Source organism: Micromonospora sp. DT233 (assembly GCF_049841815.1).
Taxonomy (GTDB): domain Bacteria; phylum Actinomycetota; class Actinomycetes; order Mycobacteriales; family Micromonosporaceae; genus Micromonospora.
Genome location: NZ_JBNCLB010000012.1, coordinates 115,344 through 173,014, shown reverse-complemented (window position 1 = coordinate 173,014; position 57,671 = coordinate 115,344). Strand labels below are relative to the sequence as shown.

42 protein-coding genes and 2 pseudogenes (2 of these 44 cut by a window edge) are annotated in these 57,671 nt (G+C 72.0%); 31 read left to right on the top strand and 13 right to left on the bottom strand.

What is annotated here, in order from left to right; all coding sequences use genetic code 11:
- From ACLQ2V_RS22290 to ACLQ2V_RS22270, 5 genes and pseudogenes are all read left to right on the top strand, one after another.
- A pseudogene (locus ACLQ2V_RS22290) lies at positions 1 to 4,607 on the top strand (SDR family NAD(P)-dependent oxidoreductase); its annotated part reaches 3,145 nt to the left of the window's first position; the annotation flags it as partial.
- Between the two features lie 39 nt (positions 4,608 to 4,646).
- Entirely contained in the window at positions 4,647 to 8,990 is a 4,344-nt protein-coding gene (locus ACLQ2V_RS22285) for a type I polyketide synthase (RefSeq protein ID WP_425720495.1), read from the top strand.
- Between the two features lie 60 nt (positions 8,991 to 9,050).
- Positions 9,051 to 10,496 carry an FAD-dependent monooxygenase gene (locus tag ACLQ2V_RS22280; protein WP_425720494.1) on the top strand — a complete coding sequence of 482 codons (1,446 nt, stop codon included), beginning with the start codon at positions 9,051 to 9,053 and terminating at the stop codon, positions 10,494 to 10,496.
- Complete coding sequence (locus ACLQ2V_RS22275) at positions 10,496 to 11,335, top strand: aldo/keto reductase (protein ID WP_425720493.1); 840 nt, start codon at positions 10,496 to 10,498, stop codon at positions 11,333 to 11,335. Before ACLQ2V_RS22280 ends, ACLQ2V_RS22275 begins: the two co-directional genes overlap by 1 nt.
- Positions 11,336 to 11,376: 41 nt before the next feature.
- Positions 11,377 to 12,348, top strand: coding sequence for an aldo/keto reductase (locus ACLQ2V_RS22270; protein WP_425720492.1), 972 nt, complete (start codon positions 11,377 to 11,379; stop codon positions 12,346 to 12,348).
- Between the two features lie 144 nt (positions 12,349 to 12,492).
- Here ACLQ2V_RS22270 and ACLQ2V_RS22265 read toward each other — a convergent pair whose 3' ends face one another.
- Positions 12,493 to 13,506 carry an aldo/keto reductase gene (locus ACLQ2V_RS22265; protein WP_425720491.1) on the bottom strand — a complete coding sequence of 338 codons (1,014 nt, stop codon included), beginning with the start codon at positions 13,504 to 13,506 and terminating at the stop codon, positions 12,493 to 12,495.
- Between the two features lie 105 nt (positions 13,507 to 13,611).
- The gene (locus ACLQ2V_RS22260; RefSeq protein ID WP_425720490.1) at positions 13,612 to 15,042 is read right to left on the bottom strand and encodes an MFS transporter; all 1,431 of its coding nucleotides are present in this window, start codon (positions 15,040 to 15,042) and stop codon (positions 13,612 to 13,614) included.
- A 266-nt stretch (positions 15,043 to 15,308) separates the two neighbouring features.
- Between ACLQ2V_RS22260 and ACLQ2V_RS22255 the strand changes: the two genes are divergently transcribed.
- Complete coding sequence (locus ACLQ2V_RS22255) at positions 15,309 to 15,926, top strand: TetR/AcrR family transcriptional regulator (protein ID WP_425720489.1); 618 nt, start codon at positions 15,309 to 15,311, stop codon at positions 15,924 to 15,926.
- Here ACLQ2V_RS22255 and ACLQ2V_RS22250 read toward each other — a convergent pair.
- Both ACLQ2V_RS22250 and ACLQ2V_RS22245 read right to left on the bottom strand, forming a co-directional pair.
- Positions 15,904 to 17,400, bottom strand: coding sequence for an FAD-dependent monooxygenase (locus ACLQ2V_RS22250; protein ID WP_425720488.1), 1,497 nt, complete (start codon positions 17,398 to 17,400; stop codon positions 15,904 to 15,906). The two genes, ACLQ2V_RS22255 and ACLQ2V_RS22250, sit on opposite strands and share 23 nt — an antisense overlap.
- A gap of 16 nt (positions 17,401 to 17,416) precedes the next feature.
- Complete coding sequence (locus ACLQ2V_RS22245) at positions 17,417 to 18,643, bottom strand: cytochrome P450 (RefSeq protein WP_425720487.1); 1,227 nt, start codon at positions 18,641 to 18,643, stop codon at positions 17,417 to 17,419.
- Positions 18,644 to 18,838: 195 nt separating this feature from the next.
- Here ACLQ2V_RS22245 and ACLQ2V_RS22240 point away from each other — a divergent pair, with 195 nt between their 5' ends.
- From ACLQ2V_RS22240 to ACLQ2V_RS22210, 7 genes and pseudogenes are all read left to right on the top strand, one after another.
- Positions 18,839 to 20,086 (top strand): cytochrome P450, encoded by a 1,248-nt coding sequence (locus ACLQ2V_RS22240; RefSeq protein WP_425720486.1) that lies wholly within the window; start codon positions 18,839 to 18,841, stop codon positions 20,084 to 20,086.
- On the top strand, positions 20,083 to 20,298 hold the full coding sequence (locus ACLQ2V_RS22235; RefSeq protein ID WP_425720485.1) for a ferredoxin: 216 nt from the start codon (positions 20,083 to 20,085) through the stop codon (positions 20,296 to 20,298). Before ACLQ2V_RS22240 ends, ACLQ2V_RS22235 begins: the two co-directional genes overlap by 4 nt.
- Positions 20,295 to 21,185 (top strand): alpha/beta fold hydrolase, encoded by an 891-nt coding sequence (locus ACLQ2V_RS22230; RefSeq protein ID WP_425720484.1) that lies wholly within the window; start codon positions 20,295 to 20,297, stop codon positions 21,183 to 21,185. The genes ACLQ2V_RS22235 and ACLQ2V_RS22230 overlap by 4 nt, the downstream gene beginning before the upstream one ends.
- A complete protein-coding gene (locus ACLQ2V_RS22225) occupies positions 21,182 to 22,399 on the top strand; it encodes an NAD(P)/FAD-dependent oxidoreductase (RefSeq protein ID WP_425720483.1) in 1,218 nt (405 codons plus the stop codon). The genes ACLQ2V_RS22230 and ACLQ2V_RS22225 overlap by 4 nt, the downstream gene beginning before the upstream one ends.
- Positions 22,399 to 22,716 carry a hypothetical protein gene (locus ACLQ2V_RS22220; RefSeq protein WP_425720482.1) on the top strand — a complete coding sequence of 106 codons (318 nt, stop codon included), beginning with the start codon at positions 22,399 to 22,401 and terminating at the stop codon, positions 22,714 to 22,716. The genes ACLQ2V_RS22225 and ACLQ2V_RS22220 overlap by 1 nt, the downstream gene beginning before the upstream one ends.
- Positions 22,709 to 24,214, top strand: a complete 1,506-nt coding sequence (locus ACLQ2V_RS22215) for an SDR family NAD(P)-dependent oxidoreductase (RefSeq protein ID WP_425720481.1) — start codon at positions 22,709 to 22,711, stop codon at positions 24,212 to 24,214. The genes ACLQ2V_RS22220 and ACLQ2V_RS22215 overlap by 8 nt, the downstream gene beginning before the upstream one ends.
- Positions 24,165 to 24,539 (top strand): annotated as a pseudogene (locus ACLQ2V_RS22210) (2-oxoacid:acceptor oxidoreductase subunit alpha); the annotation flags it as partial. The gene ACLQ2V_RS22215 and the pseudogene ACLQ2V_RS22210, both read left to right, overlap by 50 nt.
- A gap of 50 nt (positions 24,540 to 24,589) precedes the next feature.
- On the opposite strand, the gene ACLQ2V_RS22205 reads toward ACLQ2V_RS22210, so the two are convergent.
- The gene (locus ACLQ2V_RS22205; protein ID WP_425720499.1) at positions 24,590 to 26,014 is read right to left on the bottom strand and encodes an RICIN domain-containing protein; all 1,425 of its coding nucleotides are present in this window, start codon (positions 26,012 to 26,014) and stop codon (positions 24,590 to 24,592) included.
- Positions 26,015 to 26,204: 190 nt separating this feature from the next.
- A complete protein-coding gene (locus ACLQ2V_RS22200; protein WP_425720480.1) occupies positions 26,205 to 27,653 on the bottom strand; it encodes a family 43 glycosylhydrolase in 1,449 nt (482 codons plus the stop codon).
- A gap of 235 nt (positions 27,654 to 27,888) precedes the next feature.
- Here ACLQ2V_RS22200 and ACLQ2V_RS22195 point away from each other — a divergent pair, with 235 nt between their 5' ends.
- Complete coding sequence (locus tag ACLQ2V_RS22195; protein WP_425720479.1) at positions 27,889 to 29,397, top strand: RICIN domain-containing protein; 1,509 nt, start codon at positions 27,889 to 27,891, stop codon at positions 29,395 to 29,397.
- 140 nt (positions 29,398 to 29,537) lie between these two features.
- Here the strand turns inward: ACLQ2V_RS22195 and ACLQ2V_RS22190 are convergent, their stop codons facing one another.
- The 3 genes from ACLQ2V_RS22190 to ACLQ2V_RS22180 form a co-directional block, all read right to left on the bottom strand.
- On the bottom strand, positions 29,538 to 30,350 hold the full coding sequence (locus ACLQ2V_RS22190) for a SigB/SigF/SigG family RNA polymerase sigma factor (protein ID WP_425720478.1): 813 nt from the start codon (positions 30,348 to 30,350) through the stop codon (positions 29,538 to 29,540).
- Between the two features lie 723 nt (positions 30,351 to 31,073).
- Positions 31,074 to 31,643, bottom strand: coding sequence for a hypothetical protein (locus ACLQ2V_RS22185; protein ID WP_425720477.1), 570 nt, complete (start codon positions 31,641 to 31,643; stop codon positions 31,074 to 31,076).
- An 18-nt stretch (positions 31,644 to 31,661) separates the two neighbouring features.
- Positions 31,662 to 32,810: a zinc-dependent alcohol dehydrogenase gene (locus tag ACLQ2V_RS22180; RefSeq protein WP_425720476.1), complete on the bottom strand. Its 1,149-nt coding sequence runs from the start codon at positions 32,808 to 32,810 to the stop codon at positions 31,662 to 31,664.
- A gap of 361 nt (positions 32,811 to 33,171) precedes the next feature.
- Between ACLQ2V_RS22180 and ACLQ2V_RS22175 the strand changes: the two genes are divergently transcribed.
- From ACLQ2V_RS22175 to ACLQ2V_RS22165, 3 genes are read left to right on the top strand one after another with little or no spacing between them, the layout of a single operon-like run.
- Complete coding sequence (locus ACLQ2V_RS22175) at positions 33,172 to 33,996, top strand: carbohydrate ABC transporter permease (RefSeq protein WP_425720475.1); 825 nt, start codon at positions 33,172 to 33,174, stop codon at positions 33,994 to 33,996.
- Complete coding sequence (locus ACLQ2V_RS22170) at positions 33,993 to 34,823, top strand: carbohydrate ABC transporter permease (RefSeq protein ID WP_425720474.1); 831 nt, start codon at positions 33,993 to 33,995, stop codon at positions 34,821 to 34,823. The genes ACLQ2V_RS22175 and ACLQ2V_RS22170 overlap by 4 nt, the downstream gene beginning before the upstream one ends.
- 19 nt (positions 34,824 to 34,842) lie before the next feature.
- Positions 34,843 to 36,249, top strand: a complete 1,407-nt coding sequence (locus ACLQ2V_RS22165; RefSeq protein ID WP_425720473.1) for an ABC transporter substrate-binding protein — start codon at positions 34,843 to 34,845, stop codon at positions 36,247 to 36,249.
- 88 nt (positions 36,250 to 36,337) lie between these two features.
- Here ACLQ2V_RS22165 and ACLQ2V_RS22160 read toward each other — a convergent pair whose 3' ends face one another.
- From ACLQ2V_RS22160 to ACLQ2V_RS22145, 4 genes are all read right to left on the bottom strand, one after another.
- On the bottom strand, positions 36,338 to 37,504 hold the full coding sequence (locus ACLQ2V_RS22160; protein ID WP_425720472.1) for a glycerophosphodiester phosphodiesterase family protein: 1,167 nt from the start codon (positions 37,502 to 37,504) through the stop codon (positions 36,338 to 36,340).
- Between the two features lie 350 nt (positions 37,505 to 37,854).
- Positions 37,855 to 38,469, bottom strand: coding sequence for a lytic polysaccharide monooxygenase (locus ACLQ2V_RS22155; RefSeq protein ID WP_425720471.1), 615 nt, complete (start codon positions 38,467 to 38,469; stop codon positions 37,855 to 37,857).
- A gap of 287 nt (positions 38,470 to 38,756) precedes the next feature.
- Positions 38,757 to 39,335: a hypothetical protein gene (locus tag ACLQ2V_RS22150; RefSeq protein ID WP_425720470.1), complete on the bottom strand. Its 579-nt coding sequence runs from the start codon at positions 39,333 to 39,335 to the stop codon at positions 38,757 to 38,759.
- A gap of 367 nt (positions 39,336 to 39,702) precedes the next feature.
- Positions 39,703 to 40,893 carry a spore photoproduct lyase family protein gene (locus tag ACLQ2V_RS22145; RefSeq protein ID WP_425720469.1) on the bottom strand — a complete coding sequence of 397 codons (1,191 nt, stop codon included), beginning with the start codon at positions 40,891 to 40,893 and terminating at the stop codon, positions 39,703 to 39,705.
- A 254-nt stretch (positions 40,894 to 41,147) separates the two neighbouring features.
- Between ACLQ2V_RS22145 and ACLQ2V_RS22140 the strand changes: the two genes are divergently transcribed.
- From ACLQ2V_RS22140 to ACLQ2V_RS22075, 14 genes are all read left to right on the top strand, one after another.
- Entirely contained in the window at positions 41,148 to 41,615 is a 468-nt protein-coding gene (locus ACLQ2V_RS22140) for a helix-turn-helix domain-containing protein (protein WP_425720468.1), read from the top strand.
- A gap of 626 nt (positions 41,616 to 42,241) precedes the next feature.
- On the top strand, positions 42,242 to 42,940 hold the full coding sequence (locus tag ACLQ2V_RS22135) for a LuxR C-terminal-related transcriptional regulator (RefSeq protein WP_425720467.1): 699 nt from the start codon (positions 42,242 to 42,244) through the stop codon (positions 42,938 to 42,940).
- Between the two features lie 216 nt (positions 42,941 to 43,156).
- Positions 43,157 to 43,651, top strand: coding sequence for a hypothetical protein (locus ACLQ2V_RS22130; RefSeq protein WP_425720466.1), 495 nt, complete (start codon positions 43,157 to 43,159; stop codon positions 43,649 to 43,651).
- A 31-nt stretch (positions 43,652 to 43,682) separates the two neighbouring features.
- On the top strand, positions 43,683 to 44,894 hold the full coding sequence (locus ACLQ2V_RS22125) for an MAB_1171c family putative transporter (protein WP_425720465.1): 1,212 nt from the start codon (positions 43,683 to 43,685) through the stop codon (positions 44,892 to 44,894).
- Complete coding sequence (locus tag ACLQ2V_RS22120; RefSeq protein WP_425720464.1) at positions 44,891 to 46,738, top strand: fatty acyl-AMP ligase; 1,848 nt, start codon at positions 44,891 to 44,893, stop codon at positions 46,736 to 46,738. Before ACLQ2V_RS22125 ends, ACLQ2V_RS22120 begins: the two co-directional genes overlap by 4 nt.
- A 64-nt stretch (positions 46,739 to 46,802) precedes the next feature.
- A complete protein-coding gene (locus ACLQ2V_RS22115) occupies positions 46,803 to 48,551 on the top strand; it encodes an acyl-CoA dehydrogenase family protein (protein ID WP_425720498.1) in 1,749 nt (582 codons plus the stop codon).
- Positions 48,548 to 50,245, top strand: coding sequence for an acyl-CoA dehydrogenase (locus tag ACLQ2V_RS22110; protein WP_425720463.1), 1,698 nt, complete (start codon positions 48,548 to 48,550; stop codon positions 50,243 to 50,245). Before ACLQ2V_RS22115 ends, ACLQ2V_RS22110 begins: the two co-directional genes overlap by 4 nt.
- A gap of 44 nt (positions 50,246 to 50,289) precedes the next feature.
- Positions 50,290 to 50,562 carry an acyl carrier protein gene (locus tag ACLQ2V_RS22105; protein ID WP_425720462.1) on the top strand — a complete coding sequence of 91 codons (273 nt, stop codon included), beginning with the start codon at positions 50,290 to 50,292 and terminating at the stop codon, positions 50,560 to 50,562.
- The gene (locus ACLQ2V_RS22100) at positions 50,559 to 53,519 is read left to right on the top strand and encodes a type I polyketide synthase (RefSeq protein WP_425720461.1); all 2,961 of its coding nucleotides are present in this window, start codon (positions 50,559 to 50,561) and stop codon (positions 53,517 to 53,519) included. The genes ACLQ2V_RS22105 and ACLQ2V_RS22100 overlap by 4 nt, the downstream gene beginning before the upstream one ends.
- The gene (locus ACLQ2V_RS22095; protein ID WP_425720460.1) at positions 53,512 to 54,534 is read left to right on the top strand and encodes a 3-oxoacyl-ACP synthase III family protein; all 1,023 of its coding nucleotides are present in this window, start codon (positions 53,512 to 53,514) and stop codon (positions 54,532 to 54,534) included. Before ACLQ2V_RS22100 ends, ACLQ2V_RS22095 begins: the two co-directional genes overlap by 8 nt.
- On the top strand, positions 54,531 to 56,429 hold the full coding sequence (locus ACLQ2V_RS22090; protein ID WP_425720459.1) for an HAD-IIIC family phosphatase: 1,899 nt from the start codon (positions 54,531 to 54,533) through the stop codon (positions 56,427 to 56,429). Before ACLQ2V_RS22095 ends, ACLQ2V_RS22090 begins: the two co-directional genes overlap by 4 nt.
- On the top strand, positions 56,426 to 56,656 hold the full coding sequence (locus tag ACLQ2V_RS22085; protein WP_425720458.1) for an acyl carrier protein: 231 nt from the start codon (positions 56,426 to 56,428) through the stop codon (positions 56,654 to 56,656). The genes ACLQ2V_RS22090 and ACLQ2V_RS22085 overlap by 4 nt, the downstream gene beginning before the upstream one ends.
- Positions 56,649 to 57,446, top strand: coding sequence for a 2-oxo acid dehydrogenase subunit E2 (locus tag ACLQ2V_RS22080; protein WP_425720457.1), 798 nt, complete (start codon positions 56,649 to 56,651; stop codon positions 57,444 to 57,446). The genes ACLQ2V_RS22085 and ACLQ2V_RS22080 overlap by 8 nt, the downstream gene beginning before the upstream one ends.
- Positions 57,400 to 57,671, top strand: the beginning of a protein-coding gene (locus tag ACLQ2V_RS22075) for a 4'-phosphopantetheinyl transferase family protein (protein ID WP_425720456.1). It continues 514 nt past the right edge of the window; only the first 272 of its 786 coding nucleotides appear in the window; it begins with the start codon at positions 57,400 to 57,402; its stop codon lies beyond the right edge, outside the window. Before ACLQ2V_RS22080 ends, ACLQ2V_RS22075 begins: the two co-directional genes overlap by 47 nt.

Sequence of the window (57,671 nt, the reverse complement as noted above, 5' to 3'; positions counted from 1 at the left end):
GCAACGGCCTCACCGCGCCGAACGGTCCATCCCAGCAGCGGGTGATCCACAGCGCGCTGCGTGACGCCGGCCTGACGCCCGCCGACGTGGACGCGGTGGAGGCGCACGGTACCGGCACCACGCTCGGCGACCCGATCGAGGCGCAGGCCCTGATCGCCACCTACGGTGAGGCCCGGACGGCCGATAATCCGCTGTGGCTGGGCTCGCTGAAGTCGAACATCGGTCACTCGGTGGCCGCGGCCGGGGTCGGCGGTGTCATCAAGATGGTGATGGCTCTACGACACGGTGTGTTGCCCAAGACGCTGCACGTGGCGGAGCCCACCCCGCACGTCGACTGGTCGGCGGGGACGGTCTCGCTGCTCAGTGAGGCGGTGCCATGGCCGGCCCACGACCGTCCGCGCCGGGCGGGAGTCTCCTCCTTCGGGATCAGCGGCACCAACGCCCACGTGATCCTGGAACAGGCCCCACCCACGCCGGACGACGTGGACACGCCGGCGGACGACGAGGACGTGCCCCTGGTCTGGCCGATCTCGGCCGGTTCCGCAGCGGCGCTGCGCGAGTACGCCGTACGCCTCTCGGGGGCCGTCGGCGAGACACCTCTCGCCGACGTCGGGGCGACGCTGACCAGACGGGCCGAGCTCGCGCATCGGGCGGCGATCGTCGGCTCCGGCCGAGCCGAGTTGCTCGCGGGCCTGACCGCGCTCGCGGGCGCCGCCGAGACGCCCGATCTGGTCCGGGCCACGGCCGGCCCGACCGGCCGTACCGTCTTCGTCTTTCCGGGCCAGGGCTCCCAGTGGCTCGGCATGGCCCGTGAGCTCGCGGATTCCGACGACATCTTCCGGACGCGACTGGCGGCATGCGCCGCGGCGCTGCGTCCGCACACCGACTGGGAACTGTTCGACGTCCTCGGTGACGAGTCGGCGCTCGCCCGGGTCGATGTGGTGCAGCCCGCCCTGTGGGCGATCATGGTGTCGCTCGCGGACCTGTGGCGCCACCACGGCGTGATCCCGGACGCGGTGATCGGGCACTCCCAGGGTGAGATAGCGGCGGCCTGCGTGGCCGGAGCGCTCTCCCTCGAGGACGCCGCCCGGATCGTGGCGCAACGGAGCCGCGTGATCACGGCCCTCGCCGGGACCGGTGCGATGATGTCGGTGCCGCTCCCCGCTGACCAGGTCCGCGTCCGTCTCGCCGAGGTACCGGGCCGGGTGTCGGTGGCGGCGGTCAACGGACCGTCCGCCACGGTGGTCGCCGGTGAGTCGGCCGCCGTCGACGCGATGCTGGCCGACTACGAGCGCGACGGCGTCCGGGCACGGCGGATCCCCGTCGACTATGCCTCGCACTCCGCGCAGGTGGAACCGATCCGGGAGCGGCTGGCCGAGGCGCTCGGCGTCGTCGAGCCCGCGCCCGCGGACATCCCGCTCTACTCGACGGTGACCGGCGGCCGGCTCGACACCACCGAGCTCACGGCGGAGTACTGGTACACCAACCTCCGGCAGACGGTGCGCTTCGACGAGGCCGTGCGGGCGCTGCTCGCCGACGGCCACTCGACCTTCGTCGAGTGCAGCCCTCACCCGGTGCTCACCACGAGCGTGCAGGACCTCGCGGACGATCCGGACCCGGCCGTGGTCGTCGGCACCCTCCGCCGGCAGGAGGGCGGCCGGCGGCGGTTCCTGCTCTCCGGGGCGCAGCTCTGGGCCGCCGGTGTGCCGGTCGACTTCGGGCCGGTCTTCGCGGGCCGCCGCCGTCGGCTGGCGGACCTGCCCACCTACCCGTTCCAGGGGCAGCGTCACTGGCTCGAGTCGAGTGCTCGCGCGGGCGACGTGACGGTCGCCGGGCTGGTGGACGCCGAGCATCCGCTGCTCGGCGCGGTCACCGACCTGCCAGGAGATCAGGGGCTCCTGCTCACCGGCCGGCTGTCCCTGTCCACGCACGCCTGGCTGGCCGACCACGAGGTCGCCGGTACCGTCGTGCTGCCCGGCACCGCGCTGGTCGAGCTGGCCGTGGAGGCCGGTGGACGATGCGGCGCCGCGTACCTCGAAGAACTGACCATCGCGGTGCCGCTGACACTGCCGGACCCCGGCGCCGTGCAGGTGCAGGTCCACGTCGAAGGGCCGGACGAGGCCGGCAACCGCCCCTTCGCGGTGCACGCCCGCCCGGAGGCGGGGCCCGGCCGGGAACAGCCCTGGACCCGGCACGCGACCGGAATGCTGGCCAGCACCGGCGGCGAGCCGGCCCCGGCGGCACCGGCCTGGCCTCCCGTGAACGCGGAGACCGTCGACCTCTCCGGCTTCTACGACCGGCTGGCCGCCCACGGGCTGCACTACGGCCAGCTCTTCCAGGGCCTGACCGCGGTCTGGCGCTCCGGCGACGAGCTCTACGCCGAGGTGAGCCTGCCCGAGGGCCACGAGACGGCCGCCGAGCGCTTCGGCGCGCATCCCGCCCTGCTCGACGCGGTGCTTCACACGCTCGGCGCCGCAGCCGGCGAGGGCCAGGGTGCCCAGCTGCCGTTCTCCTGGAGCGGTGTCACCCTGCTCGCGTCCGGAGCGCGGGCCGTGCGCGCACGGTTGCGCCCGGCCGAGGACGGCGGCACCGAGATCCACCTCTGGGATTTCAGCGGTGTTCCGGTCGCCGCGATCGGCTCGCTGGTCACCCGGCCGCTCGACGGTGAGCAGCTGAGGGCCGCACAGGCGGGAAGGTACGAGGCGCTCCAGTCGGTCGACTGGCCGGCCGTCCCGCTCGGTGCCGCCGTCCGGCGTGGCGGGTGGGCTGTCGTCGGCGCGGACGATCCGCTCGTGAAGATGGCCGGTGCCGACTGTGCCGACCTGGCCGAACTCTCGGCCGAGGTGGCCGCGGGCGGTGCCGTACCGGAGGTGGTGATCGTGCCCCGGATCGGTTCCGGCGGCGACCCGGTGACCGAGGCGCACGAGTCCACTCATCACCTGCTGCGCCTGATGCAGAGCTGGCTGGCGGACGAGCGGTTCGCCGACACCCTGCTGGTGGTGGTGACCCGCGGAGCGGTCGCCGTCGGTGACGGCAGCGACGTCACGGATCTCGGCCAGGCGCCGATCTGGGGAATGGTTCGCACGGTGCAGTCGGAGAACCCGGGGCGGGTCGTCCTGGTGGACCTCGACGAGCACGACGACTCCCTGCGCGCGCTCCCGGCCGCCGTCCTGTCCGGAGAACCGCAGGTGGCGCTGCGTGCCGGGATCGCCCGGGTGCCGCGCCTGGCCAGGGTGCCACGCCCCTTCGCCGAACCCGAGGTACCGGCCTTCGACCCCGCGGGCACCGTCCTGCTCACCGGCGCGACCGGCACCCTGGGCGGGCTCGTAGCCAGGATGCTGGTGAGCCGGCACGGTGCCCGGCGGCTGCTGCTGGTGAGCCGCCGGGGCCCGGCCGCCGAGGGCGCGCAGGACTTGACCGACGACCTGACCGCGCTGGGGGCCGAGGTCACCTTGGCCGCCGGCGACATCGCCGACCGGGCGGTCCTGGCCGAGCTGCTTGGCCGCATCCCTGCGGAGCACCCACTGGTGGCGGTGGTGCACACGGCCGGCGTCCTGGACGACGGCGTGGTGGCGGGCCTGACCGAGGAACGCATGTCGGCGGTTCTGCGGCCGAAGGTGGACGCCGCCTGGCATCTGCACGAACTCACCCGCGACGCGAACCTCAGCGCGTTCGTGCTGTTCTCCTCACTGGCCGCCGGCCTCGGCAATCCCGGGCAGGCCAACTACACCGCGGCCAACGCGTTCCTCGACGCCCTGGCCCACCACCGCCAGGCGCGCGGACTGCCGGCGACCTCGCTCGCCTTCGGGCTGTGGGGCCGGGCCAGCAGCATGACCGGACACCTGGACCGGGCCGACCTGGCCCGGATCAGCCGCGGTGGCGTGGCACCGCTGGATTCGGACCAGGCTCTGTCACTGATCGGCACGGCCCTCGCGATCGGCCGGCCCCTGCTGGTCCCTGCCCTGGTCGACCTGCCCGCGGTGCGTGCCCTGCTCTCCTCGGGCATGGCCTCGCCGTTGTTCCAGGGGCTGGTCCGCGCCCCGGCGCGCCGGGCCGTCGCGGTCTCCGGTGACGTCCCGGCGATTGCGGAACGGTTGGCCGGGCTCGACCCGGCGGGGCAGGAGGCGTTCCTGGTGGCTCTGGTGTCCAGCACCGTCGCCGTCGTCCTCGGACAGTCCGCCGTGGACCCGGCCGACGCCGACCGGGCGTTCAAGGATCTGGGCTTCGACTCGCTGACCGCGGTCGAACTGCGCAACCGGCTCAACACCGCGACAGGTCTGCGGCTTCCGGCCACCCTGGTGTTTGACCATCCCACCCCCAAGTCCCTGGCCGGCCTGCTGCGTGGCCTGCTCGGGGCCGAGCCCGCCGATCCGGGCCGGCAGGTCCTCGACGATCTCGACCGTCTCTCCGCCGCGATGTCGTCACTCGACGCGGAGGCCCCGGCCCGCGGCGAAATCGCGCAGCGGCTCCAAGCCCTGGCCGCCTCGTGGGGCCGATCGTTCACCGCAGCCGCCGGCGCGGGCGACACCGGCGAGCGGATCCGCTCCGCCGACACTTCCGAAATTCTCGACTTCATCGACAAGGAGCTCGGCCGCAAGGTCGGCTGAACCGGCTCGACGGCCGTGATCCGAGAGAGGGAAATCCCCGTGACGAACGAGGAAAAACTGCTCGACTACCTCAAGTGGGTGACCGCCGACCTGCACGAGACCCGTCAGCGGCTGGCGGAGGTCGAGGCCGCACGGGCCGAACCTATCGCCGTCATCGGCGCGGGCTGCCGCTTTCCCGGTGGGGTGACCGATCCCGATGGACTCTGGGACCTGGTAGCCGCGGGGCGGGACGCCATCACCGGCTTCCCCGCCGACCGCGGATGGGACGTCGACCGGCTGTACGACGCGGATCCGGATCGCGCCGGACACTCGTACACCCGGCAGGGCGGTTTCCTCCACGACGCGAGCGGCTTCGACGCCGAGTTCTTCGGCATCTCGCCGCGCGAGGCGCACGCCATGGACCCGCAACAGCGACTGCTGCTGGAGATCTCCTGGGAGGCGATCGAACGCGCCGGGATCGACCCGGTCACGCTGCGCGGCAGCCCCACCGGTGTCTACGCGGGCATCATGTACGGCGACTACGCCTCGCGCCTGACCACCGTGGCCGCCGAGTACGAGGGCCTGGTCGGCAACGGCAGCGCCGGCAGCATCGCCTCCGGCCGGGTGGCGTACGCCCTGGGCCTGATCGGTCCCGCCGTCACGATCGACACCGCCTGCTCCTCGTCGCTGGTGGCCGTCCACCAGGCCGCCGCGGCCCTGCGCTCCGGTGACTGCACGCTGGCACTGGCCGGCGGCGCCACGGTGATGTCGACACCGAACCTCTTCGTCGAGTTCAGCCGCCAGCGCGGTCTGTCGCCGGACGGCCGGTGCCGCTCCTTCGGCAGTGGCGCGGACGGCGCCGGCTTCGCTGAAGGGGCGGGGATGCTGCTGCTCGAACGCCTCAGCGAGGCACGGCGGCTCGGGCACCCGGTCCTGGCCGTGATCCGCGGCTCGGCCGTCAACCAGGACGGTGCCAGCAACGGCCTCACCGCCCCGAACGGACCGTCCCAGCAGCAGCTCATCCGGCAGGCGCTGGCCGCTTCCGGGCTGCGCTCGGCCGACGTGGACGCGGTGGAGGCGCACGGCACCGGCACCACGCTGGGCGACCCCGTGGAGGCGCAGGCCCTGCTGGCCACCTACGGCCAGGACCGGCCCGCCGGCCGGCCGCTGCGGCTCGGCTCGGTGAAGTCGAACATCGGCCACACGCAGGCCGCGGCCGGAGTGGCCGGCATCCTGAAGATGATCTGGGCGATGAGCCACCGTGTGCTCCCGCGCACCCTGCACGCGGATCCGCCCAGCACCCACGTTGATTGGACGGCCGGGGCGGTGTCACTGCTGACCAGCGCGATGCCATGGCCGGAGACCGACGGGCGGCCCCGGCGCTGCGCCGTGTCGTCCTTCGGGATCAGCGGGACCAACGCGCACGTCGTGCTGGAGCAACCCGTGGAGGAGCCGGCACCCGATCGGGCCGGCACCTCGCTGCCGGTGGCGGCATGGGTCCTGACCGGTCGCTCGGAACAGGCGCTGCGGGAGCGCGGCGGGCAGTTGAGCGGCCTGGCTCTGGAGGGTTCGTCGGAGGACGTCGGCTACTCCCTGGCCGTCACCCGCACCCCCTTCGACAGGCGTGCGGTCGTCGTGGCCGCCGGCAGCGAGCGCCGCCGCGCACTCGACGCGCTCGCCGCCGGCATCACGGCACCGGGCCTGGTACGCGGATCGGTGCGACGGCTCGGGGGTACGGCGTTCCTCTTCACCGGGCAGGGAAGTCAGCGCGCGGGCATGGGTCGGGAGCTCAGCGCCGCGTTCCCGGTCTTCGCCGAGGCCCTGGACGAGGTGTGCGAGCACCTCGATCCGGGCCTCGACCGCGCGCTGCGGGACGTCCTGTTCGCCGATCCGGGGTCGGCGGAGGCCGCCGAGCTGGACCAGACGGTCTACACCCAGGCCGGGTTGTTCGCGGTCGAGGTCGCTCTGCACCGGCTGCTCCGTCGGCACGGCCTGAGCCCGGACTTCGTCCTGGGCCACTCCATCGGTGAACTCGTCGCCGCGTACGTCGCCGGGGTGCTGTCGCTTCCGGACGCGGCCACGCTCGTCACCGCGCGGGGGCGGCTGATGCAGGAGGCGACGTCCGGCGGCGCCATGGTCGCGATCGGCGCGTCGGCGGCGGCGGTCCGCGAGTCGCTGGCCGGGCGGGAGGACCTGATCGCGATCGCCGCGATCAACGGAGCTGCGGCGACGGTCATCTCCGGGGATCGGGACGCGGTGACGGAGGTCGCCGCCGAGTGGACCGCCCGGCGGTGCCGCACCCGCCGGCTGCGGGTCAGCCACGCGTTCCACTCGCCGCACATGGATGGCGTGCTCGAGCGGTTCCGGGCGGCCGCCGCGGAGCTGACGTACGCGGCGCCGGCGATTCCGCTGATCTCCAACGTCACGGGCGAGGTGATCACCGGTCCCGGCACGATCGATGCCGGCTACTGGGTGCGGCATCTGCGCGGCACCGTGCTGTTCGAACCGGGCATGCGAACCCTCGTCGACCGGGGGGTGCGACAGTTCGTCGAGGTCGGGCCGGCGCCGGCGCTCACCCCGATGGTCCGCGACTGCGCCGGGGACGGCGCGCTGCTGGTCGCCGTCCAGCGCCCGGATCAGCGGGAGGTCACGGGGTACCTGATCGGGCTCGGCGAGGCGTACGTCAGCGGGATGCCGGTCGACTTCGGCGCGGTGCACGGCGACGCGGGCGCCCGGCGGACGACCCTGCCGACGTACCCGTTCCAGCGGCAGCGGTACTGGCTCAGCGAGCCGGAGCCGACACGCCCGGCCGACGTCGCCTCGGACCGGTTCTGGACGGCGGTGGACCGGGAGGACCCGGATGTGCTGTTGAGCAGCCTGGGTGTGGACGCCGCGCTCCGTGAGCACGTACAGGCGCTGCTGCCGGCCCTGGCACTGTGGCGGCGCCGCCCGGGCTGGCGGTACCGGACCGCCTGGCGGCACGTTCCGGACGGCCCGGTGCCCGAGCTGCCCGGCACCTGGCTCATTCTCACCCCGCCCGCGGCGGACGACACCGCGCCGGAGATCGCCGCGGCGCTGTCCGAGCGGAACGCCACCCCCGTCGTGGTCGAGCTGGACCCGGAGGCGCCGGCCCGCGCTGTCGCATCAGCCGCGGAGGCCGGCCGCATCACGGGGGTGCTCGTACTGGTGGCGGCGGACGAACTGCGGGGCACCGGGGACGGCAGCCCCGGTCGTCTGCGTATCGTCCGCCGGCTGCTCACCGAGGCCGGGGTGCTCGCGCCGCTGTGGTGCGTGACCCGGGGCGCGGCCGTGGTCGACGACGCCGACCCGGTACCCGATCCGGCCGCCGGCATGCTCTGGGGCGCGGTCCGGGCCGAGGTGCTGGCCGACCCACGGTCCTGGGGCGGGCTGGCCGACCTGCCAGACAAGCCCGGCCGGCGTCACCTGGACGGCCTCTGTCGCGTCCTCGCGGGGGAGAACGGCATGGGGGAGAACGAGGTGGCGATCCGTGACTGGGGCGTCCTCGCCCGTCGTCTGGTCCGGGTGCCCGGGGACGACGCCGCCCTCTGGCGCCCGCGGGGCACCATGCTGATCGTTGGCGCCGGGGAACGGGCCGACACGGTGGCGGCATGGTTGACCGCGCAGGGTGCCGACGAGCTCGTCCGGGTCGCCGCGGACAGCCCGCCGCCGGCCGGTGCCGTGGCCGGGGTGGTGTACCTGTCCGGCGACCACGACAGTCCCGCCACGGTTCTGGACACGGCCACCCGGTGGGGCCATCTGACGACGGAAGCCTTCCTCGTCGTCACCGAGTTCGCTGCCCTGCTCGGCGGCCCCGGAAGCGTCGCCGCCGGCGGCCTGGAGGTCTTCGCCCTGAACCGCAGGCGGCGTGGTCTCGCGACGACGGTGACGGCTGTCGGTGGCACCGCCGCGGCGGTCGAGGCCGCCCTGGCCCTGGCCCCGGACAGCGACCAGCCACTGCTGGCGGTGGCCGACACCGACGTGGCGCAGCTCGCGCCCGGCGCGGGGATCGGCGCGGACGCGCCGGTCCTTCGCGAGCTGGCCGGTGGCGTCCCGGCGGGGCTCCGAGCGTCCGGCGGGGCTCCGGGTGGCGCGGCCGCACTGCGGCAGGCGCTGGCGGCGGCCGACAGCGAGGACCGGGAGGCCCTGATCCTCTCCGTCGTCCGGCAGCACACCGCCGAGGTGCTGGGCCACGAATCGGCCGAGGCGGTGCCTGCCGATCTCGGCTTCCTGGAGGCGGGTTTCAGCTCGTTCACCGCGCTGGACCTGCGCAATCGGCTGTGCGAGGTGACCGGTCTGGCCCTGCCGCCGGCCGTCATCTTCGAGCTGCCCAGCCCGCGTGACCTGGCCGGCTACGTGCACGCCGAGATCACAAGAGCGAGATAAGGGTGGCTTTAGGAGCGCTGCACAGGATGAAAGACCACGCAGGACAGCACGGGAGCGGGTATGAACAGGACTGTTGTCATCGCGGGCGGGGGACCCACCGGCCTGACGCTGGCCGGGGAACTGGCCCTCGCCGGCGTGCCGGTCATCGTGCTCGAGACCGGTGCCGAGCCGGCCCCCCGATCACGGGGAATGGGTTTGCACGGACGAACCCTCGCCTACTTCCAGCAGCGCGGCCTGACCGACCGGATGGACCGTTCGGCGAGCCTGGTCTGGCCGCGGACCCCGTTCGCGCTGCTCTGGCTGGACATGGCCAGTGTCGCCGAGGTCGACCAGACGTTGGCCTACCCGCAGTGGCGCACCGAGCGGCTGCTCGAGCAGTGGGCGACCGGGCTGGGCGCAGATGTGCGCCGCGGCCGGTCGGTCATCGGGTTCGATCAGGACGACGACGGTGTCACCGTCCGGGTGGACGGCCCCGGAGGTGAGCAGGACCTGCGCGCGGCGTACCTGGTCGGCTGCGATGGGGCGTCGAGCCGGGTCCGGGGCCTGGCCGGCATTGGGCTCGACGTGAGCGGGCACGACCACTACGGCATGTACGCCGACGTGCCGGCGACCGAGAGCCTGCGCGACACCTTCGAGTCCGGCCTGTTCCCGACCGGTATGGCGGCCGCCATGCCGGTCGAGCGAGGGAGCCTGCGCCTGATGGCGATCGAGCTGGCCGTCACACCGCCCGGCCCGAGCGGGCCGGCTCCGGCTGACGAGTTGCGGGCCATGCTCGTCCGGGTCTGCGGCAGCTCGCCCGACCTGGACCGGGCCACCGGTGTGGAGCGTTTCGGCGGCCGCACCACTCTCGCGGACCGTTATCGTGCGGGCCGGGTGCTGCTCGCCGGTGACGCCGCGCACCACCTGTTCCTCTCCGGCACGCAGGGGATGAACGCCGGCATCCAGGACGCCGCCAACCTCGGGTGGAAGCTTGCCGCGGAGCTCAACGGCTGGGCGCCGCCGGGGCTGCTGGACACGTACGAGAGCGAGCGCCGCCCGGTGGGCGAGCGGATCTGCATGCACGCCCGCGCCTCGCTGATGCTACTGCACGAGGCGACCGGCAAGATGGGCCCGCTGCGCGAGCTGATCGGCGAGCTGCTGCAGTTCGGCGCGGTCAACCGCTACCTGTCCCGGCTGCCCGCCGCGGACGACTACTCCTCGGACGGCGACGACCCGCTCGTCGGTACGAGGATCGGTGACCTCAAGCTCGCGTCAAGCGGGGGCGAGATCAGCGTGAGCTCGACGTTGCACGCAGGCCGCGGCGTGCTGCTGATCGACGGCGACGGCCTGTCCTCCCGCCGGCCGGACCGGGTGGACACGCTGACCGTGCGGCCCTCCGCCGAGCTGCCGTACGCCGCGGTCCTGCTGCGGCCCGACGGGTACGTGGCGTACGCCGGGCCGGCCGGCGAGGGGCTGGAGGACGCCCTGGAGACGTGGTTCGGACAGTCTGCCGAAGGCGTCGCGTGATGACGCCCGTGCCGTCGGGCCCCGCCGACACTGTCGAGCTGCGCGGGGGCGTACGCATGCCGGTTCTCGGTCTCGGGGTCTTTCGTCTGTCCAGGGCGCAGACCCGCCTGGCCGTCGGCACTGCGCTGAGGGCAGGCTATCGCCTGGTCGACACCGCTGCGGTGTACGGCAATGAGCAGGACGTCGCCCACGGCGTCCGAGACACCGGCATCGGCGACCCGGTGTTCGTGACCACCAAGGTGTGGAACGACGATCAGGGCTACGACGCGACGATCGCCGCCTGCGAGCGCAGCCGGCGGCAGCTGGGCGTCGAGACGCTCGACCTCTACCTGGTGCACTGGCCGGTGCCGGCCCAGCGGCGGGAGACGTGGCGAGCCATGGAGCAGCTGCTGGAAACCGGGCGGGTACGCGCGATCGGCGTCAGCAACTACATGGCGCACCACTTCGAGGAGCTGCTGAAACACGCAGAACATCTACCGTCGGTCAACCAGATCGAGTTGAGCCCGTACAGCTACCGGTCGCGCCGCGACGTGCTCGACGTCTGCGCCGGCGCGGGCGTGACGGTGCAGGCGTACCGGCCGCTGACCGGTGGGCAGTTCCTCACCGACCCGGTGCTCCGACGGTTGGGTGAGGAGCTCGGCCGGAGCCCGGCACAAATTCTGATCCGGTGGGCGGTGCAACGCGGGTTCGTGCCGCTGTGCCGGTCCACCGATCCGTCCCGCATCGCGAGCAACGCGGACGTCTTCGGCTTCTCGCTCACTGAGGAGCAGATGGCGCGGCTGGACGCGCTCGACCGGAACTTGGTCACCAGAGGTTGGGATCCCACGGGTGTGCCGTGAGGGCACCGACCGTAACCATCCTATCTGAAGGGAACACCCGAATGGATCGGATCACACTCGCCGCGTCTGGCCCGGAGGTCTCGGTAGTCGGCCTCGGCTGCATGGGCATGAGCGAGTTCTACGGCCAAGCCGACCGGGACCAGTCGCTGGCCACCATGGCGCGAGCCCGGGAACTCGGCATCACCCTGTTCGACACCGCCGACACCTACGGGGTCGGTGACAACGAGCGTCTTGTCGGTGAGTTCCTGGCCCGGGGTGGCCGCGACGAGATCGTCGTAGCCACCAAGTTCGGCCCGGTCCGGGATCCGAAGACCCGCGGCCTGCTAGGGCTGCGGGCCGATCCCGAGTACGTGCCCCAGGCCTGCGACGCCAGCCTGAAGCGCCTCGGCACCGACCACATCGACCTGTACTACCTGCACGTACCGGACCCGAAGGTGCCGATCGAGGAGACGATTGGTGCGATGGCGCGGCTCGTCGAGGCCGGCAAGGTGCGCCAGATCGGTCTCAGCAACCTCGGCGCCGACCAGATCCGCGCGGCCCACGCTGTGCACCCGATCACGGCGGTGCAGAAGGAGTGGTCGCTCTTCACGCGCGGGGACGAAGCCGACGTCGTTCCGGTCTGTGCCGAGCTGGGCATCGCGTACGTGGCGAACTGCCCGCTCAGCCGGGGCCTGCTCAGTGGGGCGTATACGGCGGACTCCACGTTCGGCGAGGGTGACATCCGCGGCCGGGTCTCGCGGTTCTCCGCAGAGAACGCCGAGCACAATCTGGGCCTGCTGAAGGTGGTGCGTTCGGTGGCGGACGCCCACGGCGCCACGCCCGCACAGGTGGCGCTGGCCTGGCTGATCAGCCGGACCGCCGCTCACGGCCTGTCGGTGGTGCCGATCCCCGGCACGTCACGGCCGGACCTGATCGAGGAGAACGCCGGGGCCACCTCGATCCAGCTCACCGAGGACGACCTGCGGGCGCTCGACCCGCTGGCGGCCGAGGTGGCCGGCACCAACCAGCACTGAGCTCGTGATCGGCCGGTGATGAACGAGGGACCCCGGTGGTGACGTCAGCGAGACGTCACCACCGGGGTCCTGGCGCGCCGCCGAGGAGCACGGGGAACTCACGGCGGCGGCTCCGGGAGAAGAGTCAGGAAAGGCGTTCGGCCGTCAGACGGCGTGCCGAATGCCGGTGACCGGGCGAGGGGCCGGACCCGAGACCTGGTCGAGCCGTGCGACCAGTTCCTCCGGCAGGTTCAGATCGAAGCCGCTCATGTTCTCCTCGTGCTGCTCCACCGTGCGCGGGCCGGTGATGACCCCGGCTACTGCGGGATTGGCCGCGAGCCACGCATGCGCGACCGCGGCCGAAGTGCTGCCGACCGCGTCGGCGACCTCGCGAACCGTGTCCGCGATGTCGAGCGTGTGTTCGTTGAGCAGCTCCTCCGCCCAGCGCCGCGCCGACGGCGCCGGGATGGCGAACAGCCGCCCGAGCCGCGAGTCGCGGTCGGGCTCCGTGTCGCGCCGGTAGCGCCCGGCCAGCACGCCGCCGGCGACCGACGCATAGGTGAGGACGCCGAGGCCCTGCCGCTCACAGGTGCGCAGGATGTCGGCCTCGATGTCACGGTTGATCAACGAGTACTGCGCCTGGAGGCTGATGTAGCCCTCAGCGCCGATCCGTCGGGCCGCCCACTGGCTCTCCACGACCTGCGCCGCGGTGAAGTTCGCGCACCCGTAGTAGCGGATCTTCCCGGCCTGGACGAAGCTGTCGAGGGTCGCGACGGTCTCCTCGATCGGCGTCACCGGGTCCCAAAGATTCGCCTGGTAGAGGTCGATGTAGTCGGTGCCGAGGCGGCGCAGGCTGCCGTCGAGGGCGCGAGTCAGGTGCAGCCGTGACAGGCCGCTGTCGTTGGGCAGGTTGCCCTGCGGCAGAAACGCCTTGGTGGCGATCACGGCAGCCTCGCGCCGGCTCTTGACCGCACGGCCGACGAATTCCTCCGCCTGACCGCCGTTGTACACGTTCGCGGTGTCGATGAGGTTGTGGCCGGCATCCAGGAACCGGTCGATGATCTGCCGGGCTTCAGCCTCGTCGACGCTGCCCATACCTTTGCCGACCCCGAAGTTCATGGTGCCCAGGCATGCCTTCGAGATCTTGATGCCCGAGCGGCCCAGGGGAGAGTAAGTCATCCGGTGGTGCCTCCTTGACTGATTCTGGACGGTGTGTCCAGGGGTGGGACTGGTGGTACGCACACGACGGCGGGCCGCCGAGAGTCGACGGGCCCGCCGGGTGAGTCAGGCAGCCGCAGGTTCCTTGCGCGCTCTGCGGCTCAGGGTGAAGCCGATCGCCAGGAGTAGGCCGCAGCTGGCGGAGATCATCGCCGCCAGGAACCCGGCCGAGACGCCGTCGGCGAGCTGTGCGCCGCTGGCGGAGTCGCCGCTGACCGATCCGAGGACGGTCACGAAGATCGCCAGGCCGAGGGTTCCGCCCAGCCACTGGGTGGTCTGCAGCAGACCGGAGGTCGCGCCGGCCTCGGTGGGTGCCACTCCCGACATGATGGTCATGTTGAGCGCGGGGAACACCAGGCCGCCGCCGAGGCCGATCAACGCCAGCGGCACGAGCTCGCCGGACAGGAAGTCGCTGTCGGCCGACAGCATGCTGAGCCACAGCAGCCCGGCGGTCGACGCGATCGCGCCGGCCACCAGCAGCCGCATCGCGCCGACCTTGGGCATCAGCTGGGGGACAAGCTTGACGAAGCCGAACTGGGCCACGGTCATCGGCAGGATGGCGCACCCGGCCGCCAGCGGGCTGAAGCCGAGCACCTCCTGGTTGAACTGGGTGAGCAGGAAGATGACGCTGAAGCTTGCGGCGGTGATGAAGGCCATGATCGTGAACAGCCAGACCCGGCCGCCGCTGGTGAGCACGTAGAGCGGCGCGATCGGCTGCGCGGCGCGCGTCTCGATGGCGACGAACGCGGCGAGCAGAACCACCGCGAGCGCGAAGGAGGTCAGCGTGACCACGTCGCCCCAACCGCGGGACGGGGCGCTCAGGAAGGCGTAGACGAGGGCGACCATGCCGAGCGTGGCGGTGGCGGCCCCGGGGATGTCGAAGCGACCGGGCTGGCGCGGCGGCTGCTGGATGTAGCGCCCCGCGAGGAAGGCGCTGATCAGGCCGAGCGGCACGTTGACCAGCAGGACCCAGCGCCAGGAGATCCACTCGGTGACCAGACCGCCGACCACCAGACCGAGCGACCCACCGGCCAGCATCATCGCGGAGAACCAGGCGATCGCGCGGGCCCGCGCGACGCCCTCGAAGTTCGTCATGATCAGCGCCATCGAACTGGGCGCGGCCAGTGCCGCGCCGACGCCCTGCCCGCTGCGCGCGGCCACCAGCCACCAGTCGCTCTGCGCCAGCCCGGCCAGCAGCGAGGCTAACGTGAACAGCAGGATGCCGGCCACGTACACCCTGCGGCGGCCGAGGATGTCGCCGAGCCGGCCGCCGAGCAGCAGCAGGCCGCCGAATGCGAGGGTGTAGGCGTTGAGCACCCAAGAGAGCCCGGTCGTGGAGAAGCCGAGGGGCTCCTGCAGCTTGGGCAGCGCGACGTTGACGATGCTGGAGTCGAGCCCGATCAGGAGAGTGAAGAACACGATGGCGGTCAGGACCAGGCTGTGCCGCTTATCGCCCTGCTCGGCCGTGACTGGAGTTCGTCCGGTTACAGATGTCATCGGGAGTCGCCTTCTACGGTACGGCTCGCACCGGCATGCATGGCCGTAAGGAACGGATTCGTCTCCTGGAACGCTAGCGAACGGATTAGTCTCTTGCAAGCAGGTTCGCCGATTCCATTCCGTGGCGCCGCGTGGATGCCCGCTGGCTGCGGTTCTCGGAGATGTGGAGTCGCCGCCGGGTGCGTTTACACTGGGACGCGGCGGCCGGAGCTGGGTACGGAACCGTTCCCTCCGCAGACAGGTTGTCCAGCAGACAGGGCTTGCAGGTGACTCACACCAGAGCGGAATCGCCACACACCCCGGTCCCCGCCCGACGTCACGGGCGTGTCCTGGAGCAGGCCATCTTTGACGCGGTCATCGAGCAGCTGGAGAAGTTCGGCTACGCGAAGCTGACGATGGACAGCGTCGCCGCAGCGGCACACACCGGCAAGGCCACGCTCTACCGCCGCTGGGCGGACAAGGACGAGCTGATCCTGGACGCGTTCTACAATGCGCTGCCGTCGCCGGTGGCCATTCCGCTCCGCGGCGTGCTGCGGACCGATCTGGCGATGGTGCTCCGGAGCCTGCGGGACGCGTTCGACGCGACTCGGGGCGCGGCCTTCCAGATCGTCAAGTCGGAGAACGGTCCCAAGGCCGCAATGGTGCACACGATGGTCAAGGAGCGGGTCACCGACCCGTGCAAGAAGCTGCTCCTGGACATCCTGCGCGACGGCGTCGAGCGGGGTGAGGTCCGTGCGGACGCGGTCACCCCGCTCGTGGCGAACGTCGGCTCGGCGATGATGATCTACCATTCGCTCACCGAGGGCCCCGTCTCCGACGACATGATCAACAACGTCGTCGACGGGGTGCTGCTCCCGCTGATCAGCCCGAGACCGCCGGCGTGAGAACGCCCGCCGGCGCCGGGGCACCGAACCAGGCCCCGATCGCCCGGCGCAGGCCGTTCGCGTCGGTGCCGTCGACGTCGACGTGCGCGACGTGCCCGTCGGGACGCACCAGCACAGTGGCGGCGTCCAGGCCTGCGGCGCCGTGTGCCGTGACCACGTCGACCCGGTCACCCCACCGGGCGAGGTCCGCGGGAGCGGGGCCGCCGGTCAGGTCGAGCACGACGCCGCGTCCGGCGTGCAGCGTCTGGTAAACGGTGCGGGCGTGGTCGCCCGCACCGTCGAGCGCGGCGTCGGGCACCCGAGCGCCGAGCAGCGGGTGGTCCCGGCCGCCGGTCTCCATGGCGTACCGGTTGCTGAGTCCGCTCACCTTGCCAAGCAGGTACGCACTGACCTCGTCCATCTTGAGCAGCTCGTTGAAGACGTGCCGCAGGGGACCCATCTGGTTCAGCGGGAAGTAGAGCGCCACCGAGGCACGTGAGTGCCGGCACGCCCACTGCCCGATGGGATGACGTTCCGCGTGGTACGTGTCGAGCAAACCCGGCGGCGCCCAGCCGGCCCGCGTGGCGGCGAGTTTCCAGCCCAAGTTGACGGCGTCCTGCAGGCCGCAGGTGAGCCCGAGCCCACCCGAGATGAAGTGCACCTTCGTGGCGTCGCCGGCAAGGAACACCCGGCCGTCCCGATACCGCGTCGCCTGATGAGTGCGGTTGGCGAACCTCGTCGCGTACGGGATTTCCTTGATGTTGAGTTCTATCCCGGAGATGCGGGCGAACGCCTCGGCGAACTCCGCCGGCGTGACCGGCGTGTCACGGTCGCCGGGCACGGTGTCGAACTCGATCGCCGTGGCGCGGAAGGTGTCCGGCTCCTCCGGATGCGGAGCGACGGAGACCAGGCCGCCCTGGTGGATGGCGGGCAGGATGCCGCCGCCCTCGCCGTCAGCGAAGACGACGTCGCCGGTCATGCCCGACAGCGTCGCGCCGGTGCCGGGGAACTCGATGCCGGCGAGTTTGCGCACCCGGCTCCGGCCGCCGTCGCAGCCCATCAGGTGGCTTCCGGTGAGCTGATACTCGGAGCCGTCGAGTTGGCGCACCGTGACCGTCACGCCGGCCTCGTCCTGGGCCAGGCCCACGAGCTCGTGGCCGCGGCGCACGTCAACGCCGAGGTCCGTCGCGCGCTCCTCGAGCAGCCGTTCTACGCGACGCTGCGGCACGAGCAGCGGGGTGTAATCGGGATCGAGCTGGACGTGGCCCAGGAAGCCAAAATTGTAGCGCGGGATCTGCGGCGCATCGTCGAACCAGTCCAGCCCACGCTGCCGGAACAGGTGCGGCGAGCTCACGTGCATGGATAGCGACGGCGACCGTCGAGGACGCTCGGGCAGGCGCTCGAGGACGACCGCCGGCACACCGGCCAGTCCCAGCTCGCAGGCGAGCATGAGACCGGTGCCGCCCGCGCCGGCGATGATGACAGGCTGATTCATCTCGTCTCCCCGCCGCTCAGCCGAAGGTGAGGTCGAGCCGGGACAACCCCCGGGCCGGGCTGTAGTGCCGGACCGGGTCGCTGCCCTCGGTCAGGCGGTACCGCGGAATCCGCTTGTGCCATTCTTCCAGCGCGACGGTCATCACCCGCCGGGCGATGTACATGCCGAGGCAGCGGTGCGGGCCGACGGCGAAGGCGAGGTGGCGGATCACCGGACGGTCGAAGTCCACCTCGTCGGGCCGCTCGAACACCTCGGGGTCGAGGCCCGTCATGCCCCAGGCCATCAGCACCCGGTCACCCTTGCGCATGGTTACGCCGTGCCGCTCCACGTCCTGTGCCACCACGCGGGCGGTGGTGACGACCGGCTCGTGCCGCAGCAACTCCTCGACGATGACCTGGGACTGCTCGGGGCGCGCCGCGACGATGTCCTGCACCTCGGGATGACGCGCGAGGTAGTGGAACATCAGCCCGAGCGCGGCGGTGGTGGTGTCGAGGGCGGCCAGCATCGCCACGAACGCCGTGTTGACCATCTCGTCCTGGGTGAGCGCGCGCCCCTCGAACCTGGTGTTGAGCAGGCCGCTCAGGACGTCGCTGCGACCATCTGTGCCTTCCTCACGGCGGCGGTCGATGGCTTCGCTGAAGAAGTTCCACAGCGGTTTGTTCGCCTCGTACAGGTCGCCGTCGGTACGGGCGTTCGGGATGCCCACCCGGCGTAGCCAGTCTTTGTGCGCCAGCAGTTGGTGGACGTACTCGTGGCCGATGCCGAAGGTGATGACGAACGTCGCGGCGGGCAACTCCGTCGCCACCTCGGAGATGAACTCGCAGCGGCCGTTCGGCAGCACCGCCTCGACCGCGTCCGCGGTCGCCTGCCGGATCTGCGGGGTGAGTTTGTTGACCACGCCCGGTTTGAAGAGGTCCGAAAGCGCCTGACGCCACTTGCGGTGTTCGTCGCCGTCGAGCTGAATGGGGATCTGCTTGTCCGGGAAGAGCTGGCCGTGCGGAATGCTTATCTGTGCGCTGGAGAATATATCCGGATTGCGCGCCGCCCACTCCACATCCGTGTAACGCGTCAGGATCCAATAGCCGCCGAGCTCCTCGGACCACACGATCGGCGCGTGATCGCGCATCTCCTTGAAGTGGCTCACCGGATCGTCCTGCAGCCACGGCTGGTAGATCGTCCAGTGCTTGATGCGTTCCTCGAGCGTGGCGGGGCCCGAGAAGGGGCACTTCTCGACATCGGTCATGGCACCGTCCTTCCGTAGCGGTACGAACCGCCAGGATCTCCGAGGCAGCTAAATAGCGCCTTCGGGCTCGCTAAAGGAAGCCGTTCTTTAGCTCGGCAAAAGCGCCTCGTTAGCAGGGCGAACCACGATCGTCAGGCAGGTCGGACCGAGGGCCTGAAGCGATGACCAGAACCCGATCCTGCGAGGGGAGTTGTGATGGCTGACGGCAGCGGCGCGGGCGGATGCCCGTACCACGTTCCGGCCACGCTGGAGGAGCGCATCAAGCAGTGGAGCGTGTACCAGCCGTGGCTCCAGGACGACCCGGTTCCCTATTTCAAGGAGATCCGCGACCACTCGCCGATCGTGTGGTCCGAGGAGCTCGGCGGCTATTGGATGATCACCAGGTACGAGGACATGGAGTGGGTCGCGCGCAACCCGGAGATCTTCTCCAACTCCTTCCTCGCGATTCCTCCGCACGACGTCTTCAAGGAGAAGTCGATCCCCATCCAATTGGACGGGAATCATCACCGCCGGTGGCGCCAGGCATTGTCGGAATTGTTCAATCCGTCCATGGTGAATCACTTCACGCCGCAGATCCGGCGGGCCGCGGCTGACACGATCGCGGCGGCGGCCGAACGGGGAAACTGCGAGTTCATCTCCGAGATTGCGGTGCGGCTGCCGGCCGAGGCGTTCCTCATCACTTTCGGCATCGACCGCAGCCGAATGCCGCAGATCCTGGAGTACAAGGAGTACCTGCGTCAGCAGCTGCCGAAGGCCAACAACGACGACGATGTGGTGGCGGCCGCCCAGCCGCTGTGGGACTTCTTCGGTGAGGCGATCGACAAGCGTCGCGCCGAGGGCATCGAGGGCCGGCGGGACGTTCTGAGCGGTCTGCTCCGGATGAGGTTCGACGGCCGGCAGCCGACCAGGGAAGAGATGATCAACGTCGCGTTCATGAACATGCTCGCGGCCTTCGATACGACCACGGCAGCGATGGCGGTGGTGTTCCTCTACATGGCCGAGCACCCCGAGGTCCAGGACCTCGTCGTGGCACAGCCGGACCGCATCCCGGCGGTCGTCGAGGAACTGATCCGGCACGACCCGGTGTCGGCGACGGCACGGCTGGTGGTCCAGGACGTCGAACGCCACGGGATCACGATGAAGAAGGGCCAGATGGTCCTGGTGCCGTGGGGCATGTCGGGGCTGGACCCCGCCGTCTTCGACAACCCGGACGAGGTCGACTTCGACCGGCCTACCATGCGGCAGTTGGTCTTCGCCATCGGCCCGCACCGCTGCCTCGGCATGCACCTGGCGCGCCGGGTCATCCGGACCGCGATGGAGGAGTGGCACGCCCGCGTCCCGCGGTACGGCCTCACCGAGGGCATCCCGCCGGTCCGGCATTTCACCACCGTGCGGGGGGTCACGTCGCTCCACCTCACCTATCCGATCAAGGCGGCGGCATGAGAATCCGGGTGGACGAGAAGCTTTGCACCGGGCACGGGATGTGTGCCGCCATGGCGCCCGGGATCTATCAGATCAACGAGGACACCGCCTTCAACGAGATGGGTGAGTTCACCGTGCCCGAGGAGGCACGGGCGATCGCGCTGCGGGGTCTGTCCGCCTGCCCCGAGAAGGCCATCTCCTTCGTCGACGAGCACCAGGAGGCGAACCGATGAACTTGCAGGAATTCCAGCGGCACAAGAAGACGGTCGACACCGCGTCCGGCCCGATCGGTTACGCGGACGTCGGTGAGGGGCCGGTGGCCTTCTTCGTGCACGGGCTCGGCACCAATGGTTACCTGTGGCGCCGGGTGATCGGCGAGCTGCGGCACGAGCGGCGGTGCATCGCCATCGACCTGCCCGGACACGGCAGCAGCCCGGCCGGCGAGACGCAGGACCTGTCGCTGTCCGCCCTGGCCGACACGATCGAGCACTTCCTGGACGCGCTGGAGTTGACCGGCGTGGACCTGGTCGCCAACGACACCGGCGCCGCGATCTCGCAGATCTTCGTCTCCCGCCACCCCGAGCGTCTCACCAGCCTCACGCTGACCAACTGCGAGGCGCACGACAACATCCCCAACGAGGCCTTCAAGGGCACGGTCGAACTGGCCCGCCGTGGTGAGCTGGCGCCCATCGCGCAGAACATGATCGTGGACATCGAGACGGCCCGGTCGGGTGATCGGGCCATCGGGCTCAACTACGAGTTCCCGGACCTGCTGACGGACGAGACGCTGCGGACCTACCTGGAGCCGGTGTGCGGGACCCTGGCGGCGGCGCGAGCCTTCGAACGGCTGCTGAGCTCGCTGGACAGCAAGGACCTGCTCGGCGCCGAACCGGGACTGCGCGCCTTGACGGCCCCCACGCTGATCGTCTGGGGCACCGGCGACTTCCACTTCGAGGTCTCCTGGGCCTACTGGCTGCGCGACCTGATCCCCGGCGCCAGCGAGGTCGTCGAGATCGAGGGCGGAAAGCTGTACTTCCCCGACGAGCGGGCCGACGAGTTCCTGCCGCACCTGCGCCGGCACTGGGCGGCGGCTCGGCGCGACACCGTACCGGCGAGATGACCCGGGCCGAGTCGCGTGTCGTCATCGTCGGCGGCGGCCTGGCGGGCACGCGCACGGCCGAGGGACTCCGGGACGCCGGCCATCGGGGGCCGATCACCGTCGTCGCGGCCGAACGGCACCTTCCGTACGACCGTCCCGGTCTGTCGAAGGACGTGCTGGCCGGACGGCACGCGCCCGAGCGGCTGCGCTTCCGCTCGGCCGACGAGTGGGCGGCGATCGGTGTCGACCTGATGCTGGGGTGCCCGGCGGTTGCCACGGACATTCGGGGCCGGACGGTGGTGCTCACCGATGGGACGACCCTGCCCTTCGGTGATCTCGTCATCGCGTCAGGCGCCGCGCCGCGCCGGCTGCCCGGGACCGCAACGGTGGCGGGAGTGCACACCCTGCGTACGGTCGATGATGTTCTCGCCGTGCGCGCGGCTCTGGCCAGGCCGTCTCCGGTGGTGGTCATCGGTGCCGGCGTCCTCGGCTGCGAGGTGGCGGCGACGCTGGGCACGGCCGGGCACGACGTCACGGTTGTCGAGACCGAAGCCGGCCCGCTCTGGGCCGCCCTCGGCGGGGCCCGCGGACGAACCGCAAGCGACCGGGTCGGCACTTGGCATACCCGGCATGGCGTGCGCCTGCTGCTCAAACGGCGGGTCGCGGGCCTGCAAACCGAGGCGGGCCGGGTCAGCGGCGTCGCCCTCACCGACGGTGCCAGGCTGCCCGCGGCCGTCGTGGTGGTGGCGATCGGCGCCGCGCCGGTGACCGGATGGCTGGACGGCAGCGGGGTGCCGCTGGCCGACGGCGTGGTCGGTGACCAGCACTGCTCGGTCAAGGGGACCGAGGGAGTGTGGGCCGTCGGCGACGTGGCCCGATTCGACCACGGCGGGCGCAGCGAGCGCGACGAGCACTGGACCGGTGCCGTCGACATGGCCCGAATCGTGGCGACCAACATCCTGGCCCAGCCCGGCGACCGGGTGCCGTACGTGCCTTCCGGCTACGTCTGGACTGATCAGTATGGGCTCAAGCTGCAGATTGTCGGCCGGCCCTGCCGCGCCGACCGGTCGCATCCGATCAGCGCCGACGACGACACCGGGAAGTTTCTCGTGCTCTACAGCGCGCACGGGCGGCTGGTCGGCGCGGCCGGAGCGGGCCACGCGCGGGCCGTGGTCGGGGCCCGCGCCGCGATCAGCGCCGGGGTGCCGATCGACGAATACCTCGTGGGGGTGTGATGAGCCATCCGGTGGCGCGTCTACTGCGGTGGATACTGCGCATCTCGGCCGAAGGGCTTCGTGGCCTGGCGATCGTGATGCTGCCGATGCCGACGGTCGAGTCACGCTCCGAGCAGCCCCGCGCTGCGGAACCGCCCGGTCCGGACACTCCACCGGGGGAACCGTCGCCGGGGCACCCGGAACGGATCCCGTCCGATCCCTTCGTCCTGTCTCCCACCGAGCGTCTGCTGTGGCAGAGCCTGCTTGAGACCCGCAACGACCGCTCCGCTGCCTGGGAGGGGGCGGACCGCACCGACATCGAGGAGCGCCGTGAGTAGCACCGTGATCCGGTTGAGCCGTGCCGACGTCGATGATTTCGCCCGGGCCAGCGGCGATGTCAACCCCCTGCACGTCGACGAGAACTTCGCGCGGCGGACGCCGTACGGCGGCACGATCGCGCACGGCGTCCTTGTCGTCCTAGCCGCCATGGCCGCAGTGCCGGCGGACCGGCTGGCCGCCGTCGGCTCGCTGACCGCCAGGTTCTCCCGGCCGGTGCGACCCGGAGCGGTTTGCCGGCCCAAGGTTCGCTGTGCCGCCGACGGCTCTGTCGCGGTCGAGGTCCGGGAGGGTGAGATCACCGTCCTGCGGGTCGATATGCGTCCCGGCCCGTCCTTCGCCGGCGCGGCAGAACCGATGGATCTGGTGTTGCCGCCGGTCGCCGAGGTGCCCGACGTCGAGACGATGAGGGTGGGCGATCGGCAGCGCGGGAAGTACGCCGTCGCCTCGCTCGGCGCGCTGGGCGACCTGGCCCGGCGGATGGGCGCCGGCGCGCTCCCGCCGGCTCTGCTCGGCGCGCTGGCCTGGAGCAGCTGGTACGTGGGCATGCGCAGGCCCGGCCGGAGCGCGCTCTTCGCCAAGGTCACCGTTCGGGTGGATCCGGCCCCTGCCGAGCAGACCGGCCCACCGGAGTACTCGACGGTGCTCACCACCCTGGAGCCTCGCACCGGCACCCTCGTCACCGAGGCGGTCTGCACCGGTTCCGCCGCCGGGGTGCGCATCAGCATGCAGGCGTTCCATCGTCCCCCGGTGACGCCGCCGCGCAGCGACCTTCTCCCGGCCGGCGATCGGCTCACCGGGGCGCGGATCCTGGTCGTGGGCGGAAGCCGCGGCCTTGGCGCGGCCTTCACTGCGGCGTTCGCGGGGCAGGGCGCGACGGTGTGGGCCGCGCACCGCCCGGCCGGCTCGGCTGCGGGGTTGCGCGCGGAGTTCGGTGAGCGTGTCCACTCGTTACCCATGGACGCCGCTGACGAGGTGGGCGTGCGCACGGCGATCGGCGCACTCGCGGCGACCGGCACGCTCATCGACGGCGTGGTGCTGTCGGCGGGACCGGCCGTCCTCTCGTCGAGCCTGCATCCGGACAGCGTGGCGTCGATGCGGTCGTTCATCGACACCAGCGTGGCGATGGCCTTGAATCCGCTGACGGCTGCGCTGCCCATGCTGCGCCCGGACGGGTGGCTGGTGGTGGTCTCCTCCTCGACGGTCGAGGACCATCCGGAGGAATGGCCGCACTACACGATGGCGAAAGCCGCGGTGGAAGCGCTCGCGGCGCACTGTGCCCACCGCCGTGGCCTGCGCGTGCTCGTGGCCCGGGCACCGAGAATGTGGACCGACATGTCGAACGGGCCTCTCGGGCGGGTCGGCGCGACGCCCACCGAGCAGGTCGCTTCCGCGGTGACCGCCTGGGTGATGGCCGGTGGCGGGAGCGGATCGGTCTCGGTGCTCGGATCCGGTGAGCTGGCCGCCTGGCCGCCCACGCGGATCGAGGGGCCACGGTGATACGAGGCCGGGTCGAGTAAGCGCAGCGTGGAGGGAATCTCCGCCCTACCCGATCACACCGGCCTCGGACATCCTGCCCGAGCTGTCGAAGCACAAGCGGTTCGTCGTGACGACCGTGCAGGCCGAGGACGAGATCGCCGCTATCGGCGCCGCGCTGGGGGCCTCGTACGGCGGCGCGCTTGGCGTCACCACCACCACCGGCCCCGGCGTCGCGCTCAAGGGCGAGACGACTTCACTGGCGATCGCGCTGGAACTGCCGTTGGTCATCGTCGCCGTGCACCGGATGCGGTGTCGGTACGGCGTGCACCCCCGGACACAGAGCGCGAGCTCGGTGCCGGGGGTGCCGGTCGTACCGTGATGGCGTCGTGACGATGGTCAGACGGCCGTGCGCGACCACTGCTGGTTGGTCCCGGTGTTGCAGGGGTACTGCTTGAGGATTGCGCCGTCTGCGGTCGATGCGGCCGGTACGTCGACGCACTTGCTGCTGTGCCGGGCGCGGAGCTGGAAGTAGCTGCCGTTGGCGACCAGCTGGAACTGCTGGTTGGTGCCGGTGCCGCAGGTGTACTGGACGAGTTCGGCACCGTCGGCGGTCGAGGCGCTCACCACGTCGAGGCACTTTCCGCTGTGCCGGCTGATGACGCGCCAGTAGCCGCTGCCGGCGTCCTGGAACTGCCACTGCTGCCAGGCGTTGCCGCCGTACGTGTACTGGCCGACGCGCGCGCCGTTGTCGGTGTTCGGTGACTGGACGTCCATGGCCTTGCCGCTGTGCCGCACGTTGATCCGGTAGTACGTCTCCGTTCCCGGCGGAGGCGTCGTGGGGTCGCCGCCGATGGTGTCGCCCCACGCGTAGCGGATGCGGTTGGCTCCGGAGGTGTTGCGGACGGTCAGGTTGAGGTCGGTGCCGCTGCCGCTGAGGGAGTACATCGAGTACCAGTCGTAGCCGATGGTGCCGGGCTTGCCGCCGAGGGCGGGCCAGTAGGTGCCGCCCATCTGGTTGTCGCGCATGACCTGCGCCATGGCGCGGATGTGGCGTACAAAGTTGTCGGTGCTGCCCGCGTCGGCGTAGTTGCGTCCGTCGTTCATGGGTGCGCCGAACTCGGTCGCGACCGCGCGGGAGGCGCAGTTGCCGAGGCGGGTCTGGATGTGGCTGCGGAAGGCGTCGTAGGTCATCGCGCCGTAGAAGAAGGCGTAGTGGTGGAAGGAGAGCAACGTCGAGGCGAAGCGGGTGTCGTTGCAGATGTCGCGCAGGTCCTGGCTGAAGCCGGTGCCGCCGATGAGCACCCGGCCGGGCACCGCCGAATAGTGGTAGCTGAGCCAGTTGGCCGCGACGTCGCGCCACTCCGCCGAGCTGTAGCCGTGCGGCTCGTTCATCGGCTCGAAGTAGACGTTGCTGTTCGAGCCGTAGGCGTTGGTCACCGCGGACCACATGGTGTTCCACGCGGCGAGGTTGGTGATCCTGCCGCCGGAGGCGGCACCGTCCTCCCAGTAGGCGAGGATCACCTTGAACCCGCGGGCGGTGGCGGCGTCGATGGCGCCCCGGTAGGCGTTCCACCACGCCGTCCCCACCGTGTGGGTGTTGATGGGCAGCCGGACGGTGTTGACCCCCATGGTGGCGGCCATGTCGTCGTAGAGGGCATTCGCCTTGGCCCGCACCGTCGCATTGCTGTCGGACGCGCTCAGGCCCTGCACGACGAGCGGGCCGGTGCTGAAGTTGTCACCCAGCACGGCCCAGTTCATGCCTCGGAACTGGTTGGTGGCGGCGGTGGCCGGCGATGACGTGACGACGACGACGCCGACCATCGCCGTCACCGCGCTCAGCAGGGCGCTCAGCAGCCGGCGGGACGGCCGGACACTCCGCGCTGCTCCTGACCCGGGACCGTCGGACGACGTCCGCCGGGTCGTGAAACGTCCAATCACTGGATCTGGCCTCTCTCTGGGTTCGGACATCCTTGACCTGGTCGACGCCGGGCCTCTTGCCGGTGGTGGGTGGTCAGCCTCGGCGCCACAGCTGGGCCCCGGCGCCGTTGCACGGATAGAGCGATAGCCGCGCGCCGTTGGCCGCGTTCCACTCGTAGTTGTCCAGGCACATGTTGCCGGCGACGTTGCGCAGCGAGAACCAGCCGTTGCCACGGTCCTGGAAGGTCCACCGCTGGGCGGTCGAGCCGTTGCAGGTGTAGAGACCGACATCGGCGTTCGGGGCGGTGTTGAAGTTGAGGTCGTCCAGGCAGGTGCCGGTGTTGCGGTTGCGGATCTCGTAGTAGCTGCCCGCCGCGCGGTAGGTGAACTCCCACTGCTGGGCGGTGCCGCCGTTGCAGTCGTAGAGCCGCACGAGGGCGCCGAGGGTGGTGTCGCGGTTGTAGTTGTCGACGCATCGGTTGCTGAACTGGCCTCGGATGCCGGGATTCGTCACGCTGCTCGGGATCGGCTGGCCGAAGAACGGATCGCCGTTCTCCTGCCAGTGCAGTTGCTGCATCCGGGTGTGCCGGTTGGGGTCGGTCAGCGCGTCCGGGGTGGGGTTGGCGTAGTCGCGGGCGTGGTAGACGAGCATGTCGGTGCTGTTGTCCTCGGCCACGGTGAAGCTGCCGTGCCCGGGGCCGTAGACACCGTTGGCGGTCTGGAAGACCGGGTTCGGCCGCTTGGCCCAGGAGGCCGGGTTGAGCAGGTCGGCGGTGTCCGGCGCGGAGAGCAGGCCGAGCTTGTAGCGGGAGTCGGTGGCCGATGCCGAGTACGCGATGAAGACCCGGCCGTTTCTCACCAGCGGCGACGGACCCTCCACGACGCCGGCGACGCCCTCGGACTCCCAGTTGTGGGTGGGCCGGGCGATCTCGACCGCGGCGCCCGTGATGCCGGTCGCGCCGTTCATCCGGGCGATGTACATGTGGCTGTTGTAGTTCGTGGACGGGCTGTCCTGCGCCCACACGAAGTAGCGCACCCCACGGTTGACGAAGGACGCCGCGTCGAGTTGGAAGGACTCCCAGCCGGTGTGGAAGCGCTGGGGGGCGCTCCAGGAGCACGTCATCGGGTTGGCGCAGGTGTTGCGGATCCAGTACAGCCGCTGGTCGAACCGGGCGGTGCTCGGTGACGCGGAGAAGTACATGTACCAGGCGCCGTCGTAGTACTGGATGTCGGGCGCCCAGATCCAACCGCTGAGCGCTCCGCTGGACGGTGCCACGAACGCGTTCGTCGTGGGGGCCGTGCCGAGGCCCTGCAGGGTGGTGGACCGGCGCAGCTCCACCCGCTTGTAGTCGGGCACCGACGCCGTCATGTAGTAGTAGCCGTCGCTGTGTTTGTAGACGGCGGTGTCGGCGCGCTGGGAGACGACCGGGTTCCTGATGCTGATGAACTCCGCGGACGCCGGCGCGGCGAAGGTGGCCAGCAGGGCGACCACCAGACTCAGTACGAGGGCCGAGCTGCGGCAGACCCGAGCGGTGATCCTCATGAAGCACTCCTTGTGGCGGGGAGCTGGGAAGAACGGGTCATCACGTCGTCGCCGGTGCTGTTAGCGATCACCCGGAGCCTCGCATGATCACTGATGGCCATCGAGGACGGCGGGAGATTCTCACTAGGACAATGTAAGTCATCGATGTGAGCGATAACATAGCGTGGGAGCTGACCGACCGGATGAGTCAGGTGCGCGCGGGCTGCCACCACCCGACATGACAGGAGTGACACAGATGATCCATCGGCGGGACACCCGGCGGCGCAGGGGCCTGATGGCGGCGGTGCTGACCGGGGTCGTCGCGATCGCCTCGGCAGGCTTCGCGGTCGCCTCCCCGGCGGCTTACGCGGCGACCATCGACCCTACGGCGTTCTACCAGCTTGTCGCCCGGCACAGCGGCAAGACGCTGGCCGTCGCCGGCGGGTCGACGGCCGACGGGGCCGGCCTCGTCCAGCAGACCACCACGTCCTCGGCCAGCCAGCAGTTCCAGTTCGTGGATGCCGGCGGGGGGTTCTATCGACTCCGGGCCCGGCTCAGCGGCAAGGTCGTCGATGTCGAAGGCAGGTCGACGGCGGACGGGGCCAACGTGATCCAGTGGCCCGACACCGGTGGGACGAATCAGCAGTGGTCGGTGACGGAGACCGGTACCGGCCAGGTCAAGCTGATCAACCGCAACAGCGGCAAGGCGCTCGAGGTGTGGGAGCGCTCGACCGCCGACGGGTCACGAGTCTCGCAGTACACCGACAACGGCGGCACCAATCAGCAGTGGCAACTCGTCCCCGTCCAGGGCAGTCCCGGTCCGGCGTACGCCGGCTACCTGTTCAGTCACATGCTGGGCGAGGGCACGAGCGACGGTGAGCAGGTCTACTTCGCCCTCAGCCAGGGCAACGACCCCACCCGCTGGCGGCAGCTCAACGGCGGTCGGCCGGTGCTGTCCTCCACCGTCGGCACCCGTGGGGCGCGCGACCCGTTCATCATCCGCTCGCCGCAGGGCGACCGCTTCTACCAGATCGCCACCGACCTGCGGATCTACGGCAACGGCAACTGGGACGCCGCCCAGCGTTCCGGCAGCAAGTCGATCGTGGTCTGGGAGTCCACCGATCTGGCCACCTGGAGCGCGCCACGACTGGTGCGGGTCTCGCCCGACACCGCCGGCAACACCTGGGCGCCGGAGGCGTACTACGACGAGACCATCGGGCAGTACGTCGTCTACTGGGCCGCCAAGCTCTACCCGGCCGACGATCCGAACCACACCACCAGTACCTACAACCGCATGATGTACGCGACCACCAGCGACTTCCGCACCTTCAGCGCCCCACAGGTCTGGGTCGACAAGGGCTACTCGACCATCGACTCCACGATGATCAAGGACAACGGCACGTTCTACCGGTTCACGAAGGACGAGCGCAGCGCCTCACAGTCGGCGTGCGGCAAGTTCATCCTCGCGGAGACCTCGACCACCGTTCTCAACCGCAACTTCTCCTTCCTGCGCGACTGCATCGGCCGGGGCTCCCTCTCGCAGGGCGAGGGACCGCTGGTGTTCAAGTCGAACACGGAGCGACGGTGGTACATGTACGTCGACGAGTACGGCGGCCGCGGGTACCTCCCGTTCACCACCACCGACCTGAGCAGCGGGCAGTGGAGCGCGGTGCCGAGCTACAGCCTGCCCGGCCGGCCCCGGCACGGCACGGTGCTCCCGGTCACCCAAGCCGAGTACGACCGCATCCTGCAACGGTGGCCCTGAGCCGACGCGCCATGAAAGCGGGGGCACCGAGCGCGGGCGTGGCGTCGGCCCATTCGACGATCTCGCGGTGCCAGACGCCCCCTTACTTGGGTGGGGGCCGGGCGGCCACCCCCGACGGAGGTCGGGGGTGGCGCGCGGGGTCAGCCGGCGGTCAGGTGTTTCCGCAGCTTGGCCAGGGAGCGGGTCAGCAGCCGGGAGACGTGCATCTGGGACACGCCGACCCTTTCGGCGATCTCCTGTTGGGTGAGGTTGCCGTGGAAGCGCAGTGAGATGATTTTCTGCTCCCGCTCGTCGAGGGTGGCGAGCGCCGGGACGAGAGCCAGCCTGAGCTCGGCGAGGGCGAGCTCCGTGTCCTCGCCACCGAGCATGTCGCCCAGCTCCGTGGTGGTGGTGGTGCCGTCCCCGACCGGGCTGGACAGCGACACCGCGCTGTAGGCGCGAGCACCCTCCAGGCCCTCCAGGACCTCCTCCTCGGTGAGATTGAGGTACGTGGCGATGTCGGCGACGGTCGGTGACCGGCCAAGGACATGGGTGAGCGTGCCGTTGGCCTGCGAGATGGCCAGCCGCCGCTCCTGCAGGCGGCGCGGCACCCGCACGTCCCAGGCGCGGTCGCGGAAGTGCCGCTTGATCTCGCCCACGATGGTGGGGATGGCGTAGCCGGCGAAGTCCACCCCCCGCGTCGGGTCGAACTTGTCGATCGCCTTGATCAATGCGAGTGCGGCGGTCTGCGTGAGATCCTCGCTCGGTTGTCCGCGGCCGTGGTAGCGACGAGCGAGATGGTTGGCCAGCGGAAGCCAGGCCTCGATGGCCCGATGCCGGGCGGCAGGCCGCGACGGGTGGTCGGCCGGCAGCGCGACCAGTGCGGCGAGCAGTTGACTGGCAAGCGAGTCGGTGGAGCTGGGCCCGTCTGCGGTGGCCGCCTGGGTGGGGCGGGCCGGGGCGGTGATGGTCATGGGCTTCCTTGCCGTATGTGGTGGTTGAGGGGGTTGGTGAGGTTCGTCGAGGTGGCTGTGGGAAGGCGCGGGCAGTGCGGCACCGCACGGCGCGGTCATCGCAGGCTGGTCCACACCGTCGACGGCGGGCCGGTACCGCACGCACGGCGCGGCGTCCGGGATCGCGGGTTCCCCGCCCGCCCGCGCCACCTCGGCGCGGACGGTGATCAGCTTTTCCGCCGGGGGCGGCCGACGCAGCTCAACGCCACCGAGCCGCTGGGCGGGCCCGGGTGCGGAGCGTGGGTGGCGCACCGCCGGGATCGGGCGGGGATGGTGGGAATCGACATGTCGCCTCCGAAGCTCGTGGGCTTCGTGGTCATCGACGTCCGGCTGCGAACGGATGACCACTTAGGGGGGCGCATGTCTTGACCCTGGCCAACCAAGCTACCCCGCCGGGGAAGGGTTCACACCTCTTCGAAGGGGCGAGGTCAGTCAGCGCGGTGACGAGCCTCGCCGAGCCGTTCCCGGTGCGGGCCAGCGACATGAGGGGAGATCGGGCCGAGTGACCCTCGGGGCGGACCGACGGCCGCGCGTAGGAGGAGTTTGTGTTCTGACCTGACGTCTCCGCTGTCCACCGACGGCTCGTTCGTGGCGGGCGACGGGACTCGGCAGGGAGGGCGCAGGTCTGACCCGTGCGCTCCTCCCTACCCGGGGTGCTGGCCCCACACCGGCTGTTTCGCTGCCCTACCGGCGGCCGGCGACCCGGCGCAGGGCCAGATAGGCGGCAGCTCCGGCCAGCACCCAGGGCGCGGCGACGAGGACCGGGTCGAGCGGGTGGTGTACGCGGTCGACCCGGTTACCGTGCGCCCGTGACCGGAGCCCCTGGTGGGTGAATTCGCTCAGCACACCGGTCTCGGTGATCGGGTTGTCCGGACGGCGGGTCAGGAACGACGCGAGGTTGCTCTCGACCGCGTCCACCCGGTCGGCGGCCAGCAGGAGCAGCCAGTGGGCGGCGCGTGCCTCGCTGTAGGTGCGGTAGGAGTACCGGCGGATCAGGCCGGAGAGCCCCTTGGGCGGGCACGAGGTGCCGAAGACGGGGGTGAGGAACTTGTGCTCGATCGACCGCTCCCTCGGCCACTTCTCGGGCTGCCGCTCGGGGAACTCCCAGCGGGCCCCGTTGAGGGTGGGGTCGAAGCGCTCCTGCGGCACCGAGGGGCGGTCCTTGGGGTCGAGGTCGGCACCCCACCCGGGGATTCGGGCACGCAGCTCGGCGCTGGACTCGGCCAGCTTCGGCTTGTCAGCGGTGTAGGCCATGGCGGGCTCCCGGTCTCGTCAGGCGGGGTTCGGAACGATCAGCGGCTTGATGCAGCCGTCGAGCTTGGCGGAGAAGATGTGGTACGCCTCGGCGATGTGTTCCAGCGGAATCCGGTGGGTCACGATGTCGCTGGGCTTGAGGTAGCCGTTGCGGATGTGCTCGAACAGGCGCGGCCACTGCCGCTTCACCGGGCACTGGTTCATCCGCAGGGTCAGGCCCTTGTTCATCGCGTCGCCGAACTTGACGGCGCTGAACATCGGCCCGTAGGCGCCCATCACCGAGATGGTTCCGCCCTTGCGGACCGAGTCGATCGCCCAGTTCAGGGCGACGGGGGAGCCACCCTGTAGCTTCAGCTTCGCGGCGGCGACGTGCTGCAGGAGGTTGCCGTCCGCCTCGGCGCCGACGGCGTCGATGACCACGTCGGCGCCGAGGTGGTCGGTGATCTTCTTCAGGTGTACGACGATGTCGTCGTACTCGGCGAAGTTGCAGGTCTCGGCGTGGGCGAACGACGCCGCCTTCTCCAGCCGGTAGTCGAGGTGGTCGATGACGATGACCCGACCGGCGCCCATCAGCCAGGCCGACTTCGCGGCGTAGAGCCCCACGGGCCCGGCACCGAAGACCACGACCACGTCACCCTCGACGATGTCGCCGAGCTGCGCGCCGAAGTAGCCGGTGGCGAGGGCGTCGGTGAGCAGGACGGCGTCGTCGTCGTCCATCCACTCGGGGATCGGGCTCGGGCCGATGTCGGCGAACGGCACCCGGACGTACTCGGCCTGGCCGCCGTCGTAGCCGCCGCAGGTGTGCGAGTAGCCGTAGATGCCGCCGACGGCGGTGGCGTTGGGGTTGACGTTGTGGCAGTTGCTGAAGAGCCCCCGGGCGCAGAAGAAGCACGACCCGCAGTAGACGTTGAAGGGCACCATGACCCGGTCACCCGGCTTGACGCTGCGCACCGACGGGCCGACCTCGTCGACCACGCCCACGAACTCGTGGCCGAAGGTCGTCCCGACCCGGGTGTCGGGCATCATGCCGTGGTAGAGGTGCAGGTCGGACCCGCAGATCGCCGCCCGCGTCACCCTGACGATCGCGTCGTTGGGGTGCTCGATGGCCGGGCGGTCCTTCTCCTGGACCCGCAGCCGGTACGGACCGCGGTAGACCATCGCTCGCATTGACTGCCTCCTGGGCCGAAGCGCTGCCGGACATGTCGCCCCGGCTTTCCTCCGAAGCGCAGCGAAATGGGTACCCCTGTCCCTTGCCGACAAACCGGCACCCGCCCGAGCAGTGACCCGGCCGGGGCGGTCGTACCGCAGCGGCACTGTAAAGAACCTTCAACTCCGGGTCCTGAATTGACGGATTTATTTCCGCCCATGCCGTTGGTACTGTGCTGCCGTGCCCGTCCCTCGCACCGTCGACGCCCCACCGGATGATCGCGCTTCGACCACAGAGCCCACGCCCTCCGCCGTCCGGCGGGGGAGGCCGGCACGCGTCGTCGAGTCCGGTCTCGGGTGGCTGCTCCTCCTGCCGTCCGTCGTGGTCTTCGCGTTGTTCGTGTTCTGGCCGCTGGGACGCACCCTGTACCTCTCCGTCCACGGCAACGACCTCTTCGGTGCCCCGTCGGTCTACGTCGGCGCCGAGCACTACCGGCAGTTGCTCTCCGCCGAATTCGGCAAGGTGCTGGCCACGACCGGCCTCTTCACTCTCTTCTCCGTGGTGCCGGCCGTCCTGGGCGCGCTCTTCGTGGTGCTGCTGCTGGAGGCGTGCATCCGCGGCGTACGCGCGTTCCGCACCGCCTTCGCGCTGCCGTTCGCGTTCTCGGTGGCGACCGCGTCGGTGATCTTCGCCGTCATCTACAACCCGGCGATCGGCGTGGCGAACGGCCTGCTCGGTTCCGTCGGGATCGACCGGGTCAACTGGCTCACCGACCCGTCGATCGCGCTGCCCGCCGTCTGCGCCGCGACGGTCTGGATGAACTTCGGCTACAACGTCCTCGTGCTCTCCGCCGGCGTCTCGGCGATCTCGCCCGAGGTGCTCGAGGCGGCGCGGCTGGACGGCGCGTCCGGCTGGCGGCTGGCGTCCCGGATCACTCTGCCGCTGCTCTCCCCGCAGCTGTTCTTCCTCGTCGTGATCTCCACCATCCACGCGTTGCAGAGCTTCGGGCAGATCCACATCCTGACCAAGGGCGGCCCGGACCAGGCCACGACGACGCTGGTCTACTCGATCTACGAGAAGGCCTTCGCCTTCGGGTCCTCCGACTTCGGGTCGGCCAGCGCGCAGGCCGTCGTGCTGCTGGTCGTCATGCTCGGCTGCACGGCTGTCCAGTTCGGCGTCCTCGAACGGCGGGTCCACTACCGATGAAAAAGATCAGCCTCGGGCGCGTCGCCGTCTACGTGGTGCTCGTCCTCGCCGCGATCCCGGTCCTGTTCCCCATCTACTACGGCTTCGTCGGGGCCGTGATGGGCCCCGGTGACCTGGCGACCTACCCACCCGCCCTGGTGCCGAGCGAGCTCTACTGGCAGAACATCACCGACGTCTTCCGATCGGTGCCGCTCGGCCGCTTCTACGTCAACTCCGCCGTCCAGGCCGGGGCCGTCACGGTGGCGCAGGTCATCACCAGCATCCTGGCCGCGTACGCCTTCGCGTTCCTCCGCCTGCCCGCGAAGGCGGCGACGTTCGGTCTCTTCCTCGCCACCCTCATGGTGCCGTGGGAAGCGATCATCATCCCCAACTACCTGGCCATCTCCGGCTGGGGCCTGGCCCGGGGCGGGGCGACCTACCTCGGCCTCGTGCTGCCCTTCCTCGCCTCGGCCTTCGGCACGTTCCTGCTGCGGCAGGCCTTCCTGCAGTTCCCCACCGAGCTGCGCGACGCCGCGGTGATCGACGGGTGCGGGCACTGGCGCCTGTTGTGGCGGGTCATCGTGCCGCTCTCCAAGCCCTCGATCGCCGCGGTCGGGGTCTACGTCTTCCTCTCGGCGTGGAACCAGTACTTCTGGCCGCTGATCCTGATTCGCGACTCCGAGTACCAGACGTTGCAGATCGGCATCTCGCAGCTCAACGACGCCGAGGTGGCACAACCCGGCCTCGTCCTCGCGGGCGTCGCGTTGTCGCTGCTCCCGACGTTGGCTGTCGTGCTCTTCGGTCAGCGCTACATCGTCCGCGGCATCACCGCCGGCGCGCTGCGTTAACTTCAGAAGTGGAGAACCCGTGAGACAACCCAAGCTCCGCCGGGCCCTGGCGGCGTTCGCCGCCCTCTCCGCCGCCGCCGCGCTGACGGCGTGCGGCGGCTCGGGCTCCGGCACCGACTCCGCCGACGCGCTCGAGGCGCCGGGCGCGGAGGTGCTGGAGAAGGCCACCGGCAAGACCACCATCGAGTTCTGGCACGGGATGAAGGGCGCCAACGCCGAGGCGATCGACAAGCTCGTCGCCGACTTCAACGCCCAGAGCGGGGGCAAGGCCGAGGTCAAGGCGGTCTACCAGGGCAACTACGACGAGACCATCGCCAAGTACAAGGCCTCGGTGCAGCAGAAGAGCACCCCCGCGCTCGTGCAGATCTACGACATCGGCTCCCGCTTCATGGTCGACTCGAAGCAGACCGTGCCGATGTACAAGTTCATCGAGAAGGACAACTTCAACGTCGGCGACATCGAGCCGAACATCGCCAACTACTACTCGATCGACGGCAAGCTGCAGTCGATGCCGTTCAACACCTCCACCCCGCTGCTGTACCTGAACAAGGAGGCCTTCGTCAAGGCCGGCCTCGACCCGACGAAGCCGCCGCGCGACCTCGACGAGATCGGGGAGGCGGCGAAGAAGCTGACCGTCAAGGACGCCGGCGGCAGGACCGTCCAGTACGGCTTCGGCGCCGCCATCTACGGCTGGCTGGTGGAGCAGCTGATCGCCACCGACGGCAAGGAGTACTGCGACAACAGCAACGGCCGCAAGGGCCTGGCCACGAAGGTGCAGTTCGACCAGGAGACCGGCGTGCGCGTCGCGCAGTGGTGGGCGGACCTGGTGAAGGGCGGCTACGCGACGAACACCGGCCGCAAGACCGACGACGCCCAGGCCGCCTTCAAGGCCGGCACGGTGGCGATGCACCTGGAGTCCACCGGCGCCATGCGCGGCTACATCGACGCGGCCAAGGGCAAGTTCACCGTCCTCACCGCGCCGTACCCGAAGGCGAGCAGCTCGGCCACGGGCGGGCCGATCATCGGTGGGGCCTCGCTGTGGATCAACGGCGTCGGCCACAGCGACAAGGAGAAGCGGGCCGCCTGGGAGTTCCTTAAGTTCGCCTCGAGCCCGCAGCAGCAGGCGAAGTGGCACACCGGCACGGGGTACGTGCCGGTCAATTCCAAGGCGCTCGACGAGCAGGTCGACAAGGACTGGGTGGCGCAGTATCCGCAGTTCAAGACCGCCGTGGACCAGCTGCACGGGCTGCCGCCGTCGGTCGCGTCGGCCGGCTGCCTGCTCGGCGTGATGCCGCAGGCCCGCAAGGCCTCCGAGGACGGCCTGGAGGCGGCGATCGTCGGTAGCAAGCCGGCCGAGCAGGCCATGAAGGACGCCGCGGCGAGCCTGCAGCCCGCCATCGACAGCTACAACAAGACGGTCGGCTGACCGCCGGAAAGACAGCACCGTCGAGGGGCCGGCTCCGTCGGGGCCGGCCCCTCGTCTGACCCGGCCCGGCCCCACCGGCCCCGCCGGGTCAGACGAGGTACGCGTGCAGGTCGACGATCGTGCCGTCGACGCGATGCAGCCCGGCGGAGTCGCCCTTCGTGCCGTTCCAGACGGCGGCGGCGTGGCCGTTGTGACAGTTGGCCGCGTCGTCGGTGCCCGGCCCGGTCCAGACCCGCAGCAGCCCGCCCGGCGCGATGACGTAGCCGTCGCCCACCACGACCCGCTTCGAGGACTGGCTGCGCAGATACCAGCCGCTGACGTCCACCGACTGCCCGGAGACGTTGCGCAGGACGACATGCTCGCCGGCCCACGGCGGCTCGTCGTCGGGGCGGTGGTGAACCACGTCCTGGACGACCACCCCCGCCGCGTCGGGCAGCGGATCGCGGCCGTGGAGCAGCTTCCTCAGGGCGTCCGGGTAGTTGGTGATCATCCCGGCGCAGCCGGTGTCGAGGGCCCACCGCCACGACTGCGGCGCGTCGACGGTCCACGGCACGAGGGCCAGACCCGCCTCGGCGACGCGGGCCACGTCCTCGGGGCACAACCGGCGGATGTCCGGGTTGACGGAGAAGGTCCACTCGGCGAGGTCGGTCAGCCGCCCGCTCGCCGGCACGTCGTAGGCGATCAGCGAGACCGGAACGGCGGGCAGCCGGGCGTGGAAGTCCCGCAGGGCCTGCTCGTCGAAGGACCCGACGACGAGCGGCTGGCGCGGCCGGCCGTCCGGCCCGATCCAGTCGCGACGCCCGCGCAGGCGGGCGGCGACGGCCCCCGCCAGCCCCGGATTCGCCGCGGGTGCCTTCAGCTCCAGGTTCAGGCCGACCCGGCCGCCGAGCAGGTCCAGCAGCTCGTCGAGCGTCAGGATCTGCTGGCCGGTGAAGGCGTCGTCGTACCACCCTCCGATGTCGAGCTTTTTCAGCTCGGCGAGGGTGAAGTCGTGCACGTTCCAGGGCGCGCGGTCGGCGAACAGCAGCCTGGCGTCGGTGGTGCGGGCGAGCGTGACATCGTGGATGACGACCAGCTCCCCGTCGGCGCTGAGCTGCACGTCGGTCTCGACGTAGTCGGCGCCGTCGGCGATCGCCAGCTCGAAGGCGGCCGCGGTGTTCTCCGGCGCCATGCCGGACGAGCCCCGGTGCGCGTACGTCAGGCACGGGCGGACAGTGACCGGTGCGCCGGAGCGTGCCGGCAGGATGGCGCTCATCCAGGAACTCCCTCGGATCGGGCCCGCCGGCTCCGGCGGTCGCCGGCTCGCCGCCGGCGGGTCGGTGTGGCCAGGTCGAGGAGCGCGGCCGGCACGCCCTCGCCGTGCGTGTCGCGGAAGCACCGCGACCCGACCACGACGCCGGGCTCGCCGCAGCGGCGGCCGGGCGGCACCACGTTCGCCACGGCGACGCAGTCTAGTGCCGTACCCGCGCCCACCGGCGCAGCCCCGCGCATGCCTGGGAGATGGGGAGACCGGCGGGGGACCGGGCGCTGACCGGCCGCAGCACCACCCGGCCCAGGGCGTCGACGCCCTGGGCCGGGTGGTGCTGCGGCTGCCGGTCCTGCCGGTCAGGAGATGGTGATGTCGCTGCACCACATGTAGGTCTGGTCCGCGTGCGAGGCCTTCCACATCACGAAGAGGACGTGGTTGCCGGTGCGCCCGGAGACCGAGACGGGGAACGAGATGTTCTGTGCCGGCGCGTAGCGCCCGGTCGTCGTGATCAGGTCGAGGTTGCCCCAGCCGACGCTCTGGGTGGCCGGGTTGAAGCCCGGCTTGGTGACGTAGACCTTGAAGAAGTCAGCGCCGTGGCTGGCCTGGTCGTACAGCTGGACGTTGAAGTTGCGGCCGACCGAGGTCGACTTCCACGGTCCGGGCTGGTTCAGGGTGTCGTTCCTGGACAGGGCGTTGCTGCAGAGCTGCCCGTCCGGGGTGCGGGCCTGGTACTGGCCGGCGAGGCCGTCCCGCAGGGCGCTCATCCAGTTCCACATGGTGTCGGGGTTGGCCTGGAACGCCCGCCAGCACATCGGGTCCTGCTGCTGCATCGCCGGGTTCGTGTGCTGGCTGCCCCAGGTCTTCCAGCACTGGTAGGCGCGGGTCGCCGGGCTGACGATGGTGCCGTGGGCCTGGGCCGGGCTGGTCCAGGGCAGCGTGGCGGCCACCATGGCGAACAGCAGGACGAACACCTGGAAGGACTGGCGGCCGACTGACCGGGACAGTCCGCCAGCGTGATCGGGCTTGTGTGAAAGCACTGTTCATCCTCCGCTTCTCGGTATTGGAGATCGACTTGGGAGCGCTCCCAATCAAACTATTGCACCCGTAGCCCGAAATATCAATATTGATCTATCTATGGATCATTTGGACCGGAGTCGTCGTCGCGGGGCGGCGCCCACGTCGAAGCACGGGAGGTGCCGACCGCCGGGGACCGACAGTTTCCACGGGCCACCGAATGCGGCGCGGCCCGGGGGCCTGGTCACAGCCCGGCGGCGGCGTCGTACCGGCGGCGCAGGTCGGCCATCTCAGGCCGCTCCAACGCCTCCTGGAGCGCCAGCTCCGCGTACTTGGCCGGGAACATCTCCCGGAGCCGGTCGACGAACCTCACCTCGGCCGTGGCCTCGACCACCTGGATGCCCGGCGGATCGGTGGACATGTCCATGATCACCGGGCCGGCCAGCTTGACCGCCACGTCCCACGGGCGCCGCTGCTCGGCGACCCCGCAGAGGTGGAAGCCGTAGACGGTCCGCACGTCGGCGAGCGCGGTGACGCCGGCCGGTTCGTAGCCGTAGACGCGGACCCCGCAGATCACCTCCGGCTTCTCCTCCTTGGCGGCCGCCTGCCCGACGGCGGGTCCGGCGTGGTGGTGCTGACCCGGGTCCGCCTGTTCGAGCGTGGTACGAATCCGGGCCACGATCTGTCCCCGCAGGTCCGCCGGTGCCGGCTCTGGAGCGGCTCTGTTGGCCACTGCGACCACCCCGGCCGTCGCCGCCAGGATCACCGCCACCCACACCAGGCGGTGCCGGTACCACCCCGCGAAACTCTCTCGGGAAGTCATGATTGCTTCTCACCTCGTCGCCGGTTCTCGCGCACTGGCGGAGCGCATCGGACGTCCCCTGCGTGTCGGACGTCGAGGCGCGTCGGCCGTCGCGGTGACATGTGCGGCGGGCGAGCCTGCCTGCCCGGCAAGACGCCCGTCGTCGTGCAGGTGGCCCGGCGATGCGGCGGGCTGGCGTCTGCCAAGGTGACGCGCTGCCGGCGCTGCGTTGCTCCCGTGCTGGCCGTTCCCAGCACGGTTGCCCCCGTGCTGCGGCGATGTGAGCTATTGCATCACGTCGGGGCACGTTCCGGCAATATCGACGACCGTCAGCGCCAGGCCGGTCCGGTCGATCGCCGGCAGCGACGGGGGAGGCCGGTGACCCGGGTCAGGTCCAGTAGAGCACCCGGGCGGCGGGCACCCGCGCGGCCAGCTCCCGCTCGAACCAGGTGCGCAGCTCGGCCATCACCTCGGGCGGGTACACGTACTTCATGGCCCCGAAACGGCCGAACTTGCGCCGGCGGGACTGCTCGTCCATCTCCAACCGGGTCTGGGGATACCAGCCGAGCAGCACCTCCTTGCTGCCGGGCGTGAACCGGTGCGTGATCAGCTCGGCGGTCAGGTCCAGCCGGTCGACCCCGGCCACGGCCACCCCGACCCGATCGAGCAGCGCGCCGTAGTGTTCCCGCCAGCCCGGCGCCGGCATGATCGGGGCGATGGTCAGCCCCACCGGGTAGCCGTCCAGGGCCAGCGTGCGCAGCGCGTCGAGGCGCTGCGGGACCGTCGCGGTGCCGCCCTCCAGCCGCTCGCTGATCGGCGCGGCGTTGACGCTGAACCGCACCCGGGTACGCCCGTGGCTCGGCAGCCCGACGAACGTCGCCACATCGGCGTACTTGGTGGTCCACCGTAGCTGCACCGGCGCGTCCCAGGCACCGAAGTGCTCCACGGCCCGGCGCCAACTGCCCGTGAGGTGCTCCAGCGCGAGGGGATCGGTGTAGCAGGACGCCTCGAAGGTCGTGCCCTCGTCGGCGCGGGCGGCACGACGACTGGTCACCGTTCCCCGGCCGGCGTAGTCGGCCAGCCCGGCGAGGATGTCGTCGAGGTCGGCGTAGACGCGGGTCACCGGCGGCCCGGAGAGCGAACCGGCGAGATAGCAGTACTGGCAGTGCGCCGGGCAGCCCTCGGCCAGGTCCACCCGCCAGTCGGCACTCGGCGCGATCGGCTGCAGCGTTCGCCGCGACGGCGGGCTGACCACGATCGCCAGGGTCGACTTGGCCCGCGCGTACGTCTGCCGGTCGGTCTCGCCGCGCAGGCCGACCAGCCGGTTGGCGCGCAGCCGCTCGACGGCGATGCCGAGCCCTTCGATCCGGTCGACGATCCGGCGCCCGTGGGCGTGGTCGAGCGCCGCCGGGGTGACGACGACCCGGCGGGGCGTCCAGCGTCGGGCCGGCCGGGTGGGTGGTGCCAGCCCGCTCAGGTCCCGGGTCGCCACCTGCTCCCCGCTGGCGTCGTGTGGCGCGGCGGGCCCGTCCACGGCGAGCGGCGCGTCGACGTCCACGGCGTCGTCATCCGGCTCCACCCGCAGCGGGTACCCGTTATCGCACCGACCGCACCTGGGGTGCGGCCGTCGGCACCGCGCCCTGCCGTAGCCTCGGACGGGCGTGGTCTGCGTAGGTCGTCGCGGCCTTACTACCTGCGTCGTAGAGACAACCGACGATCGATGGCTGTTCGGCGGCTGCGCCGACCGGTAGTGTGAACAGCAGTCAACGCGGGGATGTCAAGGGAACCTTGCTCTCTGAGGGGTAACGCTGGGGTCGGCCGAAGGGAGCGCACGTGGCGAATCCGGGCGGGCCACCTCGGCGACGAACGCTGGCCCAGAAGCTGAACTACCTGTTCCAGACCTTCCACCCCGGGCAGAACGAGCCGTTCAGCTCCCGCTACGTCGCGGGCGCGATCACCGCTGCGGCGCACGAGCGCGGCGACACCAAGTACGAGATCACCCACAGCTACATCTCCCTGTTGCGCAGCGGGGAGCGGGACAACCCGACGATGAAGCACCTGGAGGCGTTGGCCGGCTTCTTCGGCGTCCCGGTCTCCTACTTCTTCGCCGACGAAGAGGCCGCGGGGCGGATCGAGGAGCAGCGGGAGCTCCTGGCGGCGATGGCCGACACCGGCGTCCGCGAGGTCGCCTTCCGGGCGGCGGGCCTCTCCCCGGAGAGCCTCGAGACCATCGCCGAGGTGCTGCGCCAGGTGCGTAGGCTCGAAGGGCTGGACCAGGACCCGCCGAGCGTCCGCCCCTGACGTCCGCCCGCCCGCGGAACCGGTCACCCCGCCGTTCTCCGGTCGCCCCGCCGTTCTCCGGCTGGCCCCCGTTCTCCGGCTGGCCCCCCGACCGTCGGCTGGCCCCCCGACCGTCGGCGCCTCGGTCCGACCCGGCCACCCTACGCGCCCGTCGCTTCTGTAGACAATAGTTGACGGCGGTGTATCCGGGTGCCGAGTCGTGGTACCCCTAGCCGGACCCTTCCCGCCCCCTTGCTGCGGACATGCTCCTGCGTAGGTGTCGACTGGTATTGACACTAGGAGATGGGGCTGCCTACGCTGCGACAGTGTCAACAATAGTCGACAGCCGCCGAGCTCGATGGTCCCAGTGGCCGTCGACCAGCCGGTGCGCCACCCGCAACGGCGGGTCGCGGGGGCTCCGCAAGGGGCGCCCGCGTGCCGTTCGGGCGGCCCGCTCGGCCGGCTGAGAACCGAGGTCTCCAGCGGGGCTGCCCCGACGGGGACCGGTTCATCATCCGTGGCTCGGACGACCGGGCCGAACCCGCTGCCTGGCCGCAGGCACGGCGCCACCGGTCCGGCCGGTGCACCCCCGGTACGCCAGCGACCCAAGCTGCCGGGCCCCTTGACGACAACAAGGAGACGTACCAGTGACAACCACCGCTGCCGTCGCGTATCCCCTCGCGGACCTGGGCACCGACTGCCCGCTGCTCTCCGGTGCCGAGTACCGCGACATCTTCCTGTCGATCACCGAGCGCAACGGGTCGGGCTTCGCCGTGCTCGACCGGCACCTGCGGGTGCGGGAAAGCAACGCGGCGTTCGAGCGGCAGTGCGGCGACCCGTTGGTGAACCTGCGGGGGCGGCCCTTCGGTGAACTGCTGCACCCGCAGGCCAAGCCGCACGTGCTGCACCAGTTGGAGCGTCTCCTCCAGGGGCGCAGTGAGCGTTTCGTCGAGCGACTCGCCGTGCTGCGCCACAGCGTGACCCCGAGCACCGCGACCCTCACCGCCATGGCGGTCGCCCCCGCCGACGGCCAGTCCCGGGCCGTCCTGGTGCTGATCAGCCCCGATCGCGGGGCGGACGAGCGCCGGGCGTGGCCGGGGCGCAAGAAGAGCCTGAGCGCCATCAACGCCCGCATCCTCGAGGGGATCGCGACCGGCGCCACGACCGTTCAGCTCGCCGCCCGCCTCTTCCTCAGTCGACAGGGCGTCGAGTACCACGTCAGCAGCATGATGCGCGAGTTCAAGGTGCCCAACCGGGTGGCGCTGATCTCGAAGGCGTACTCGATGGGTCTGCTGGGTGTCGATTCTTGGCCGCCGAAAGTGAACGCCATTCACATCGATCGGTAGCTTCCGGACGCCTCTCGGTGGCCGGCCGAAGCCTCCGTGGCGCCGCGTTCGCGGCTCTCCGTGCAGGTCACCGGTCACTGATGATTCACTCAGGTTAGGAGTGTTGTACTGAGCACGGTCCATGTAGGGTGAGCGCCGAGCAGGCGGCGCGACGACAAGGGTTCGTGGGCATCATGTTGTCGCGCGCCGTCCACCCATGACTCGCCAGGGGGGCGCGTGAGCAGGCTGCGGCAGCGCTGTGAGCGGATACTGGACGACATCCCCGTTCCGCGACCGTTCAACCTCGAACGCTGGTCGGAGGCGGTCGCCCGGTACCGCGGGCGGAAACTGTGCCTGCGGCCCATGCCCGGCCTGAGTCGTACGGCGCCGTGTGGCATGTGGATTTCGCTGGCCTCGACGGACTATGTCTTCTTTGAAGTCAACACGTCCCGTCTCCACTCCGAACACATCATCCTGCACGAACTCGCCCACATCATCAGCGGCCACTCCCTCGGCGTCGACATCGCCGAATCGGTGTTCGGTGGCCTGCTGCCGGACCTCGACCCGACGTCGATCCGTCGGGTCCTCGGTCGTGTCGGCTACACCAGCGAGCAGGAGAGGGAGGCCGAGATGCTGGCCTCCCTGGTGCACGCCAGGGCCAGGTGCCCGCAACCAGGCGGACAGGACCAGGAACTCGCCCACCTGGCCGAGGCTCTGTACTTCTCCTCGTAGTCGGAACGATACACGTTAGGTTTCAGGTCTATTGCTAGACGCTGTCGTTCTCGCCCTGTTATGGCTGACCGTCGTACTGCGGACCCCGTCCCTGGTGCGAGGGCCGGCGCCGCGCGCGGTGTGGCTGGTGTTCCTGGGCCTCGCCCTGGCCAAGACGATCGTCTTCGCACCGGTCACCGAAGTCATCACCAGCGTGTCGGAGCGGCCTGACCTCATCACCCTGATCCACCACCTGCTGGGTGTCGTGTGTGCGGTGGCCGTGCTGCGGTTCGTGACGCTGGTGACCGGCATGGACGACGTACGACCCCGCGCGCCGCGGCAGGTCCGGATCACCGGCCTCGTCGTCGCCGTCGTCCTCACGCTGCTCTTCGGTGTCTCCGACGAGGGCATCGAGGTCGACCTCGACGTGCTACTGGCCTCGCCCACGATGTCGGCGCCCACGGTGCTGTACTGGCTGGTGCTGGAGGTCTATCTCGGCGGGGCCCTCGCCGTGGCGACCCTGCTGTTCTGGCGCACCGCCAACAGGTCGACGGCGAGACTGCTCCGGATCGGCCTGCGGCTCATCGCCCTGGGCACGCTGCTCAACACCGGCTACGCCGTGGTCAAGATCGTGTTCATTCTGGTCCACGCGGCCGGGAAGGCCCTGCCGCTGCGATCGGCGGCCGGGGTGCTGGACATCGTGCTGACCCTGGTCCCCACGCTCATCGTGGTCGGCGGCGCGCTGCCGGGGTCCGCACTGGCGTGGCGGATCGTCCGGGCGCACCGCACCATCGCGGCGCTGTCCCCACTGTGGCGGCTCATGCGCTCGCTCTTCCCCGACATCGTCCTGCCCTACCGTCAGGACCGCCGGTGGCCCCTGGTCGACCACGGCGAACTCCGGCTGCTGCTCTATCGGCGGATCATCGAGATCCGCGACGGCATCCTGCAACTGGGCAACTTCGTCCCCGCCGGCGCCGGGGAGGACGCCCTGCGGTTCGTACGCGCCGCCGGGGCGGCCGAGGCGGACGAGTCCGCGCTGGCCGAGGCCTGCCGCATCGAGCTCGGCGTGCGCCGGATGCGGGCCGGCGAGCCGGCCGGCGCCGGGCGCGACGAACCCGTCGGCGGTGGTGCCAGCATCGAGGAGGAGTCGGAGTGGCTGTCCCGGGTGAGCCGGGCCGCCGCCCACTCGCCGCTGCCCGCCCGGTTCGCCGAGTGGTGGGAACGCGAACACCTGCACCCCGCGACCCCGGTGCACGGCGGATGAACGCGTCGACCCTGACCCAGGGACGCGGTGACCGGCAGACGACGGCCCGCCTCGGTGACCACCTGCGGGCCCAGGCCCGACGGTACGGGACGGAGCGCTCGTACACCTTCCTCTCCGAGGCCGACGGTGACCTGGTGGGGGAGCGCCGCGACTACCGGGACATCGACGCGGCGGCGCTGCGCAGCGCGTACCTGATCGACGACCTGGCCGGCCCCGGCCGGCTGGCGCTGCTGCTCTTCCCGGCCGGCTTCGATTTCCTGCAGTCCTTCCTGGCCTGCGTGTACGCCGGGGTGACCGCGGTGCCCGCGCCGCTGCCGGGCAACGACGTCGGCGCCCGGCGGGTCGCCGCGATCGTCCGGGACTGCGGGCTCGACCTGGTGCTCACCACGGCGCAGCGGCGCGCGGACGTGACCCGGCAACTGCGCGCGGCCGGGCTGTCGGCGGTGCGGGTGGTCGCCTGCGACGACCGGGCGCAGAGCGTCGTGCCGCGCACCCTGCCGCCGCCACCGGACGACACGGTGGCGCTGCTGCAGTACACCTCCGGCTCCACCAGCGACCCGAAGGGCGTCATGGTCACCCATGGCAACCTGCGGCACAACCTGGCGGAGATCCGGGCCCGGCTCGGCACCGGCGCCGACACCGTCGCCGCGCTCTGGCTGCCGCACTTCCACGACATGGGGCTGATCAGCCTGCTGAGCTGCTGGTACGCGGGAGGCGACGGGGTCTTCATGGACCCGATGACGTTCCTGCGCCGCCCGGTGCGCTGGTTGCAGGCGATCAGCCGCTGGCGGGCCACGTTCACCGTCGCCCCCGACTTCGCCTACGAGCTCTGCGCCCGGGCGGTGCCCCCCGCCCAGGTCGCCGCCCTGGACCTGTCCTCGTTGCGGGTCGCGCTGACCGGGGCCGAGCCGGTACGCGCCCGCACGCTGGCCGCCTTCGGGCAGCGGTTCGCCCCGGCCGGCTTCCGCCCGGAGGCGTTCTCACCCTGCTACGGGCTGGCCGAGAACACCCTGCTGGTCACCACCGTCGACGCCGGCACGCCACCGACGGTGCGCTGGGCCGAGCCGCGCGCGTGGGAACGCGACGAGTTCCGCCCGAGCACCGCCGGGCAGGGGATCGCGCTGGTCGGCTGCGGCACCCCGGCCACCCAGGACGTCCGCGTCGTCGACCCGAACACCCGCGTGCCGGTCCCGGCCGGGCGGACCGGGGAGATCTGGGTCCGGGGCGCCAGCGTGGCGGCCGGCTACCGGGACCGGCCGGCGGCCACCGCCGAGACGTTCGGGGCGCGGATCCGCGACGGCCAGGGCCCCTACCTGCGCACCGGCGACCTCGGCGTCCTCATCGACGGCGAGCTGTACGTCACCGGCCGGCTCACCGACATGCTGGTGGTGCGGGGGCGCAACCTCTGGCCCCAGGACATCGAACACGAGGCCCGACAGCTGCACCCGGCGCTGGCCGGCGGCTTCGGCGCCGCGTTCGCGGTGACCGCCGACCGGGAGTACGTCGTGCTGGTGCACGAGGTCCGCAGGACGCTGCTCGACGGCGCGGCCCCGGCCGATCTCGCCGACGCCGTCCGCACCCGGCTGGCCCGCGACTTCGACCTGCCGTCGCCCGGTGTCGTCCTGGTCAACCGGGGCGCGGTCCGGCGCACCACGAGCGGCAAGGTGCAGCGCCGGCTGATGCGCGAGCTGTTCCTGTCCGGGGCGTTGCGCCCGCTGCACGTCACGGTCCCGCCCGCGCTGCGGGGCCGGACCGCCGCCGTCGGCGCCGACCGACCGGCGGACCCGACGTGCGCCGTCGGCGCCGACGGACCGGCGGACCCGACCGACGCGAAGGGACGCTGACGTGTCGGCGGGGCCGCACCCGGCTGCGACGCCCTACGTGGAGTCGACGCCGCGCGTGGACGCGATGCCCTACGTGGAGTCGACGCCGCGCGAAGGGCGGGGGCGGGCCGTGGAGCGGCTGGAGGCCCACCTCGGCGACCCGACGGACCCGGCGGTGACCTTCTCCTACGCCCGCTGCGCCGACCTCGACCGCGCCGAACGCTTCCCCGCCGACATCTGCCGCCAGCTCGACGAGTGGGGACTGCAGCGCTGGTACGTCCCGAGTCGGCTCGGCGGCGCGCTCGACGACCACACCGAGGCGGTCGAGCTGATGCGGGCGGTCGCCCGCCGCGACCTCACCGTGGCCGTCGCGCACGGCAAGACCTACCTCGGCGGGGTGCCCGCGTGGATCACCCCGCCGACGCCACGGATCGGGCGACTCGCGCGGCAGGTCCTCGACGCGGCGCCGGTCTCGCTGGCGCTGACCGAGCCGGAGCGCGGCAGCGATCTGCTCGCCGGCGAACTGCGCGCCGAGCCCGTACCGCAGGGGCACCGGTTGACCGGGACGAAGTGGCTGGTGAACAACGCCACCCGAGGGCGGGTGCTCACCGTGCTGGCCCGCTCCCGGCCCGAGGGCGGCCCACGCGGGTTCGACCTGTTCCTGGTCGACAAGGGCGAGCTGACCGCCGACGCGTACGACCCGCTGCCCAAGGTGCGCACGTACGGCATCCGGGGCGCCGACATCAGCGGCGTGCGCCTCACCGGGGCGGTGGTCGGGCCCGACGCGCGGCTCGGCCCGGCCGGCACCGGGGTGGAGACCCTGCTCAAGGCCCTGCAACTGACCCGGACGATGTGCGCGGCGCTCTCCCTCGGCGCCGGTGAGCACGCGCTGGGGCTGGCCGTCGACTTCGCCGCCGAGCGGTCGCCCCAGGGGCGGCGGTTGCTGGGGCTGCCGACGGCGCGGGCGGTCCTCGCCGACGCGTACGCCGACCATTTGCTGGGCGAGGCGCTCGCCCTGACCGCGACCCGGGCGGTGCACCTGTTCCCCGACGAGCTGAGCGTGCTCTCGGCGGTGGTGAAGTACCTGCTGCCCACCCGGACCGACGCGACGATCGGCGCGTTGGGCCGGTTCCTCGGGGCCCGCTCGCTGCTCGACGGGGTCTTCGCCGAGGGGCGGTTCCAGAAGCTGCAACGCGACCACCGGATCGTCGGGATCTTCGACGGCAACACGCTGGTGAACCTCAACGGGCTGATCAACGAGTTCCCGACGCTGGTGCGGCGGGCCCGCCGGGAGCCGGACGACGCCGCGTTGGCGGCGCTCTTCGACGTGGGTCGCCCCGTGCCGGCGTTCGACCCGGCCCGGCTGACGCTGGTCTCGCGGCACGGCAGCAGCGTGCTGGCCGCCCTGCCGGGGCTGGTGCGGCGGCTGACCCGGCTCGGCGGGCGAGACCCCGAGCTCGCCGCCGTCGTCGAGCTGGCCCGGCAGCTCCAGGCCCGCACCGACGCGCTGCTGACCGCGATGGCCGGGCACCGACCGGTCCGGGTGACCGTGCCGAGGTCGGCCTTCCAGCTCGCCGAGCGGCTCGCGCTGCACGTCGCGGCCGCCGCCGCCGTCGGGGTCTGGCTGCACAGTTACCACCGGTACGAACACGGCCCGGCCGGCCCGCTGTGGCGCGACGGGCGCTGGCTGGGGGCGGTGCTACGGCGAGTCCTGGCCGTCGAGCGGTGCCCGCGCACCGACGAGGTGCTGCTGGACGTGCTGACCGGGCAGCACGGGCAGGGGTGGTCGCTGTCCCTGCTGCCGCACCGCACCGCGCGGGGCGGCGGCTCGTGACCGCGCCGTACGCGCCCGAGCGGGACCTCGAACGGCTGCTCGGCGACCCGTTCGACGAGGCGAACCCGCTGGGCTTCGGGCCGCTGCTGGCCGCCGACGAGCGGGCCGAGCTGCTGGCCGCCGGCGAGTCCGCCCTGGAGCGCTGGGGCTGCAACGGGTGGTTCGTCCCCCGGGCGCTCGGCGGGCGGTGGGCCGAGACCGACGCGGTGGGCCGGGCGCTGCGGCCGGTCTTCCGCCGCGACGGCGCCCTCGGCCTGGGGTACGGCGTCACGTCGTTGATGGCGGCCGTGCCCGTCTGGGTGGCCGGGGACGCCGGGCAACGCCGCCGGGCGGCCGACGACCTGCTGGCCGGGCACCGGCTCGCGGTGGCCTTCCACGAGCTGGCGCACGGCAACGACCTGCTGCGCAACGAGTTGCGGGCCCGGCCGGCGGGGGACCGGTGGGTGCTCGACGGCACCAAGGAAGTGATCAACAACGTCGATCGGGCCCGGTCGGTGCTGCTCTTCGCGCGCACCCGGGACGCCGCCGGGCCGCGCAGCCACTCCATCCTGGCCGCCGACCTGGCCGACCTGCCCGCGGCCGCCGTGCGCCAGCTACCCCGGTACGCCTCGTCCGGGGTGCGCGGCTGCCGGCTGGGCGGCATCGAGCTGACCGGCTGCCCGGTCCCGGCGGGGAACCTGATCGGCGCGGAGGGCACCGGCGGGGAGACCGCGCTGCGCGCGTTCCAGCTGACCCGGGTGCTGCTGCCGTCGATGGCGCTCGGGGTGCTCGACGCCGCCCTGCACGTCACGGCCCGCTTCGCCGCCGGCCGCCGGTTGTACGGCCACCGGGTCGCCGACCTGCCGCACGCGCGCGGCACCCTCGCGGCGGCCTTCGTCGACCTGCTGGTGGCCGACTGCCTGGTCACCGCCGTGGCGCGCGGGCTGCACCTGGCGCCCCGGCACGCCGCCGCGCCGGCCGCCGCGACGAAGTACCTGGTGCCCCGGCTGCTCGGCGAGGCGATGGACGAGCTCTCGGTGCTCCTCGGCGCGAGCTTCTACCTGCGTGAGGGCCCGTACGCCGCGTTCGGGAAGTTCCACCGTGACCTGCCGGCGCTCGGCGTCGGTCACGCCGGGCCGACCGCCTGCCTGCTCACCGTCGTCCCGCAACTGCCGCTGCTGGCCCGCCGCGCCTGGCGAGGCGTCCCCGCGCCCCCGGAACTGTTCGACCCGACCGCGCCCCTGCCCGACCTGGACCTCACCGCGCTCTCCGTGGCGGGCACCGGCCGCGACGTGCTGATCTCGGCGCTGCTGGCCGCCGCCGAGGACCCACCGCACGACGCGCCGGGGGTGACCGCCCGGATCCGCGGGCTCGCCGCCGAGGTGCGCCGGCTCGCCCGCGACTGCGCGGCGCTGCCGCCGGCCGAACGTGGCCCCCTCGCCGGGCCGGCCACCTTCGACCTGGCCCACCGGTACGCCCTCCTGCTGGCCGCGGCGGCCTGCGTCGGTACGTGGCGGGCGCGCCGGGGCGACCCGGCCGCCGGCCTGCTGGCCGGCGACGAATGGATCGAGGCGGCGCTGGCCCGGCTGGCCGCCCGCTGCGGCGGCGACCCGGTGCTGCCCGAGGCCGTCGCCGAGCCGCTCTTCGCCGAGCTGTCCCGGCGGGTCGACGGGCGGCTCTCCTGCGACCTGCGACCCATCCCGATCTTCGGCTGACCGGGCCGGCGACCCCACCGACGAGCGTCAACCACGGAGGACACATGAGCGCCAACACCCAGACCACCCCGGCGGACGTCCGGCAGTGGCTGGTCGGCCGGATCGCCGACTACCTCGGCGTGCCGGCCGGTGAGCTGGACGTGCAAGCGCCGCTGGCCGAGCTGGGTCTGGACTCCGTCTACGCCCTGGCCCTCTCCGGCGACGTCGAGGACACCTTCGGCATCCCCGTGGAGCCCACCCTGGCCTGGGACTATCCGACGATCGACCGGCTCGCCGGGGGGATCGTCGAGGCGGCCCGGACGACAGCGGCGTCATGACCGGCGACATCGCCGTGGTCGGGCTCGACGGCCGGTTCCCCGGGGCGGCCGACCCGGCGGCGTTCTGGGACCTGCTGATGCGCGGCGGGGACGCCCTCACCGAGGTGCCCGCCGACCGTTGGCCCCGGGCCGACTTCTACGACCCGGCGGGCGGGCCCGGCCGGACGAACACCACCGTCGGCGGGTTCCTCACCGACGCCGACGCCTTCGACCACGAGTTCTTCGGGATCGCCCCCCGGGAGGCGGCGGCGATGGACCCGCAGCAGCGGCTGATGCTGCAGAGCGCCTGGCGGGCCTTCGAGGACGCCGGACTCGACCCGCGCCGGCAGGCCGGCACCGACACCGGCGTCTTCGTGGGCGTGATGAGCAACGAGTGGGCGCAGCTCACCATGACCGACTACGACCGGGTCACCCCGCACCGGGGCACCGGCAACGGCTACTGCATGATCGCCAACCGGATCTCGTACCACCTGGACCTGCGGGGGCCGAGCTGGGCCGTGGACAGCGCCTGCTCCTCGTCGCTGGTCGCCGCCCACCAGGCCTGCGTCGCCCTGCGGGCCGGCGAGTGCGACCAGGCCCTCGTCGGCGGCGTCAACGTGGTGCTGACCCCGGCGCTGAACATCTTCTACGCCCAGGCCGGGCTCTCCGCGCCCGACGGGCAGTGCCGCCCGTTCAGCCGCGACGCCCGGGGCATCGTGCGGGGCGAGGCCGTCGCCGCGCTGGTGCTGCGCCGGTTGGACGACGCGGTCGCCGCCGGCCTGCCGGTGTACGCGGTGATCCGGGGCAGCGCGGTCAACTCCGACGGCCGCAGCAACGGCCTCACCGCCCCGAACCGCTGGGCGCAGCAGGCGGTCATCGCCGAGGCGTACCGGCGGGCCGGGGTCGCGGCGCGCGACGTGGTGGCGGTGGAGGGGCACGGCACCGGCACGGTCCTCGGCGACCTGGTGGAGGTCAACGCGCTGGGCGGGGTGCACGGCGTGCCCCGGGAGGCGCCCTGCGCGCTGGGCTCGGTCAAGGGCAACATCGGTCACGTCGAGGGCGCGGCCGGGGTCGCCGCCCTGCTGAAGATGGTGCTCGCGCTGCACCACGGCGTCGTCCCGGCGAGCCGGCACGCCCGGACCGAGAACCCGGACCTGCGGCTGGCCGAGAAGGGCCTGCGGCTGCTCACCGCGCCGCTGCGGCTGCGGGGCCGGGCCTCGGTCGTCGGCGTGAGCGGCTTCGGCCTCGGCGGGACCAACGCGCACCTGGTCCTCGGCTCCGCGCCGGTGCCCGCCGCGCCCGTCACCCCGGCCGCACCGCCCGTGCCCGGGGTGCTGACCGTGTCGGCGGACGGGCCGGAGGGGCTGCGGCGGGCCGCCGGCCTGCTCGCCCGGGACGTCGCGGGCACACCGCCCCGGCTGCTCGGCCAGCTCTGCTGGAGCAGCAACGCGGTGAAGTCCAGCGGCCGGCACCGGCTCGCCTTCGTCCCGGCCGACCAGCAGGACGCGGTGCGGCGGCTGCGGGCCGTCGCCGCCGACTCCGACGACGCGCTCGTCGGCCGGGCCCGGACCACCCGTTCGATCGGCTGGCTGGTCACCGGGCAGGGCGTGCAGCACCCGGGGATGACCGGCGCGCTCTACGCGGCCAGCGGCGCGTACCGGCGGGCGCTGCACGAGGCCGACGACGCGCTCGCCCCGCTGCTCGGCGCGTCGGTGCTCGGCGCCGTCCGGGACCGGACGGCGGGCCCGGTCCCACCGGAGCTGACCCAGCCGGCGTTGTTCGCGGTCGGCTACGCGCTGGGCCGGGTGCTCGACGACCTCGGCGCGCACCCGGACTGGTTGCTCGGCCACAGCCTGGGCGAGTTCGCCGTCGCCGTGCACGCGGGGGCGTTGACCCTGGCCGGCGCGGCCCGGCTGGTCACCCTCCGGTCCCGGCTGCTGGCCCGGCTGCGCTGCGGCGGCGCGATGCTGGCCGCGCGCTGCCCGGTGGAGACCGTCGCGCCGCTGCTGGCCGCCGAGCCGCTGGTCGACCTGGCCGCGCTGAACGGGCCCCGCGACGTGGTCTGCTCCGGTGACCCGGCGGGCCTGCGCCGGGTCGCCGAGGCGCTGCGCGGGCAGCGGGTGGCCGTGCGCCGGCTCGACGTGCCGTACGCCCTGCACTCCCCGCTGATGGAACCGATCCTCGACGAGTTCGCCCGGGGCGCGGCCGACGTCGACGTCCGTCCGGCCCGCCGCCCGGTCTACTCCGGCCTGCGGGGCCGGCTGCTCGGGCCGGACGAGCTGATGGACGCGGCGTACTGGACCGCGCACCTGCGCGAGCCCGTCCGCTTCGCCGATGCGGCCACGGCGGCCCTCGCCGCCGCGCCCAGCCACCTGGTGGAGGTGGGGCCCCGGCGGGTGTTGTCGCCGCTGCTGCGGGCGCTGCCGGCGGGCCGGGCCGTGCCCACGCTCAGCGCCTGCCCCGGCCCCGACGCCACCGGCGCGGAGCTGTGGGAGCTGACCGCCCGGCTGCACCGCGACGGTCTCGACCCGGACTGGGCGGTGCTCTACGAACCGGAGCAGCGGGTGCTGCGGCGGCTGAGCCCGTACCCCTTCTCCACCGCCGCCCGGTTCTGGATCGGCGCCTCCGGCGCGGCGGGCCGGCCGACGCACCCGGTGCCGGAGCCGGCGCACCTGCGGCCGCTGCCGGCGGCGCGGCCCGCCGGGCCGCCCGGCGACCACCTCGACGACGAGGTGCTCGACCTGGTCGCCGAGGTCTGCGGCTACCCCCGGCACCAGGTGGCGCGCGACGCCTCGCTACACGAAGGGCTCGGCTACGACTCGATCATGGTGGTCCAGCTCAAGGAGCGCATCGAGGCGCGCTGGGGGATCCCGGTCGACGTGCGGGAGTTGCTGACCGAGGTGAGCACCCCCGGCCACCTGGTCGACCACCTGCGGGCCCGGGCCGTGCTCGCGGATCGGAAGGGACACCATGGCTGAACCGACCGTCCACGTCACCGGGGTCGGCACGGCGTTGCCCGGGCCGCCGGTGGACAACGCCACCCTCGCCGACCGGCTCGGCCTGGACGCCCGCTGGATCGACACGTTCATCGGCACCCGGACCCGGCACTTCGCGGTGGACCTGGCCAGCGGCCAGCAGGTGGCCACCCTCGCCGACCTCGCCGAAGCGGCGGCCGCCGAGGCGATGCGGCGGGCCGACGTGATCGCCACCGAGATCGACTTCGTGGTGCTGGCCACCGCCTCGCCCGACGAGCTGATGCCGGCCACCGTCAACCGGGTCGCCGACCTGCTCGGCGTGGACCGGGTCCCGACGTACCAGCTCCAGTCCGGCTGCGCGGGCGCCGTGCAGGCGCTGGACGTGGGCCGGCTGCTGCTCGGCCGGGCGGAGCACCGCACCGGGCTGGTGATCGGCGGCGACGTGTGCGCCCGCCACCTGCGGCTGGACCGGGACTTCCGCCGGGCGCCCTCGGCGGAGCTGGTCAACTACGTGCTCTTCGGCGACGGGGCCGGCGCGGCGGTGCTCAGCGCCGACGACCGCCCCGGCGCGCCTGCCCTGCGCGAGGTGCGCCACCAGGTCACCGGCCTGCGCCAGCCGCCGGGGCAGGTCGTCCGCTGGTTCGGCGAGGCCGACCGGGGCACCGAGGTCCGGGGCTTCGAGGAGGACTACAAGGCCATCGAGGAGCGCGTGCCGGACCTGGCCGAGCAGGCGCTGTGGCAGCTGCTGGACGCCACCGGCTGGCGGCCGGAGGACCTCACGTACCTGCTGCCGCCGCAGCTGTCGGGGCGGATGACCCGGCTCATCGCCGAGCGGCTGGGCGTACCGGACGCCGAGGAGATCAGCTGCGTCGAGGAGACCGGCAACAACGGCAACGCCCTGCCCTTCCTGCAACTGGAGCGGCTCGTCGGCCGGATGCGCGGCGGCGAGCGGGCGGTCGCGGTCTGCGTCGAGGCCAGCAAGTGGATCATGGGCGGGTTCGCCCTGGAGGGACGGTGACCGCCCCCGCCGGAACCCTGGCCGGCCACGCCTGGGCCCAGCTGCGCCGCATCCGCGACGCCGGCCGGCTGGTGGCGGACTTCCCGCAGGTCTGCGCCCTGGTCGGCGCCCTCGACGAGGAGCACCGGAGCCGAGCCGGGCGGCTGCTGGCCGGCTGCGACCCGGCCGAGGTCACCGCCGCGCACCCGCCGATCCCGGCGGTGACCGTGGCGGTCACCGGCAACGGCGCCTGCGCGCCGCTCGTCGCGCCGCTGGTGGCCGAGTTCGCCCGGCACCGCCTCGCGGTCCGCGTCGTCGGCGCCGCCCACGGCCAGTACGTCGCCGACCTCGCCGACCCGCAGGGGCCGCTCCTCGCCGCCCGGCCCGAGCTGACGGTGTGCCTGCTCGACGCCGACGTCGTCGCCGACGAACTCGGCGTCGGCTGGACCGTCGACGACTGCGCCCGGGTGCTGGACACGGTCCTGGACCGGATCACCGGGCTGGCCCGCCAGCACGACGAGCGCACCGGCGCGACGCTGGTGCTGCACACCGTGCCGCTGCCGGCCTGGCTGGCCCGCCAGCTCGTCGACCACCGGTCCCGGGCCCGGCTGGGTGTGGTGTGGCGGCAGTTCAACGCCGCCCTGCTCGCCCTCGCCGTCGACCTGCGCCGCTGCGTGGTCGTGGACCTGGACACCTGCCTGACCGACGGCACGCCGCTGGACGACCCGCGGCTGCGCGCGTACGCCCGGACCGGCTTCTCCGAGCCGCTCTTCGGCCGGCTCGCCGCCGAGGTGGGACACGTCGCCAAGGCGCTGCGCGGGCACGGCCGCAAGTGCCTGGTGCTGGACCTCGACGGCACCCTGTGGGGCGGCGTGCTCGGCGACGACGGCCCGGAGGGCATCGAGCTCGGTGGCACCGGCCGGGGTGCGGCGTTCCGCCGGTTCCAGCAGGTCCTCGCCCAGTTGGGCCGGCAGGGTGTGCTGCTGGCGGTGTGCAGCAAGAACGACCCCCAGCAGGTGCGGGCGGTGCTGCGCGAGCACCCGGACCTGCTGCTGCGGGCGGAGGACCTGGTGGCGGTGGCGGCCGGCTGGGGCCCGAAGAGCGAAGCGCTGGCGGAGCTGGCCCGCACCCTCGACATCGGCGTGGAGAGCCTCGTCCTCGTCGACGACAGCGCCTTCGAGTGCGGGCAGGTCCGCCACGCGCTGCCCGAGGTCGCCGTGGTGCCGCTGGACGGCGAGCCGGCGCGGCACCCGGGCCGGCTGCTGGCCGAGGACTGGTTCGCCACGCTGCGGCTGACCGACGACGACCACGACCGGCCCCACCGCTACCGGGCCGAGGCCCGCCGCCGGGAGCTGCGCGACGGGCACGACACGCTGCGCGACTACCTGCGGGAGCTGGAGCTGCGGGTCGAGGTCGCCCGCCCGCACGAGCGGGAGCTGAGCCGGGTGGCCCAGCTCACCCAGCGCGCCAACCAGTTCCACCTCAACACCCGGCGGATGGACGACGACGCCGTACGCGAGCACTGGCGTGACCCGGACGCCGTGCTCTGGGTGATCCGCGCGGCCGACCGGTTCGGCGACGCCGGCCTGGTCGGCGCGGTGTTCGGCCGGCACCGGCCGCCCGGCCTGCTGGTGCTGGAGAACATGCTGCTCAGCTGCCGGGTCTTCGGCCGCGACATCGAGACCGCGGCCCTGCGGGCGGTGCTGGCCGACGCCCGCGAGCGAGGGCTGACCGGCGTGCTGGGCCACTACCGGCCCAGCCCGCGCAACGGCCGCTTCGCCGACTTCTACCGGCGGCACGGCTTCGCCCCGGTGGCACCCGACGACGATGTCGCCCGGTTCCACCACGACCTGACGGTGCTGCCGGAGCCCGTGGCGCACCTGCGGACGACCTCACACCTGGCGGGAGCAGCATGATCACGCAAGCGGAGTTCCTCGACCTGCTCGACGACGAGTTGGGGCTCGACTACACCCCGGCGGACCTGGACCGGGACGTCGACGAGCTGCCCCGGTGGGATTCGGTCTACCTGTGGCGGCTGCTCACCGCCCTGGAGGCGCGGACCGGCCGGCCGCTGCCGTTCGACCGGCTGCTGACCACCCGTACCCTCGACGGGCTGCGGAAGCTGGCGGCCGACGATGCCTGAGCCCGGCCGGCTGCCCGCCCAACGGCGGCACACGCTCTACTTCCTGCGCTGGAGCAGGGCCGTCGCGCCGGTGTTCCTCGACACCGAGGTGGACATGACCCGGGTGCTGGCCCACCGGGAGCGGGCCGCCGCGCAGGGCCGGCGGATCTCCGTGCTCAGCTACGTCGTCCGGTCGGCCTGCGAGGTGCTGGCCCGCCACCCGGCCTGCAACGCGGTGGTCGGCGGTGGGCTCGTGCCACGGGTCCACCACGTCGACGAGGTACGGCCGAAGATCGCCATGGACCGCACCGTGGCCGGAGCGCGGGTCGTGCTCTCCGCCGTGCTGCCCGACCAGCGGGGCGTCGGCCTGGACGACCTGCAGGCCGCGCTGGACCGGCTGCGGGACACCCCCGCCGAGCACCTGCCCGAGCTGCGGGGCACCCTGCTGCTGCACCGGCTTCCCGCCCCGCTGGGCTGGCCGGCGTTCCGCGCGACGGTGGCCCGGCTGTCCCGCCGGCCGGCGCTGCTCGGCACGGTCGCGGTCTCCTCCCTCGGCCACCGGGCGGTGGACGGCTTCCACGCCGTCGGCGGCACCACCTGCACCCTCAACCTGGGCCGGGTACGGCCCGTCCCGGTGGTGCGCGACGGCGCGGTGGTGGTGGCGCCGGTGCTGCGGCTGAACCTGGCCTTCGACCACCGGGTCGTCGACGGGGCCGAGGCGGCGGACGTGCTGACCGAGATCAAGCAGAGCCTGGAGGACGGCGATGTCCCGGCACGGTTGCCCGCCGCTGCTGCGTCGCTACCGCGCTGACGGCGGCCCGGCCCTGGCCACGGCGCTGCGCGGTGCGGACGCCGTCGTGGTGCACGCCCGGGTGGCGCACTGGCGCCCGCGCCCCGGGGACGGCCACGACTGGGCGGCGGTGCTCGGCGACGAGGCGGCCCGGCTGGACCGGTTGCCCGACGAGCCCGGCCGCAACCGGCTCGCCGCCTCCCGGCTGCTGCTCAAGCACCTGGTCGGGGCGGCGACCGGCCGGGC

Excerpts from the sequence above, each read along its gene's own strand:
- ACLQ2V_RS22225 (WP_425720483.1), top strand. The coding sequence starts at position 21,182 with ATGACCCGGGCCGAGTCGCGTGTCGTCATCGTCGGCGGCGGCCTGGCG.
- ACLQ2V_RS22190 (WP_425720478.1), bottom strand. The coding sequence starts at position 30,350 with ATGACCATCACCGCCCCGGCCCGCCCCACCCAGGCGGCCACCGCAGAC.
- ACLQ2V_RS22100 (WP_425720461.1), top strand. The coding sequence starts at position 50,559 with ATGACCGGCGACATCGCCGTGGTCGGGCTCGACGGCCGGTTCCCCGGG.
- ACLQ2V_RS22185 (WP_425720477.1), bottom strand. The coding sequence starts at position 31,643 with ATGGCCTACACCGCTGACAAGCCGAAGCTGGCCGAGTCCAGCGCCGAG.
- ACLQ2V_RS22260 (WP_425720490.1), bottom strand. The coding sequence starts at position 15,042 with ATGACATCTGTAACCGGACGAACTCCAGTCACGGCCGAGCAGGGCGAT.
- ACLQ2V_RS22235 (WP_425720485.1), top strand. The coding sequence starts at position 20,083 with ATGAGAATCCGGGTGGACGAGAAGCTTTGCACCGGGCACGGGATGTGT.
- ACLQ2V_RS22170 (WP_425720474.1), top strand. The coding sequence starts at position 33,993 with ATGAAAAAGATCAGCCTCGGGCGCGTCGCCGTCTACGTGGTGCTCGTC.
- ACLQ2V_RS22280 (WP_425720494.1), top strand. The coding sequence starts at position 9,051 with ATGAACAGGACTGTTGTCATCGCGGGCGGGGGACCCACCGGCCTGACG.
- ACLQ2V_RS22080 (WP_425720457.1), top strand. The coding sequence starts at position 56,649 with ATGCCTGAGCCCGGCCGGCTGCCCGCCCAACGGCGGCACACGCTCTAC.
- ACLQ2V_RS22200 (WP_425720480.1), bottom strand. The coding sequence starts at position 27,653 with ATGAGGATCACCGCTCGGGTCTGCCGCAGCTCGGCCCTCGTACTGAGT.
- ACLQ2V_RS22095 (WP_425720460.1), top strand. The coding sequence starts at position 53,512 with ATGGCTGAACCGACCGTCCACGTCACCGGGGTCGGCACGGCGTTGCCC.
- ACLQ2V_RS22085 (WP_425720458.1), top strand. The coding sequence starts at position 56,426 with ATGATCACGCAAGCGGAGTTCCTCGACCTGCTCGACGACGAGTTGGGG.
- ACLQ2V_RS22120 (WP_425720464.1), top strand. The coding sequence starts at position 44,891 with ATGAACGCGTCGACCCTGACCCAGGGACGCGGTGACCGGCAGACGACG.
- ACLQ2V_RS22105 (WP_425720462.1), top strand. The coding sequence starts at position 50,290 with ATGAGCGCCAACACCCAGACCACCCCGGCGGACGTCCGGCAGTGGCTG.
- ACLQ2V_RS22240 (WP_425720486.1), top strand. The coding sequence starts at position 18,839 with ATGGCTGACGGCAGCGGCGCGGGCGGATGCCCGTACCACGTTCCGGCC.
- ACLQ2V_RS22150 (WP_425720470.1), bottom strand. The coding sequence starts at position 39,335 with ATGACTTCCCGAGAGAGTTTCGCGGGGTGGTACCGGCACCGCCTGGTG.
- ACLQ2V_RS22245 (WP_425720487.1), bottom strand. The coding sequence starts at position 18,643 with ATGACCGATGTCGAGAAGTGCCCCTTCTCGGGCCCCGCCACGCTCGAG.
- ACLQ2V_RS22230 (WP_425720484.1), top strand. The coding sequence starts at position 20,295 with ATGAACTTGCAGGAATTCCAGCGGCACAAGAAGACGGTCGACACCGCG.
- ACLQ2V_RS22180 (WP_425720476.1), bottom strand. The coding sequence starts at position 32,810 with ATGCGAGCGATGGTCTACCGCGGTCCGTACCGGCTGCGGGTCCAGGAG.
- ACLQ2V_RS22265 (WP_425720491.1), bottom strand. The coding sequence starts at position 13,506 with ATGACTTACTCTCCCCTGGGCCGCTCGGGCATCAAGATCTCGAAGGCA.
- ACLQ2V_RS22115 (WP_425720498.1), top strand. The coding sequence starts at position 46,803 with ATGCCCTACGTGGAGTCGACGCCGCGCGAAGGGCGGGGGCGGGCCGTG.
- ACLQ2V_RS22160 (WP_425720472.1), bottom strand. The coding sequence starts at position 37,504 with ATGAGCGCCATCCTGCCGGCACGCTCCGGCGCACCGGTCACTGTCCGC.
- ACLQ2V_RS22270 (WP_425720492.1), top strand. The coding sequence starts at position 11,377 with ATGGATCGGATCACACTCGCCGCGTCTGGCCCGGAGGTCTCGGTAGTC.
- ACLQ2V_RS22220 (WP_425720482.1), top strand. The coding sequence starts at position 22,399 with ATGAGCCATCCGGTGGCGCGTCTACTGCGGTGGATACTGCGCATCTCG.
- ACLQ2V_RS22195 (WP_425720479.1), top strand. The coding sequence starts at position 27,889 with ATGATCCATCGGCGGGACACCCGGCGGCGCAGGGGCCTGATGGCGGCG.
- ACLQ2V_RS22250 (WP_425720488.1), bottom strand. The coding sequence starts at position 17,400 with ATGAATCAGCCTGTCATCATCGCCGGCGCGGGCGGCACCGGTCTCATG.
- ACLQ2V_RS22275 (WP_425720493.1), top strand. The coding sequence starts at position 10,496 with ATGACGCCCGTGCCGTCGGGCCCCGCCGACACTGTCGAGCTGCGCGGG.
- ACLQ2V_RS22205 (WP_425720499.1), bottom strand. The coding sequence starts at position 26,014 with ATGGTCGGCGTCGTCGTCGTCACGTCATCGCCGGCCACCGCCGCCACC.